The sequence below is a fragment of the Paenibacillus sp. FSL R7-0340 genome, from assembly GCF_038002205.1.
GTDB classification, from domain to species: Bacteria; Bacillota; Bacilli; order Paenibacillales; family Paenibacillaceae; genus Paenibacillus; species Paenibacillus polymyxa_B.
This window is the reverse complement of record NZ_JBBOBY010000001.1, coordinates 461,373-519,043: the sequence shown is the minus strand read 5'-3', so window position 1 is coordinate 519,043 and position 57,671 is coordinate 461,373. Positions and strand designations below refer to the sequence as shown.

Sequence of the window (57,671 nt, the reverse complement as noted above, 5' to 3'; positions counted from 1 at the left end):
CAGCAAATTAAGGAATGGATTGATATTCAAGAGGACATTGGCATTGACGTGCTTGTTCATGGGGAATTTGAGCGGACCGATATGGTTGAATTTTTTGGCGAAAAGCTGAACGGCTTTGCTTTTACGCAAAACGGATGGGTGCAGTCCTACGGCTCCCGCTGTGTCAAACCGCCGATTATATACGGAGACGTTTCCTTTGATCAGCCCATGACCGTGGAAGAAACGGCATTCGCCCAATCGTTAACTTCCAAGCCTGTTAAGGGAATGCTTACAGGCCCTGTGACCATTTTGAACTGGTCTTTTGAACGTAACGATATTCCTCGTAGTCAAGTTGCTTTACAGTTGGCTCTGGCATTACGGGCAGAGGTAGAGGCACTGGAACAAGCGGGCATCGGCATGATTCAGGTCGATGAGCCTGCAATTCGTGAAGGGCTTCCACTGAAAAAAGAACAACAGCAAGCCTATCTGGACTGGGCGGTTCAAGCCTTCCTTGTGACCACGGCCACCGTTGAACCTGCGACCCAAATCCATACGCACATGTGCTATTCCGAATTTCAGCATATGATTCAGTCCATCTCCGATATGGATGCCGACGTCATATCTATTGAAACTTCGCGAAGTCACGGAGAACTGATCGTCAGCTTTGAAGATCAGGTATACGACAAGGGCATCGGTCTGGGCGTGTACGATATCCACAGTCCGCGCATCCCCGATGTATCTGAAATGCTAAGCATGATCCAGCGTGCTCTGCGCGTACTGCCATCAGATTTGTTCTGGGTTAATCCGGACTGTGGTCTGAAAACCCGCACCAAGGAGGAATCTATCGCCGCCTTGCGACTAATGGTACAAGCGGCTCAAGCAGCCCGGGCTGCATTGGCTGTATCCAACTAATCTTTTTATCGTATCGAATCGCACCATCATTTCACCATATCCTATTCCCCTTTCCGGCCCTTTTTGCTAAAAGCCGGGAAGGGGGATTTATTCTAGGTCATATAATGTATAAACGCCTTGAATATGCTCCATTTTCATCTGCTTCATATGTACGCCTAAGCCATGTTCTTGATCCCAGGAGCAACTAAAATTCAAATACAGTTCATCCTTTGCCGATGAGTCGGAAATCAGTATAGACACAAGCTGTATTCGATCCAGCAATTGTTCCGGCCGCTCCACATAAGGCGCATATTCATCTGGGTCCTCTCCCCATATACTGTAAGCATTCCGGTACTTTTCCACTATGCCAGCATAATGATGGTGTATGGACTCCAACACTTGAGGATGAATAGCTGACGAATATTCCATATACTGCTCCCATGTGTTTTTTTGCAACTGTGTAGGTTCTTCTATAGTCTGTGCCTGTTCTTCGGAGTCAGCCCCCACGATAAATTCGACTTCTACTTCCGAGGGCTGCCCGCAAAAATTAAGATGTACTACACCACGCAGAACAATCTCCTCAGATACATCCCAAGACTCATCATCCTGTTCCAGTTCCATATACCAATTTTTCCAATCCACCCTTTACCCACCTCTTCATAAAAAGTAATATTTAACCCTATTGAATACTTTACAATCTATCATTTTAATGAATGAAATTAAAGTAGCATCCTATTTGTGCTTCCAGCCATATTTCGAGTAATTTCCAAATAAAAATACTTTTTTCTACAACATTCGCTATTCAATAAAGCCTTCAAGAAAGAAAATCTGCCCATTTTGGCACAAATATTTTATTATTAAAAATTTAGTACCTTGCATTAATCAGTACATGATGTTAAATTATACCTGACTACTGTTCTATAATTAGTACCCGTGACAAATTATGCACAAACACACGTTTCTTCCCCTTATTCCGAACGACACCTATGAATTATTGATAACATCCAGGAAGGGAGCACCGCTCGTGAATGTGAACATCCAATTCAAAAAAGGGGTACTGGAACTGTGCGTTCTAGTTCTAATTGGACGCAGAGACCGTTATGGCTACGAGTTGGCTCAAGCCGTCTCCCGTCATATTGAAGTAGCTGAGGGAGCCCTATATCCATTGCTCCGCCGTCTGGTATCAGAAGGATACTGCACAACGTATTTACAGGAATCGACCGAGGGGCCTCCCCGCAAATATTATCGGCTGACTGATACTGGAAGCCATTATACAAGAATACTTACGCGGGAATGGAATGATTTTGTCCATCATGTCGCAAGCCTACTGGAGGAAGGGAATTCCGATGAATAGAAAACAGTTTCTTACAGAGGTAGAGCAGCGTCTTTCTCCTCTCCCTGCAGAGGTACGCAATGAGCTGCTTAGTGATTTGAGCCAGCATTTTGACTACGGGTTGGTCAATGGCAAAAGCGAAAGTGAGATTGCCAATGAGCTGGGTAACCCGGAGGATATTGCCCGAGAAGCGTTGGATGATCCCAATGCAGCCTGGAACGATTCTCCTCCGCTTCGTCAGGGAAGCTTCGCACGCAATCTTTTTACTTTCTTAGGGCTGCTGTTTCTCAATTTGCTAATCTCCATCCCTATTATGGCTACCCTATGGGCAGTATGGGCTTCATTGACCGTGGTATCGGTCAGCTTCATTGCAGCCCCCCTTCTCGCCGTTACTGATTATGCACTAAACAGCACCTTTTACCCGGCCAAATTCTTTTTCTCTATCACGATGACGGGTATAGGTCTATTGCTGCTGCCTGGAGTACGTTATCTCTTACTCCTTATGGTCAAAGGCACAGTACGATACTGGAAATGGAATCAGACTACCCTGAGGGGAGCTTACTAACAACATGAATAAAAAGTGGTTTATTGCAGCAGGTCTGTGCATTGTGATCGGTGTAGCCGGAATGGTGGCTTACGGTGCCCCATGGAGTCAACAAGTCATGAAGGAAACAACTGCGATTAACAAAAAATGGACGTTCACACGTGGTCAGCTACAGAAGCTGAAAGTGGACAGTTCTGATGATGTCTCTATTTTGTTTACTCCCGGCTCTGGCGACCAAGGTACGATACGCATTAGTGGAGAAGTTCAGACAAAGGTAGCCGACCAAATTCATAATGCCCGAATTGAGAACGGTAAGCTTACGATTCAATCGGAGCCGGCCGCTTCCTTGTCATTTCTTTCGATCACCCCTGATGTGGATCAAACGATTACCGTAGAGATGCCCTCCGGCGAAACACTAACTGACCTACAGGTAGATGCACATTCAGGGAATGTAAAACTTCAAGATGCCTCCGTGCAGAATACTTCCATCACCGCTACTTCAGGCACTGCCGAGATTACAAACCTCCAAAGTACCCACCTGATCGCAAATTTAACATCCGGCAATTTTACAGCCAGTCAGCTTGCAGCAGATATGGAGTTGAAGCTTACTTCAGGCGATGTTACCATCCGCGATTATAGCGGTAATGGCCTTATTTCCCTAACCTCAGGGGAGACAAATATTACACAACGTGCCGTAGCCAACTTGGAAGTGAATGCTGATTCTGGTGACGTGAAGATTAAACAAGCTCCCGATTTTAAAGGTGTTTATAATGTCCACTCTGACTCTGGGAGTATAGATACTCCCGAATCTATTCCCGGTAGTGTGAACGTGATAAAGGTAGAAACCACCTCAGGGGATATTAATATTTCCAAATAGGAGACCTCTAGATGAATACCTCATCAGAGGCGAAGTTTGGTTCAATGAGTTTAACCTTGTATAATGTAACCATGTGCTCACATGCACAACCACGTTATGGAGTGAAAAGGAGGAGACTGGATGGAACTTAAGAATAAAACAGCCATTATTACAGGAGCCAGCAAAGGAATCGGTAAAGCAATTGCCGAAACTTTAGCTAAGGAAGGCGTTAACCTGGGATTAATCTCACGAACATTGACTGACCTGCAAAAGCTGCAGGATTCGCTGGGGAGTACATACGGTGTGAAAGTGGTGAGTGCTGTTGCAGATATATCGGATCGCACACAGGCCGCTGCCGCTGTAGCTTCACTGGAACATGAGCTGGGCGCTGTCGATATTTTGATCAACAATGCAGGCATTGCTACCTTTGGCACAGTCGCAGATATGGACCCCGAAGAGTGGGAACGTATTATTCGCGTAAACCTGATGGGAACCTACTATGTCACACATGCTGCTCTTCCAAGCATGCTGGCACAAAAAAGCGGAAACATTATTAATATTTCCTCGACGGCAGGAGAACGAGGTTTTGCAACAGGCTCGGCATATTGCGCATCCAAATTTGCTTTGATGGGCTTCACGGAAGCACTGATGCAGGAAGTTCGCAAATCTAACATTCGCGTCACCGCGCTGACTCCAAGCACTGTCAATACAGAACTGGCGGCAAATGCAGGATTGCCTATTGGTGATGAAGATCGCATGCTTCAACCGCAAGATTTGGCCGATCTGACATTAGCCGCATTGAAACTGCCTCCACGGGTTCAATTAAAAGTAGCCGGTATTTGGACAACCAACCCACAGTAATTCGACACGACATCTTAGATTCATTGGCTGTACAATGCTCCGGCAGACGTAATTGTTCGTCATGCCGGAGCTTTTTTTTCAGCAGAGCTATACCAAAACAAACTGTAATATAAGCGCTTTGTACTTCCAGCATATATACATACAATTCCTACAACTATAAGCGCATTTCAGGAAAGGGGAAAAATGATGAAGAACACAGGAATGACACGGCCATTAGACCATTTGGGCCGCATTGTGCTGCCCAAGGAGCTGCGCAATTCTATGAATATTAATATTGGAGATGCCCTCGATTTTTTTATTACCCCAGAGGGACTGATGATTCGCAAGTATACGGGGGTTTCTTGCTATTTTTGTGGTGCCGTAGATCATTTGAGCTATTTTAGGGATCATCTGATATGTAAAAGTTGTATTGAAAATCTGAAGAGCGATAATCCTTCCAGTCATTTGAGTGAATCCCGTCCTGTCCAGCCCAAGAAAAGAAGGAGTTACAGAAATCAGAATGATCTCCTGAATAAACTAAAACAGCTCATGCAGGAGCATCCTAATGTATCTCAAAAAGAATTAGCCGAAATGCTCGAACTATCCCAGGGACGCGTGTCACAGCTTAAAAAGCTACTCCTTTAAATGATCCTGCCGATCCGTCTGTTATTATCAACAAAAAAAGAGCCTGACGGCTCTCGGATCATCATCGTTACGCAATGTCAGAATGCTCCATAACCGGGACTCGATAGGCCAGCAAGGACTCGTCTATTACGGCAGAAATAAACGTTGCTTCTATTTCAGGCACCAATCTAAGCGCATAATTCCATGCGTTTTCTTCAATTTGCAGCGCAAGTCGTTGCCGGGTCCCTATCCCGCTCTCTTGCTCCAAAGCATCGGAGAGGTCCACTAATTCCGTATCGGCGGCGTGCCCGATCTCATGTGCAAGCACAACCGTAAAATACTCCTCAACTCGATCAACGCTGCCGAACATTTGTAAACACTGTGTTTCAATAACGTCCGTATACATGGTAATGGCGTGAGCATTCATGGCATATTTGCCCCCAATCAGCCTTCCACCAGGAAAACGTTTCTCCAGCTTAACTGTCACACCTATAGCAGCCCGTTCCAAAAGCTCAGCGACAACGCGCTCTGCCTGATATCTTTCCAACTTAGCTTCGCTCCTCAAACCAGGATATATAAAGTTATATTTACTTTAAACTTATGAAATCATGGATGTGTTCATACCATACACAGTACGATATTATACCTTTTTACAAAGGAGAATACCATGTCAGAAGATTATTATATAGGCTGGGGAACGCTTGCCCTTATTAATGCCGGTTTGGCACAATCCAAAAATCGGAGCGGGCTAAATTGGTTTCTGCTCTCCCTATTAATAGGGCCACTGGCTACCCTTTTTATCGTTGCATGGGATAAGCTGGAATCCTAATCCAGCCATTAGGTCATTCCCATCATTATCCGGAATGAAAAGGGCAACCTTGGCGCTTCTGCTGAAGCACTGCATCTGATGCTGTATTAGCCTGTCTCGACATATACGGCTTCTCTTGAACTCCGAAATTCGGCTTCACAAGCCGATTATCGTAGGAACTATGAAAAATATGCGTTGTCGCCGGGGATAGCGGAGGGATCAGCCATGTCCAATTGCCTGTCAGTGCGCGCCCAGCCTTGGCCTCCCGTTCCTCAAACAGCTTGAATTGTGCCGCTGCGGTATGGTGGTCGACAATGCTGACTCCCGCTTTTTTAAAAGAATGCAGCACAGCAATATTCAATTCCACCAGCGCCCGATCACGCCAAAGCGTTGTTTCACTCGTCGTATCCAGCCCCATCAGCTTAGCCACCTGTGGCAACATATTATAGCGGAAGGTATCCGCAAAATTACGGGCGCCGATTTCTGTTCCCATATACCAGCCGTTAAAGGGAGCCGCCGTATAGATGATACCGCCAATTGCCAGCGTCATGTCCGAAATCACAGGCACGGCATACCAACGTAATCCCAAGGAAGCGAAACCCGAAAGTTCTGGATGCTCAATGGCTACCTCCATCACCAAATGCTCAGGAATATCAAATAGCTCGGGAGGCCGCCCGCCTGCTTCCACAACCAGTGGCAAAATATCAAAAGGAGTCATCGCTCCTTGCCAGCCCATATCTTTACAAACATTAGTAAAATCCACCGAGATCGGGTCCCCGATGATCCCTTGATCGGTTTCATATCCAGCGTAACGAATGAGTTGATGGTTCCAGATGCGGATATTCGGCTGCCCCGGCTTGGAGGCGCGAAATACAGTAAGCGTTGGCTTAATTTTACCGCCATTCGTTCCTATGCGCATATGCTCCAGGAGCTCGCAGACCACCTCCGTCGCATCTGACGCGCCCCGCGCATCCCTGACCAAAAGCTTGTCCCAAAATAAGCGCCCTATGCAACGGTTGCTATTGCGCCAAGCCATGAGTGCTCCGTGCTCCAGCTCTTCGTACGTATGATCATACGTTCCCGTAGTCTCTATGTCGTGACGAATATGAAGAAGCCGGGCTTCCGCTTCATCGCGGCTTCGGCCCAGCTCCTCATAACATGTATATATAAACTGCTCCGCTTCATGCAAAAGCTGTTGTTTCACTTCCATAACACACACCCCATCCCGGCAACTCTATGACTCAAGAGCCTGTGGTCTTCCACGCCTTCACGTTATTATACTCCAGTGGCAGAGTGGAACCAACGGGATGTGTATCTTGTTCACCTGATCTCCATATACACGGAAATATATCCCAAGATCTTATCCCAAATACGCACTCAGCATCCAGATATGTTTATCCATTGCTTCTCTCAAGCCGTTAAGAAGATCCTCTGTCGCTTTATCCTGTGCTGCTTCCGCTGCTTCCATCCCATTAGCCAGTTCAACAGTGATGGTTTTAAAATCAGCAACAACGGACTTCACCATATCGTCAGCTGTCTGCTCACCTGCGGACTCCTGAATAGCTGAAAGTTGCAAATGCTCCTTCAAGGTCGCAGCCGGACGGCCACCAATAGCCAACAAACGTTCAGCAATCGTATCTAGATTAGCTGTTGCTTCATTGTAAAGTTCTTCAAATTTAGCATGCAGTGTGAAGAATTTAGGTCCTTTCACATACCAGTGAAAATAATGCAGTTTCGTGTACAATACAGACCAGGTAGCTACCTGACGATTCAATGCCTTGTGCAATTCTTGAATGGCCTCTTGTGTAGGTGCGTTCGTATGATTTAATGTACTCATGTTAAAATCCCCTCTCGTTTTCATTCAAATATAGTTGGTGTAAAGCTTGGATACTCGTTAACAGTAGTGTCTGATTTTCTTCAAAATCCCATGCGTGAATCCAATAAATATTTATTTATTAATTTAGACTTAATCTAAATCCTGTTTTAATTATAACACTGTGTCGATGTTTTTCAAGTCTTTATTCGGTTTTAATCATGAAGATTACGTGAATTGATTGTAAATCAAACTCTATAGGCAATAGGATATCCAGAACCAAGACTTATTTATCTTTATACATAGGTTACATCAATAGGAGTAAAGAAGATGTTAATTTTGTCTGCTAAAGTATCTGTATTGTAGACAAAGTCCAAAGTCCATAACCTACTACCTCATACCTAGCCACGACAAAAAAGAGCCGGCCCGTAAGAGGGTCGGCTCTTTTATTATTCTTGCATCTCTGAAGGTTCCACGATTAAGGATACAACCTTGCCAGCATTTACATCAATCAGACCATGATCGGTAATTTTCAGGGCCGGGCTGACCGGCAAAGAATGCGTACTCAGCGACATGATTGGATTGTAATGGCGGTAGCCCAGCGACAACAAGGCTGAACGCAGCTCCTTCACATGCGCTGCAACCATTTCCAGCGGTCCTTCTGTTAAAATCCCGCCTACGGTTAACGGCAAATGGGACAGCACCTTGCCATTTTCAACTACGCAAAAGCCACCTTGGCTGGATAAAACCGTATTCGCAGCCAATATCATATCTTGCTTGTTATGCCCTACGACCAGCAAGTTATGGTTATCGTGCGAATAGGTGGTTGCCACTGCCCCACGTTTAATCGTATCTCCCCCGATCAAACCATAAGCACGGTTGCCATTCTTTCCATATCGCTCAAACGTAGCGATGAGTCCATGTTCACCATGTTCCCATACCAGTTCACCCTGCTCCACATGTGCAGATGCAATCCGTTCGCTCGTAAAAGTTGAGCCATCCTTGACCATCATAATACGACATTGATGTGTGCCATCAGCTACATCCATCTTTACCGTAAAATCCTGCTCCGTGAGCGGATTGAGCTTCACACTTTGATAAAAATGGGCGGGGAAGCGGCTTTTTATCGGTGCTTGATGGTATTCCTCGAACTTATCGAATACCTTGAGTCCGTCCTTATAGACTTGCTCCACATCAAACTGACCAAGATCGGATAGCAGTACAAAGTCAGCTATTTTTCCCGGTGCAATTGTTCCGCGGTCATGCATTCGCATCCGTGCAGCAGGAGTAAACGTAGCTGCATAAATGGCATCCTCAGGCTTCATGCCCATTCCGATAGCTTTACTTACAATATGGTTCAGATGCCCTCGTTCTACGAAAGAGTCTGGCATCACATCATCCGTTACGAAGCAAAAATGTTGTGCCACATCTTCCTGAATAAGATAGTCCATCACTTCAGGGGTCATCGATTTTTCCTGGATTTCAATAAACATTCCGGCAGCCATTCGCGCCTTCATACCTTCAATACTTTGGTGAGTATGGTCCGAGCCTATCCCCGCATAGATCAACTGATGCAGGTCCAGATCAAGCAGCTGCGGCGTATGGCCTTCAATGATCAGCTCCGGGTAATGCTCACGAACATGGCGTAAGATGCGATTCGTCTTGCTTTCCGGATCACGAATGACATCCACATAGTTCATAATTTCACCCAGGCAGATCATTTCGCCGGTTTGCAGTAAGGCATCTATCTCGGGAATACCGATCTCGCCTCCTGAGGTTTCGAGCGGCGTTGCCGGGACAGAGCTTGGAATACCGTAGAACATATCAGCCACGCAATCTTTGCTGGCTTCCATCATTTCCTGAATGCCTTCCAATCCGAAAACATTCGCCATTTCGTGCGGTTCCGGTACAATCGTCGTTACCCCATTGCGAATCAGCCCATAGGAAAAGGTTGCCGGTGTCACCATTGTGCTTTCGATATGCAGATGGATGTCGATCAGGCCGGGAATCATATATTTCCCATGTCCCTCTACAATCTCAGCCACTTCAAAAGACTCCAGACCACGCTGACCGATATACATAAACTTACCGTCAAGTATAGCTACATTACCTTCTTCGAACGTCTTGTAGTAACTGTTATACACCTTAACTTGTAAAATCATTTTGTCTGCACGCATGATGTATCTCCTTCATCGAACCCGCTGATTATTGGACCAGCACCATTTTATCTGCCGGAAAATGCAGGGTAACCCGCTGACCACTCAGGTAAGGCGTATCCATTTCCTGATTAGCCGTAAAGTTGCCTTTCGCCGTTTCTACCACATACTGATAGCTACGCCCCAGGTAAGTACTTACCTTAATAATACCGGGAAGCTCATTTTCCCCTGTCTCGTTGCCTTCTGTTCGAATGACCAAATCATCCGGGCGAATAGCGCCCTGACGAGCACCCGGCTGGGCAGTACCCTGATTACGCGCTACACCGAACGAAAGATCGCCTGTATTTAGTCGAATACGATCCCCTTCTTCAGTACGCTCGTCAAAACTCAGAAAATTATTAAACCCAATAAAACGGGCGACAAATTCGGTCGTCGGATATTTAAAAATGGTCGATGGAGCATCTAATTGTTCGATGTTCCCCTTATTCATAATCGCAACCTGGTCAGAAATCGAAAAACATTCCTCCTGATCATGCGATACATATACGGTAGTGATGCCCAGTTCCTGTTGAATACGGCGGATTTCCACACGCATATTTACACGCAGGTTAGCATCCAAGTTACTCAGAGGTTCATCAAACAACAGCAGATCGGGTTCAATCACAAGCGCTCGCGCAATCGCAACACGTTGACGCTGTCCGCCTGACAATTCACCGGGGAAACGTTTTTCAAATCCCCCTAGGCTAACCGTTTCCAGCATGGTCATAACGCGGCGCTTTACATCATCTTCCTTTACCTTGCGTAACCGCAGACCAAAGGCAACATTATCAAAAACGGACAAATGCGGGAAGAGTGCATAACTTTGGAATACAAAGCCGAAGTTCCGTTTATTTACCGGAACCCGAGTATAATCCTTATCGTCAAACAAAAATGTTCCTTGTTTAGCTTCGAGAAATCCTGCAATGAGACGAAGTGTGGTCGTTTTGCCACAACCACTCGGTCCGAGTAGCGAGAGCAATTGCCCCCGTTCGAGCTGCAAATCGAAATCCTGCAAGATCAGTTGGTTGTCATAAGCGACCGATACGCGATCCAGAGTAAGCAGTGCCATAAGGTTGAAGCCTCCATTACCTTTTAGTGAAGTAAGACAATCCCATCAGTCGTTCAATCAAGAACATCAGGATACCGGTCAAAATCATCAGCATAACCGAAATCGCCGCAATCGTCGGGTCAAAATAATTTTCGACGTAAGTCAGCATTTGAATGGGCAGGGTGCTGAAGCCCGGTCCTGTCATAAAGACGGAAATGTCGACATTGTTGAATGATTCCAGAAAGGCAATCAGGATAGCCGCAATAATACCTGAGCGGATGTTGGGCAGAACCACCTTGAAAAAGGTTTCCAGCCGTCCAGCCCCCAAACTAAGCGCTGCTTCCTCAATCGCGAAATCAAAGTTAGACAAACTGGATGCAATGACTCTAATAATGAACGGCAGCATAATCACCGTATGTCCGATCAATAGTCCAGCATATACTGGTAAATGGTAAACAATGATCAGATAGCGCAGCAGTGTAAAACCAAGAACAATACCCGGTATAAGCAACGGGGAAAGGAACAAAGCATTCAGCGCATCCTTCCCGCGAAACGAAAAACGACTCAGTGCATAGGCGGCAGGCATACCGATCAGCAGTGCCAAGATGTTGCCTAGCAGAGAAACGACAATGGACGTTTTGAACGTGGACATAAACAAATCCACTTCAAAAATATTTTCATACCAGCGCAAAGAAAAGCCCTGCGGAGGAAATTTTAACACCGTGCCCGGCTCGAAAGAAGTGACCGATATGATCAACAGCGGACCGAGCAGAAAGATGAAGACCAGCAGGCTAAAGAAGCCTAGTCCGTAATGTTTCTCCCGCATATCCACCTACCCCTTCGGATTGAGTTTATGGGCCGCCTTATTTAAGAGACCGACCACGATAAATGTAATAACAATCATAATTGTTGCAATAACAGAAGCTAAAAACCAGTCGTTTAGCGTCATCGCGTTCTGATACAAAAATGTAGCGATAACCCGCTGTTTTCCTCCAAGTAGTGCTGGTGTCGTATATGCAGTCAGACTGCCCACGAAAACGAGAATGCTTCCAATGATCAGGCCCGGCACAGACAGCGGAAATACGATTTTACGAAATGCGCTGAATCTGGAGGCCCCGAGGCTCTGAGCAGCATGAACAAGATCACCGTCGATATTTTCGAGTACACCAATCAGTGAAATAATCATCAGCGGTAAAAACAAATGAACCAGACCAATAATCATCGCTGCCGGAGTATACAAAATATTCAGCGGCTCATCCACGAGTCCTAAACCGATGAGCACGTTATTTAACAGCCCCTTGCGACCCAGAATGACCATCCAACTGAATGACCGCACCACCGGACTCGTCAACAAGGGGAAGATAGCCAGCGCTAGCAAAATCCCTTTACGACGCGGGGCCTTTTGCGAAATATAATAAGCCGTCGGGAAGCCGAGTAATACGCACACAAGTGTCGTTACGACACTGACTTCCAGCGTAGTCAGCAATATTTTCAAAAAATAAGGGTCCTTGAAGAAATGGAGATAGCCTTCTAGGGTGAATGAGCTGTTCTGTACGAAGGTCGAACCGATCGTCAACACAATCGGAATGACCATGAACACCGCCAGAAAGAGCAGACCTGGCAGCAGCAGCCAATACAAGTATGTTTTCTTCATGGGTAGCTCCTTGCGGTTATCAAAATGTTATTCCTTATTCAGCACCTGGATAAACAGCTCCAGAAAAGCTTCGCTGTCCACCTGTTCGCACACATTCATATTAGGGCTATGATTGAGGCGGTTCTGTACATCGCCCACTGTTTGTCCATCACATATGCGACTCGAGGTTTCCACGTCGACATACAACAGCGAGGTATTTACTAACCTCGAATTCAACGCGACACCCACGGCAAGCGGGTCATGAAGCGCACACGCTTTTACCCCGTTGCGTTCTTCATAACGCTTGGTATAAACGGCCGTGCTTTCAGCTACATAATTACGAATTGCTGGGCGGGTCAGACGAGCAATATGATCCGCAGTCAGCAGAGCCTTCCGTGTTACATCCAGTCCCACCTGTATCAATCGACCAAATCCTGCATGAAATACGATTCGTGCGGCTTCAGGGTCAGCATACATGTTGTACTCCGCTACAGGTGTAATATTGCCGCATCCGTGAATAACACCGCCCATAAAAATGACCTCATTGACGTGATCCGTCAGCTCGGGACACTTGAGCAGCGCCAGTGCCAGATTGGTGAGTGGGCCGGTGCAAATGAGCGTCACTTCCCCCGGGTGAGCCATCACGGTATCAATGATGATATCCGGTGCAAAACCTTCGGACGCAGACATGGCTGGTACTACTCCACTCAATGCACCTCCAATGCCGTCTTCTCCATGGACACGGTGCTCGTGCAGACCTTTACGTATTAAGGGAGCCTCTGCCCCCCGATAAACCGGAATATCCGGTCTATCCAAAAGGTCGAGGATTTTGCATGTGTTCAATGTTGCTTGTTTAAGTGAAACATTACCGCATACTGTAGTAATCGCTTGGATATCCAGCTGACCACTTTTGGCCGCTAGTAAAATACCCAACGCATCATCAATGCCCGTATCTACATCTAATATGACCTTTTTCATTATTGTGCAACTTCCCGGTTCCAGCGATCTGTCCATGCCTTGATATGATCGTTAACGAACTTCATATCCAGCTTGGTCAGCTTGTTCACTACATCCGCACCGTACGTAATTCCCTCTGTATCCGCACCGGATAGTACCACCTGCGTATTCACCGGGGAATCAACCTTTGCCTTGGCAGATTTTTCTTGAACTTCCTTGCTCAGCTGCCAGTTGATAAATTCCTCAGCCAGCTCCTTCTGGTCGGAGCCTTTCACTACATTAATCGTGTTCATTACTGCGTAAGCACCTTCACTAGGAGCTACAAATTTCGCTCCTGGCACAGCCGCCTGCAAATCTTTGAAGTACATTTCCATGATCGGACCGCCCGCAATTTCTTGTTGACTAAACATGTTCACGAACTCGGACGTTTTGCTATAAAACTTAACGATATTCGGACTCAGCTCTTTCAGTTTTCCGAAGGCTTGGTCTTCATTAAACTCCTTACTACCCGCTACTTTGGAGGCTGCATCTACCATCATTGGTCCGGCAGTCGCCGTAATGTTCGGCAGAGTCACGTTTCCTTTGAACTCACTGCCCCACAGGTCAGCCCAAGAGGTCACATTCTTTTTCACCAGCTCCGGATTATAGGCAATACCGAGGCGCCCAACTGTATAAGCAGGACCATACTCTTCACCCAGCGGTGCTTTGGCAATGTCATAAATTTGGTTCAGGTTTGGCACCTTGCTGCGATCCAGCTTCTCAAACAATCCCTGTTGAATTCCCTGTTGAGCATAATAATCAGACAGATAAATCAGATCGACGTCTGTACTACCTTGACTGATTTTGTTCAGCCGTTCTGCGTTATTCCCAATTTCGACCACGATGTCAACGTTATGTTCCTTTTCAAAAGGCTCGTACACTTCTTTGTTAAAAAAGTCCTCGGAAAAGCCCCATGTTGAAATAACTAGTTTCTTTTTCCCATCAGCTGAGCCATCTTTTCCATCTGTCTGACCGCCAGTAGCATTGCTGCCGCAACCTGCCAGTACCACAGATGCCAAGGTCACAGCCATAAATCCTTTAAACCATTTTTTCATATGAAACTCCCCCTGTTTTTTTATTATGCACACCTTATGACACAAAAAAGAAAAGTACTCTTGTAAAACAAGAATACTTTTCTTCGTAAACAAAGAATAAGTTGATCCCGCTGCGCGTTATAACAGGTTCTCCCCTCAGATAGATCCGAAGCGAAAAGCCGAATATCCAATTTTATTAGGATTCTTTCAGTATGATGTTCGTAATTGCCCACTGCGTTGCTGCATCATAATCGCGCAGTAAAGCTTCTATATCGAGCTCCATATCCTCAATCAGCTTCTCGCGAAGTCTCTTCTTGTACAGCATGGACATTCGGAAATCCACTTCCAGCTTCAAGCCGGGGGCTTCCACTTCCAATGCCGCCGAGCGTGGAGAACGCCGGTGCTTCGCCACAAAGGTAACAATGTTGTTCTCAACGGTGGCCCGCAGCAGCGTGGTCCCGAAGCCGAACAGTTCCTTTGAAACTTCATTGTAAATCTGGCACATCCGCTTCTTGCTTTCGTTACTGTCGAGCAGCGTCAATGAACCCACCCTCATCAGCATATTACGTACAATCAATCTTTCAACACGATAGATTATACATAAATATACGATAAATAGCAAACAAAAATCCCTAATCTAATAACATATGATGCGAAAAAGCGAACAATATGTCGAACTTTGTAGCTTTTCAACATTTTTACACTTTTTCGTCTAACCCTTAAGTTTCCGAACACTGCTATATTCTCCGCAGGAAAATTAAAGTAGACTACAAAGTCGTTATCGTCATCACTCTGGGAGAATATTTTTTTCTACTACTATATATGTAGTTTTATTTAAACGCATTTAACCGTACCCCGCGGGAGTCCCCTAGCGATTGTACGGTTTTTTTATGTTATATAGCTGACTGGCCAGATGGGAACCCTTCAAGAAAAAGCCGATTGAATCCACGAGGACACGACAAGAGTAGCTGGCCACAGCAGCATAAAGTTAGCTATGATATACGCCTTCTTAAAAGCATAACGATGATAAAAATACCAACAGCTCCATGAGATAAATACTCCTATCGGGTAGCTCATTATGACATAGGCAAAAATATAACTGATGAGATAATCTCCAGCTGTTGGTGCATCGAAAGAAAATGCGACCACCATCAGCATGACCGGATAGGCAAATAACGTTAAGCCATAAACGATATTCAATATAAGTAAAATGACAAATGCGTTTTGATCTTTCATGATGTTCTCCTAACTATTGCAGTCCGCCTGTATCACCATTGTGCAGCCCGTTTGCGTCTCTCCTCACGTCGATCAGCTTCTTCCATTTTCCGAATATAACGTTTCAACTGCTCTTTATGATCGTCCAATTCCTGTATTCGTACAGTTGTGCCTTGGAGAAACGTCTCCATTTTACGTGTTAATTCAGCAGCCGATTCGCCCCTCCAGTCTTGCAGACGACCATATATATTTCTCATCTGCTGCTCCTGATGCTGAAGTCTTTGCTTTAGCTGTTCGCATTGCTGTACAGCCCTTCGCAGATCCCCCAGACTCAAAGATATTCTGCCCATCTCTTTTGCCCCCTGTTGTGTTCTTACAGCTGATCTTTTACTGATCCACCATCGTGAATTCCTGACCCTTGCGATCTATATATTCTGCTATCTCCGTAATTGATTCTTGATACCAGCGATTAATCCGATCTAGCGTTGCCGTTGCACTATGCGCAATTGGGGTCAAAGACTGACTTTCACTTGTCCCGATATGAGCCTGAAATAACTGGATGGATGCTCGGGTATCGCTAGAGAACCCATGCAGGCTGGAACGCATCTGGTTAGCCGCATGCTTTAGCTCCTCAGGTGTTAATTGAATTGTGCCCCCATTTTTGTTGCCCACAAAATATGCCCCACCATGGGTGCGACCATTTTGCTGTCCTTCTCCCATCAGATTCACTCCCAGTGTAGTAGCAGCAAACTGCCCGAAAGCACCCATTTGTCCACCGTAGCGTTCAACCAGGTCGCCCATGACTTCCTTGAGTTCTGCTCGCGCGGCCAGCATTTGCTCGTACGCCTGCACCCGTGGATTGCCTTCCACCAATTGACCGTCCATGGTGTACAGTGGATTGCTGATATTGCCATTTTCATCAAACGTAAAGTTTCCCATGCTATGAGTGTTCTCTCCACCTAATACAGAATTATAGAATTTGGTGAATGCATCTTGCTGCATCATAGGCAGCGTAACCGGGACAAAAACAATTGGGGACCATTGAGGACCAAAAATAAGATCTCTTAATTCATTATTTTTTTTAAGTGGAACTGAAACAGGAATAGTAAACTTGGCCGCATTGGCAGTCTTATAATCACTCCCAATATGATACGTTTCCCCCACATGTTGATTAGCTTTAGTAGCTCCCCCACCAACGCTATCTCCGGGATGGGCAAAAGCCACATTAGTCTTCTTGAATTCTCCTGCTTTCACCCTCTTTTGAAGATCTTCAGGCAATAAATGTACAATACCCGGAGCAGCAAAACTCACGGATGATAAACCATTTTTCACTGCAATATATTCTGCTTCTGCACCGCCTAAAGAATGGCCTGTCGTAGAAATTTCGGAAGCGGGGTACTTCTTCTTCACTTCGTCATACAGTGTTTGGGCTTTTGTAAACTGATTATCTTGATACTGGGCTTCATAATGTTGAAATGAGCTTTGTACCTGTGGGGGGAGCTTTTTTATCTCTTCTTGATTATTGGCATAATAATCGTGAACTTGATTTAAAGTTTTTGCTCGTCCGCCCACAACATCGCTAATGTCCGTTCCTATGTCCATCGCTCTACTCCATATTGGTCTTCCCCCTGGTTCAGTTCCCCTATATCCTATAATCACCTGATTGCTATTCTCATTGTGAAAAACGGTCGCATCAAATCCAGAACCGTTCGTGTCATGTAATAGTTTCTCGTCTAAATCAACAACCTTCCAACCGGGAATATCTTCATTTTTATAAGTCTTTGGATCAATATCCAATAGGTAAGCCTCATCTGCTATCTTCCAGTATGTTTTTTCGCTAATATACTGCAACTATTACCCCACCTTGTCTAATCACCTAATATATTATAAAGTTAGAAAAAGTTGATACTTTCAAAAAAGGAGCATCAAAAATTGAAAAAGAAAAAAATTTGGGTTACTGCTCTTATCTTATTCTTCATCCTAGTAGGAGCTCTCTATTACATGCAGTACGCATCAAATGTAAAAAAAGAAGAAGCCGTTAGAGCAGGTATACCTATTGGAAAAGAGTACATCCAAAAATACTATAGGGCTGATTTCATATTTAAGAGTTATGACTATATAGGGAGCTATGTTAATAATACGGTTCATCTAATCGGCTATATAAAAGGGCATGAAGGTCAATCGATATCTATTGCTTACGATTTTGAAAAAAAAGAAGTGCTTAGTGTAACCGGACCGGATTGGTTCATTGACAGTCGATACCCTAAAAAGAATGTTCCACCATTTTAAAAATCAAGATTTGTATGCAAAAAAAAAGCATATATGATTCATTCCAGTTCAAGAATATATTTTTCCAATCTAAGGAAGTGAAATCATTATAATACTTCCTGTTTACTTGCGGTATAGTTGAAGGTGAAAATAAGTATAAAGTCGTTGGTTACTGCATTTCTGGTCGTGGTTCATACCTAATAACGATTAGGACTTTGTAACTGGATGTTAGAAGAAATTTGCGTATATGAACATAATTTTTAGAGGTTGTATTGAGCTAATCCTTATATTGGCTATAATGATCTATTCTATTATTAACAAACAAAGCAATAATGTTCCTGGGTATATAAAAGGGGATAATAAGGAGAAGAATACAACTTGAAGAAGAAAAAGGTTTGGGGAAGCATCCTTATATTACTTTCCATCCTTGTCGGAATCTTTTGTTACATGCAATATACAGCAAATACAGAAAAAGAAGCATACGTTCAATCTGGCATACCCATCGGAAAAGAATACATTAAGAAGTATTATAATGCCGATTTTATTTACCAAAATAACGAGTTTATTGGCAGTTACGTTAACTCTACCGTTTATCTCCGTGGCTATATAAAAGGGCATGAGGGTCAGATAATCTCACTAAATTACGACTATAAGAAAAAAAAGGTACTCTACGTAACTGGACCGGATTGGTTCATCGATAGTCAGGATCCCAAGAAGGACGTATCTGTTCCATAAAATAAGATTCGCTTTATTCAGTAAATAAGTTCACTCTTCCATTCTCAGGAAGCAATATCATTATAATGTATTATATTTATTTCGAGTATCAATCGGAACAGAAATGAGGACAAAGTCGGAGAGGATTGTATTTTGGTGATAGTTCTTACCTAATAACGTTTAGGACTTTATAGCTGTATGTTAGGAGAAGATTACGTAAATGAACATACCTTTTAAGTTGTGTCTAATATTTCTATGACGCCGCTTATTCTGACAGGATTCGGTTTCTCAGTACCTCAAGAAAAAGAGTTATAGATGTCGCAACTCCCATCGGCATCAACCTTATCCACTACAAACTACGCTATATTAGAGGTCACGGGAACAGCAAAATTACCATTCACTACACTTATTAAACTAATGAAGTGATCAAGGTTTCTGGACCGGGTTGGTTTGTTATTGGTTTATTAATAGTAGGGTTATAGATGAGGATGCTCCTTATTCCTAAGAAAGCGTGTAGCATATTCACTCCAATTCTAAGGAGATTAATTCAACTTGAAAAAGAAACAATTATGGCTTTTTGTCTTTATATTACTTGTCATTCTGGTAGGAGTCTTCTATTACATGCAGTACGCATCGAATGCCAAAAAAGAAGAAATCGTTCGAACAGGCATGCCTATTGGAAAAGAGTACATCAAGAAATACTATAGGGCAGATTTCATATTTAAGAGTTATGACTATATAGGTAGCTATGTTAATAACACGGTTCATCTAATCGGTTATATAAAAGGGCATGAAGATCAATCGATATCCATCGCTTACGATTTTGGAAAAAAAGAAGTTCTAGATGTATTAGGACCGGATTGGTTCATTGACAGTAGGAATCCTAAAAAGAATTAGAATATTGAACCATGATTGCAGAAAAGGCTCCTTAGGAGCCTCTTCCAGTCGTCGTTAGTCCCCACCTTTGGTGCTATGCTTAGTTACATGAATAAAAGGATATTCTCCTTTGCTAATTTTACGTTTCCATTCTTGAATCATATCTTCTTGGGTAGGCGGTTTCTCATTCACGATTGCTCCTGTAGTTACTTTAGCCATATTCTTTACCCTCTCACGATGGATTAGTTATTGCGTCTTTATCTTTTCTCCAGTCATTTTGATGTTACCATCCATTTCTACCAAACTCGTTTTACATTTTAAACCGATAGCATCCTTCGCGGTGACCTGAATTGTGTTCCCCGCATTGAATACCAAATTTCCATCAGCCTTAACACGGATGTCCTTTTTACTCCGCAATTCGATGCCGTGGTCATCCAACAGTCGAATCACCACTTCATCGTCGTTCCCCGTGATTAAAATTTCATTTTTCTCAAAAATAATAGCTTTGCGGTACTTGGTCATAAAGATCTTCGTGGACGGGTCCTGAATAAAGTCGCCCCCTTTGGATCTCTTGCGGATCGAGTGAGTTACAATGGCGTCCTTTTCTTTAGCGGTCGGAAAGTAAATGTCTACAAAATCAAATAGCTCCGGCATACAGTACCATCCTGTATTCCCTTCCGATGTATAAAATGTAGCCGTTGGGAAAGCGTAGGTTTCCTTGACATTCGGCTTGACCTTATCCATTTCATAAAAGAAAACCTTCACATGATCCTGCTCGATTCCAATAACCTTCGATTTTAACGAGATACCACGAATGCTTTCATTTACAATCAAATCCTGTTTCATTCCATCCGCTGTAGTCAGCACATATTCATGCCACAAAGCACTATGTCGTATAAACGCAACAGACTGCAGGACGTATAAAGCTTTCCCTTTAAATTTAACCTCCGCCCCAATTTGCAGCAGGACATCTCTAGCCCCTGTCGTTTGCACTTTATAATATAAAAGATTGTCATCCTTGCTGGCTCCTGGTTTGGTTTTTCTGGTCATCGAGTAGTTATATTGCTTTAGCTCCCCTTGATTGACACCATCCGGTAATCCAAAATAAAACTGAGGTTTTTCTCCAATCGGATCAGGTATTAGTCCCCAACCAAGCCGAGACGCTATACGTTTTAGAAACGACCAGTCCGTTTCGTCGAATTGCATCGTAAATTCCTGTAAAAGCTGATCTTTTAAGCGGCTCGTACAATTGGCTTTGGGATAGGATTTGAGTACATGTTCAAGTAATGCCTGCACCTTCATCTTCACATTTTGAAAGGATTGTCTATGAAGCACTTCATCCAGCTGGCTTGTATAGGAGAGGGCCTCGACAACCAAATAGGCTACATTGGACACCAACTTGATTCTGAACTGCGTGACTAATCCCCTAAATAATACACTCTGCTTTTGATCATCATTCACATAAGAAACGACTAACTTCGCCCCTGCCTCCATATGATCTGTGTACTCTTCCATTTGGGCACCCGTTAACACACCTGTCAAAAAGACTTTCACATGCTCATTCATTTTCTGTACAACTTTAACTTTCGGATTTTTAAGAGATAAAACCGTTCCATTATACTTGATGATTGGATATCCCATGTTACCGCTCCTCTATGTCGGTTAGTTTACGTTTATCCGTTGTTTGCTTACGTATTGAATGACATCTTTAATGGTTTGATTATGTCCCTGATCGTTGAGAGCCTGATCTAATGCAGGGAGCGTGGTAAAGGTTTTATTTTTTTTCTGAAAATATATGCTGGCCATAGGGAACTCATCAACTCTACCAGGTCCATGAATCCCGTTGTCAACATTGGCAATGATGATAACATCCTTCAATCCATCCTTATTCACATCCTTGAAGGCCACTGCTTCTACTCCTCCGTAACGTGCAACCCACTCACGGTTCCCGTAGAAATCAGGGAATGGATATAGAATATGTCCTTGGTCATCCAATAGGAAGAAAAAAAATTTACGAAGACCTTCCGGATACCCATATGTGGATACAAACCTTACTTTCCCAAAGCCTTCGAGAGTAGTTTGAAAAGACTGCGACTCTGCAACTTCATATTGGTCAGTATCCAATTTCCCACCACCAACATCGGAAACAGACTGATCCACAACTAAACTTAACTCACTCCATAGTTCCTTATTTTGCTTGATATTATCTGGAATTTGCGCAAGACGAATCTCATACTCTGCATGGTCCCCTACCACATGTGCCATAGGTACACTCATCCCCACCGAATCATTTGTGAGATAACTAAACGATTCCATTTCTACTTCCGCAAGCGAACCTTTGGTTACATCCGCGTTTGCTAACAGTTTAATCAAATCATCTTTTGTAAAATCACCGATTAACCCTTGTTGCTCTGGCTGAACAGCTGTAATCTTCCCGCTTTTTATAAGCTCAATAAAAGGTTTCTCGACCTTTACCAGATCCCTCAATCTTATTCTTGAAGCCTGCTTCATATCCAGATTCGTCGTATAAAACATATGACTAGGATAGGCTGCGTCCTTCACATAATGAATACCCGTATATTGAACACTCAAGAATCGTTCACTTTGTTGTTTGATCTCATAATCAATTTCAACATGGACTCCAGAATTGGAATCCGCATAGTCATGTAATCCTTCTAAAGCATCAGTCTTAAGAATTTTGTTTAAAGATTTCTGCTTTGCAATATCCTTGAGTTTTGTAATTTGAGGGTATTTAATCACGATCCCATTTTTTGAATATTCCTCTTGAATAAGTTCATAGCTTTGCCGTTCACTATAAGTATTCAAGGCGCTGCTATATTCGGAATCAATACGGACTTCTCCACTTTTGGAGAACTCAATGATAAGGTTCTGTTCAGAATCATCACTGTTTATGAAGAAGCCATCGCCGTGGTCTAAAACTCCGATACTCATGCTATCATGTTGTCGACTCTCTAAAATAATAGGCTCATTCATATCCCTGTTCAGTTCCCACGCATCAGGGAGCTCCATCTTACCTACATTTATGATTTTCTCCGTCCACTTTTGTCCAGACAACTCCCACAAATCCACAAATATAGGGTCTGGGTGATATATGGAGACATACCCCCCTAACCACAACTGTATTCCGTGCTCTGAATCTCGAACCACAAAATCTGTAGTCAATTCTGGCCCGCCATCCTCAATTATCTGGGCGTGTACAAGTTGCCTCGAACTCCACCACTGAATAAATGTGTATTTATCTCCGATCGTACCTGTCACCGTTTTAGGTGCTCTATAATTCATAACCCTAACGTTTAGCCGTCCACTTTTTAACTGAAACGATTTTGTTAAGATAGTGAGATTGTTATCGAACTTTTCTACTAATTCTCCATCCTTCATCTCTACACTTTTTGGCTCGTTTAACAACAAATTAAATTCCTGTGTGAACTCCTCAAGCTTGTTTTGTCTGACATCATAATCCATATTCTCATTGTTGACTATATGAAGTTTTTTCACTAACGTGTCCAGCTTTTTCGAATAGGAAATCGTTTTATCGTCATTTTGGAGAGAAAGCGCATGATTTGTTTCAGTTGCTGGAGAATCCTGTTCCTTCATGCATCCATTTAGCACTACACAGGAAATGAGTAGTAATAGGATGCAAGAAGCTCGCCCGTACTTCAAGTAATTCATGCTGCATATCACACTTTCTACAATTTATCGTTCATCTCTATACTCATAATCTTCCACTTGCCTGACTGCTTTTCTAACGTAAATAGAAGTCCTTGGTTTGATTCCTCTTCTTCTGAGCTACTCTTTACCAAAAACACCCGCTGATTAGCCTCATAAGCAATCTCTTTTACATTCAAGTCTAATCCTGTATAGTCCATAGCGGAAAAATCTATGATATCTTCAAAATGATTTTTCGGGCTTGCTGACAACGCAGTGAATTCCGCCATTTCAGGCAAGTGTATCAAAAAGCGATTCATAAGATAATGATCTTCCAAATAATTTTGGATAATATCTTTAGGAACCGTAGGGTATACAAATTTTTTATTCTTATTTTCATATAGGACTTTTGTTTTTTCGGGTCCGCTGCTATCGAATTTCTGATATGTCATGATTGTATGTTGTTGAGTATCCTGAAAACGGTAATAACTCACATCCTCAAAAACACCATCTTTATTAATATCCTCCAGCTTCCTGCTTCCTTGCCCTGTTGCTTCTGGATAATTGTAATTCAGGTTGCTAATTCGGTTATGGTCTAAAGTAAATATAGAGAATCCTTCGGCCTCATCCACTTCGCTAGTGGAATATACTACGATAAATTTTTGTTCTGTTTGATCCAACTTCATGATCTTCACATCTTTATTAAGATGCACAACCATAACTGGGTCCTTTAATTTATCAATGATGTGATAACCAGCATCCTCCCGGACTACAAATATGGCGTCAATTTTCTCTTTTTCTAATCCAAAAGCAAGCACGTAATCCGGCTTTCCATCATGGTCCAAATCTTCTTTTAATATTTTCTGAAGCTGCTCATTTGGGGGTTGGATTTTCTTTATAAACTGATCTAATGTGTTAGAATCTATGGCGTAATTTTCATTTCTTTTATTAATCGGATTCACAATATTGCTATTCCGATCTTGTTTTTGAGCAGCAGACTCTGGTTCAGTCACAGCTTTTTTCTCTATCATTTGAGTGCTAGGTTTGATGGGATCAACTGCTTGCTGCTTCTCATTCGTAGGTTGTTCAGAACATCCATTCAATAGCAGACTAAATAACAATATTAAAAATAGTATTGTATTTTGTTTTATAAAGTTGATTTCAAAAAACTCCCTTTTTGTATTAATCACTGTACGTTTATTCGTTGTTTGCTTACGTATTGAATGACATTTTGAAGTGTTCGGTTATGTCCAGTTTGATTGATACTCTTATCCAATTCAGGCAGGGTAGTGTATGTGTTATCTTTTTTCTGAAAGTAAACCCCTGCGACAGGCAGTGTCTCTATTCCGTGTGCATTAACTCCGGTGATATAATCAGCAATAATAACAATATCCGTACGTCCATCCTGATTCAAATCCTTAAAACTTACTGCTTTGATCCTATCAATCATTTTACCGTTGTTACCATAAAATTCGGGGAATTCGTACAGGATCTTGTTTTCCACATTTTTGTCACTGTTAACTTCCAAAAAAAACTTTGCTTGAATCAGATCATTCGTATCCTCATCTTTTAAAGTGGATATAAACTTTACTTCTCCCCATCCATTAAGAATGGTAGTAAATGATTGTTCCCTTTGAATAGTATATGGTTCTAGATCAGGGTCGGGCTGAGCATCCTCTTCTACATAATCAGCACTACGTTGCTGTTCTATGGATTTCTCCATATTATATTCTATGAAGATATTATTTACTTTTTCCGTTTCAGTATCCCACTGAATCCTCAAATGTAAGCCATTCTTGGAATAAAGCAGACTCCCATTTGTTACAATACTCGGTTTGCCATAGAGCTGTAGTACTTTGCCAAGGGTATCACCGATCTTCAAGCCTCTTTTTGTTTTAAACTTGGGATTCTCCAAACTCACGGCTACTAAATAGCTTTCACCATCCACCAGTTCCTCCCCTTCAAGTTCAATCTTAGATAAAACTACAAATCTTATTTCTGGCTCCTCATAGTTAGGATAGGACAGACTCCATCTTCTATATGTTCCATTCCCACTATTATATCCTCTATTGTTAGCTTCAAATCCTTCACTGTAACCCCACTTATGGATAAGTTCTTTAATATCCGTATTCTTATCAATCTTATGTGATCGATATGAGACCTCAAAGTCGTCGTCCTGAAGGGACTCCGGATCGGCAGAAGCAATATTCTGGGCTTTTTCGACTTTTTCACTTCGATAGTTCCATGTGCTCTCGTCTTTGACGCTAACTGTTTTCTCACTTTTATAATTATTGATACTTGTAGAACCGCACGCAGTTACTCCAAAAATCATTATAAGCATTATAATGCAATAACCGTAACTTGGTTTGTACACTTCTTTTCCTCATTTCGAATTGTGATTTATCTTTCACCGACGATACTCCACTCATTCGTATCATTTTTTCTGCTATCGTTACCATTTTGGGTAGGTTTAAATTTAAAATTAGGAAGCTTAATACCTTCGGATGCAGCAATTTTCTGAGTTACACTTTTATCAAGACTCAACAAATATTGTTCATAGTTAGAAGCTTCATTCCCACTAAAGGTATTGTATATTTTCCGCACACTCTCACCCCAACGGTTATCGCTAGCGTATATGCCACATTCAACTCGCTTAGATTTCATTCTAAGAATCGGCGTGAACCAATTACAGTATTGGAAAACATCTCCTTTGCCTGTAATACCACTCAATTTATTGTTTTTTACTACTGCTTGCCTAAATTCCTGACCATAATATATATATCCTAATATTTTCCCGAATATCAGGCTATTGGCTTTCATCAAATCTTTGGCATAATTAGTTTCAGCACCATGCTCACCATCAGCCGCCCTATTTGTACTACTAGTGTTAAAACTTCCAGTTCCTTCTTGAACAATAATTGCTAACAAAAAACGGGGATCAATCTGAATATCATATGTTTCTTGTATCTTCTTTGTAGCTTCCCATAAACCATGCAACTTTTCCTGATTCCATTTCATTTTGGTGAAATTTAATGAGCGTCTTTTGAATGTTTTTTCAGCTTCAGAACTACCGTTATATTGAAATTCAGCAGGTATCCATTTTCCAGCCGGAGTCTTTACGTTCGTTTTTGTAGGTTCATCTTTCGATTCGGTGGTAACGGGTACTTCTGGTGGTGCTTTAGTACTCGTATCAATCAGACCTAGCTTCTCGCGTATAGCTCGTCCCGCCTTCTCGGCAGCCAGCTTTTCCCTGATATCTCCACTTGCCTCCGCAGTCATCCAACCAACGGTTTCTTTTTGCATTTGCTCTTGAGCCCACTTGGGGAATGTGGCCATTTCGCGTAATTTGCTTCGAAGTCCTTCTGCCAGTTTTTGCGCTTTACGCATACCTACCTCGTCACCATTGACTTGAGCAATATACCAATCTTCTTTGTATTTACGCATCCAGGTCTGGGCCCAGTCTGGGTAATTTAGTTTTTGTTTTTTCTGTTCTGCTGCAAGATCAAATGCCTGTGCTTTCCTGTGTGCATTAGCAGTTGTTAAAGCTCTCAACATAGGGGTTGCACCAAACGTTGGCTCTTTCCATTTCATATGTCTTCTCCTTTTTTACGAATACTAAAAGAACCGTATCTCTGACATACAGGTATCGTTATATTTGCTTCCTCGCTCTACGGCCTCAATCGTTATTTTCACGAAAGAGGTATGAATGGGGTTATCAAGAAATTCGTTTCTTATAAAATCATTATCTATCATCATGGTCTGCCCGTTTGAAAACTCTAGTTTCATTCGTTTAACTCTATTATTTGCTTGGAAAGCTTTGGATGACTTAGCTAAACCATTAATAAGCTCAAACCCCTTCAGTTCTTGCATAGAGCCGAAATCAATTTTGATCCACTCCCCGATCCCGTCTCCCTTAACCCCTTCGCACCAGGCTGTGCTCGCATCTCCATCCATGATGTTACGGGCAGCATAGGAGTTCCCTGCCTGATCTGGAAGTGTAGATGAAGCAACAATTTTCTGTGCCGGAATGCTTTTCCGATATTTCATCAAATCCGTTGTAGTTTGTATCCATTGTGTAGGGGACACGTTATAGCCTATCCTATGGAATACATTGGAGTATTTTATAGGCAGACCTGTTGGGATGTCTCGTTGTTGCATTTCACCCTTCGAGTTCAAATAAGCAACCCTGTGATTATCCGAGGTTATAACAGGAGAGTTTGTGGCTTTCATTAATAACCTCTTCTCTCCTGTTCTGATATTGAGCAAATACGTCTTATCAAGATCGTAAGAAGAGAGCAGTAAATTATCGTTATAAAGCCACTGTTCAATCTGTATGCCGTCTAATCCTGACTTGATTTGTTGGATTAGCTTGTTCTTGGACAAGTCATAGATCAATATATTATGGTTACTATTGACAAGGGCAAATTGGTTACTGTCAGGTGAGAACACGGGAAGAACGAGATAGTGGCCATCGTTTAAATGTCCTAATGCTTTCGTTTTCTGCATCTGATTTATATAATAAAAAAAGGCAGCATCCTCTGTGTAAACACACTTCCGAAAGTCAGGAGACATAACGGCGTAGTCCCTATTCGGCACCTTAAATTCAGTTATTTTCTTTGTGGTAGACAGATCAAAGATTTTAATGATTAAATAATCCAAATCCTGCGATTCTCTACATAAAGCGATATGTTTGCCATCATCCGAGAAACCAGCCAGATACAACTCATTTTCAGGATACGCTTCACCTTCACTTGCATGTAATTTACCTATAATGTCATCTAAATCAATATAGGTATTACCTGTAGGATCATCCATATCAGCGAGATAATCTATAGGCATGTTTCCATTTTCCGCTTCAAAGAGCAACCAATTTACAGCCCTTTTTGTTGGAGGAAGTTTCTCGGACTGAGAGACAGAAGCATGAGTTTCATTCCGCTCCTGTCCTACTTTTCGGCTCTCGTTCGATTGTATACAGCCACATAGCATGGAAAAGATTATGACGAATAACGCAATTTTACTTATCCACACCGCAGTTTTATTTCGCTTTCTACTGCTCATCACAATAACTTCAGCTCACCTATACAAGTATTGGGGAAATCTGTGCCATTTTTCACTTTTAGAATAGTAATTTTAACGAAAGATGTCCGTATGGGTTCATCGAACTTGAAGCGGGTGTCATTATTCTCAAGCACCACAGATTGTCCATCCGAAAAATCAAGTTTCATTTTTTGGATTGTATTCACGTCTAAATACTTATTGTTAACTCGTATAATACCGTCAACCATCTCCATACCTCTGACCTCTTGAATTGAACCCAAATCCATAGTTACCGCTTCTCCTACTCCGCCTCCCTTCGTTCCTTCACACCAAGGGGTTAAATTATTATCGTCCGTTAAATTGTTCACATTAAAAGAATAGTTACTCTGATTAGGAAGTGTGGAAGAGGCCGTAACCTTTTTCACTTTGACCTTGTTGCTATATTTCATATAATTGGTTTTTGTTTCGATCCACTGTATTGGAACTACCCAGGTTCCTTCACCACTTACAATGGACGAAATATCTTCTTTTTTTCCACTAGCTACATCAATCATGAACATTTTTACAACCTCATCATCTGCCAGAACCAATTTTTTTTGATCTGGGGATAAAATAAAATCGCCCTCATTTTTAGTTATAAACTGTACTTTTCCAGTGTGTATATCTAGTGAATAAATATCGTTTATGAAAGTATTATCTTTTTTATAAGTGGTATAAATAAGTCGGTTCTCCTGATCCCATTGCATAATACTCGAGACATCAGTGCCTGCAAGCAGAAGCTTCGTACCACTATCACCGGATAGATCAAGCATTACGATCCCTGTCTGATCATCAACAAAACATAACTTGGTGTTATCCGGTGAAAACACTCCCTGAGCAATATTACTAACATCCGCTTTGCCTTTGTTAGTCTTCAATTCTGTAGTTTTTTTACTTATTGCATCATATAAATACAAACGTCCGTCCATTACGTATAGATATTTGCTTAAATCAGAAGAGATCACAGGATATTGAGCCGTTGGCGGCAATTTAAACTCTCGTTCTTTTTCTCCCGCATCCAGATCGTACACTTCAATAATGAGCATCTCCTCTGGTTGCTCCCCATAAACATCTCTGATAATCGACATACGACTGCCGTCACTTGTTATTTCCCCAACATATACTTGTGAGCCACGATATTTTAGACGTTCTTCCCGAGTTTGCATGGTGTCAATCAGGTCGTCGATACGGATATTAGTTTCTCCAGTAGGATCATCTAAATTGGTTAAGAATTGAACTCGATCTTCTACGCCTTCCTGACCATTCAAAAGCCAGCTTGCTTGCTTTCCATTCCCCTTTGCAGCATCCTGATTGACCTTAACTTCATTACTTGATAGTTTATTGGGGGACTGCGAAGATGTATTGTCCTCTCCTATGGTTGCTGTACATGCAGATATCAGCACTGAAAAAACAATAATCAAAACTACTTTTATACAACGCATGATTTCTCCTCTCTTCTACACTCTCTATAAAGTTTCCTCATTAAGCGGGTTGGCTCAGTTCCTTTATACGATTCTGTACTTCCTTATCCCTACTTATTTTTAATGGATCCATCGTCTTGGATAATACGCCTAACTGCTATTACGTTTGTATATATACGACCGTAAGACCCCTTCCAATCTTTGCTTAATTTATCTATCGTTACATTATGAGAAGGCTTTTTATCTGAATCCATTTCACTAGGCTTAGTTGCGTTACCATGCTCGTGAATAAATTCCCCGTTCCCGATATACATGCCTACATGATTCGGTTGTCTCCCCGTTCTTTTTTTCCAATCAAATAATATTAGGTCACCTAACTTCAGGTTTTTATAATCCCCCTTAGAGCGTAAACTTTGGTGGTCAACCTCTGTCCCCCGATTGATTTGGTCTCTTGTAGTACCGCCTATACGCACATTTAATATGGTAAAGTACACCGAGGAACTAAAATCAGAACAGTCCATATAAATAGGTGGATTGTTGGGGTCCAGCTTCATCGTTGTAATTTTAGTATCCATACAGTAAGGAATCTTGCCTAAAAACTTCTTAGCGAATTCTACAATTGCTTTCCTTTTTTCCTCGGCAGAACTGTTGGATGGAGTAGGCTTTGGTTCCTCCTTCGCTGGCTTTTCAGGAGTAGTCGGCGGCTTCTTGCCCGGTTCCGTTTTCGTTGTTGTCGTTGCTGGAATTGTTGGCGTTGCAGCCTTGCTAACCTTAGGCCATGGAAGGATACCATTGGCTACTTGATGCAGGTACACTGCGAGCACATCACGACCATAGCCCTTATTCTCCAGGCCGTATTTTTTCGCAAAATCATGCAAAGCGGCGTTAAGCTCCTTATCCCAATCGCCTGTAGTTGGTAGCTTGTACGAGAAGCTGTCTGGATACTTCTTGGCAAGCTTGTTCAAATTATCTCTGGCAAGCAGGCTGTTCACGCCATACTTACTCCGCAAGGCGGCAGCTTCCTTAGCAATAGCCTTTTGATCGGCGATGGTCAGCTTATGGGCCGCATCTGCGTATTGTCCGGACAGCTCCTCCAGCCGATTCGCATCTAGATAGGATTTGGCTGAATGACCACGAATCAGCTCGTTGATTAGCACGTTGTCACGCAGTTGGTTCGCGAGAAGATGCATCTGCTTTTGCTTGGCTTTGTCGTTGGCTCCATGCGCTTCCCACCACTGGGACGTGTATTCATGCATTTGCGCTCTGGCCCAGGCAGGCATACGATCTATTTCTGCCACCTGCTGACGCAATTGCTTGGCCTTGGCCGCTGCTTCCTTGGCCCCCTTTTTGTCCCCGGCTGCCACGGCCTTGTAGTAGTCCGTTTTATATTGAAGCAGCAAGTCCTGTACCCATTGCGGATATCCCTTCCCTTTCAATTCTTGAACTAGGGATTTATAGGCTTTCAGCTCTGCATCAGGCACCTGATTTTTCATGAGCTTACTAGCCTTGATATGAAGCGTTCCATCGGTTCGGATATAGCTGGTTTTGCACGTCAGAGTTATTTCGCGAGTAGCGGTCATCTGTACCTTTTTGCCGTGCAGCACCAAGTCTGTATCAGCGTGAAAGGTAAGATCGTGATGACTATACACGTGAATACCGGAAGCAGGATTTAAGCGTACAAGTATCTTTTCTTTTTGGGTGGAAAGTGCCACTTCTTTGTCGTCGAATCTCGCCACTTTTTGAGTTTTGGTATGAAACAGCTTTCTTGACGGCTTGCTGATTTCATCTTCTTTGTAGTCTCTCTTACGCAGGGATTGAACTACACGAGCTTCCTTTTCTTTGTTAGATGGAAAATACAAATGAACATGGTCCCCTAGCTCGGGCATGCAATGCCAACCGATTCCATCACTGGTATACATGGTGGGGTAAGAAAACCAGCACCCCTCAACTTTGGACTGCACATAGTCCACGGACAAGTGCAGTTTAACGGATTCGTTTTCACCATCTAACTCTATGACTTTCCCTTCAATAGAGGTACCTTTGATTAACGGGTTATGTATAACCTCCCTCGGAATACCTGCTTCCGGAACGAGAACGTAGCCATATGTCATGATGCCTTGCTTCATCTCTGCATGAATCTGATTAATAACCCAATGCTTTCGTTGAAACACGACGACATCTCCAAGTTCAAAACGCTTCGTATCCTCCACTTCAGCATATGTATATTCTGGACCTGACTTTGTTTTTTGGAGGGAAAAGTTAATGCTACGCAGTTCACCTTTCACCTGTTCTTTTGAGGTACCTAACCATAATCTCGGGAATACGGATGTAATCTCGGCAATGAGTCCAGTTTGCTGATGAGAGGCCATTCTTTTTAGAAACTCCCAATCACTCTCCCCATACTGGATAGTAAAGCCGCCCAGCTTTTGATCGCTGTCCGTCAGGTCAATAAAATCCCCGTGTGGATAGGCATCTATAAGTTCGCGGAACAGTTGATAATACGTCAAGTTGCTATTTTGAAACGAACGATTTTTCCGTTGTTGATCCATCAGATATGTAAAAGAGGCAGCCTCTATGTACATGTGATATACGCCATTTTTGAATGCAATTCTAATATTGGTGACAATTCCTTTAAAGATGCTAACTGTCCCTCGCTCTTTATCCGTCTCATATACCTCTAGCACATCTTCATCGTAAGCTAATCCATCATACTTTGCATGATCCTCATCCGGTATGAGAGCAGTGATGTACACCTTGCCGTGCTCATTTATCTTCTGTGTCAATTCAAAATCAAGCAGCCTGATAATTTCATACGGTGCATTCACTCTAATATTTCCATAAGTCAGCATAGTTCCTGCCAGTCCCATCTTACTCCCCCCGTTTGCTTTTCATATGATGCAAATCCTACAATCTGTTAACTATTCCTGCCCGTCTGTGGTGAACGAGATTTTTCCACACCACATGCATAAGTTCGTGGAGCAGCTCATAAGAGCCGGAGATTGATCTACGTATACATCCTTTTTCCCATTCAACCAAGGCATAGAAACGCTCGGTTTGCAGGGCAGCGGAATGATTTTTCCGGAATTTCCTTTGTTAGCAGAAGAGACTGTAGGATTATGCATACTACGGCACATTCCGAAAGAAGGGATATGCGTCTGCGGGTGAAAATCCTGAATATTCCCTTGCAGTTTGTCGCCAATACTAATCCCCCTGTTAGCTGAAACACTAAATCTTCCCGTATGACTTCCATAGCTGCAATGTATCTGTGCCCCATCCACTACATAGCTCTCACTCATTCTTAGACTCTCCTTTGTATAGATGGCCCCTCTGTATCGACCTTTTGTAATTTCAAGCCTGCCAGATTGAACTTCAAAATACATTCAGCCACATCGAGGTCTACAATGATATGATGATTGGCATCCTGAACCCTGAATATTTTATGATTCTCCACTGCATATTCATCTAGAATGATTTTCTTCAGTGTACCGTCCCTATGATATTCACTACATGGTGATAAACACATCAGGCTAGGCGGATTTACCAGCCAATACCTTGTTTGCTGCATTCGCTGCATATCGGCAAAAACAACCAACTTCCAGCTTAATCCGGCCTGATATATATCAAATATTTCCTTTAGTTGTTCAGAAACGATGGATACCGGATGCTCTATAAAATCAATATAGTCCGAATCACCTGATACATAAAATTGTAAAATGGATTCTTCATCAGCACATAATGAGCTTTCTGCCCATTCCAATAACTGCCTGCGATTCGTCTCTACTGGATACATATACTCCGTAATACGATTATCCTGTTGAATCATGTAGTACTCCATAAGCTGTTGAATACACCACCTCACTGATTCCTTTATACTCCCCTATTCTTACTTCCAAATCGTCCTCGCATTTCAACGCCTTGAATTCAGGTAAATGTACAGCTTGCTGAATAGCATCTTTCGCTAATTTCAGAATATATTGATGAAATTCCCCTGTAGCCTGGAGTACAAATCGCTCGACATCAGGCTGAAAAATCTTATTCATATAGGGTTTTCGAAGCTGATTCAATTCATCCTCCACTTCTGCTAAAAAGCGGAATACCCAGCCTGCATCATAGATTCCATAACAAGGTTGAGGATCAAAGAACCAATTTTTATCATAGGCTTCGACGACATAGTTATAGTTGCGATCCATCAGATACGTGCGCCTCATAGAATAAGTAATGTATCCGATCCTTGTCTTGGCCACTTCTCCGGAATGGGCTTGCAGACAGATCGATTGAAAGGATTGAATAAAAGAAAAAATGAGCTCATCTTTTCTTTGTTCATACAAATACGCTGCTTGATGTAATTTCTGGTTCAATACATCTTCCGCATAGGTCTTATGGAAGTGTTCTAGGGCTTCCAGTCTATTCATAATTCCACCTCTGAACCTATTATATAGAATATTTACATGATATTACTGGTCCTATCCTCCTATTTTATTACACAATTTTCATATCATGAGATTACATATGAATTTATGAAAATAGAATGAAAATAATCACATTTTTTCGTGAATATGTAATGATATAAACAAAAACTCTCCAAGAAAGGCTAGCATTAGACCTAAGAAATGAAGGTTTGCGCAAGTGAATAGGTAAATGGAAGTAGAAAGATCGGTTTATAATGAAATAATCATGTATAATTAATGATACGCTCCAAAAACACATTCAGAGGATCGGGAATGGGATACACAAACTGCTAGAGTTTTGGATAACCACCACTTTGCATCAGGATTGGAGATACATGATTACTTCACCTACAGGTTTTTATAATAGTATTCAAGAGGCTACCGCGCATGTCATTGATGTGCTAAGTGGTATTTTATATGTAAACACCATTTTTATTGCCGCTAATGACGGCATTACGAATGTGATTGTAGATTCATTTAACCGGGAAGAGGTGCTCGTTAAGGAAGGGGATGTGCTCCCTTTTGAGCTTAGCTATTGTAGTCTGGTGTTGGACCATCCTGCCGATCACCTCACGATTTCAGAAACAACTATTCACCCGCACACATGTGATTTAGATGTGACTAAAACCATTGGAAACCACTCATTTACAGGAATCCCTATTCGCATGAAAAATGGTCAGGCTTACGGAACCATTTGTATCTTGGACGCGCCATCTGTACATTTGACAGAATCCGAACTGAAGGCCCTTCAGGCTATGGCTGTGTTTCTGGGTTATGTGGTAGAACTGGAGAAAGACAAGATAGATGCTGAAATCTCTTCTATGAGCAAGCTGGATTTGATATCTTCCCTGAGTAATAAAATTCGGTTTTCGCTAACCGAAATATGGGGAGCCACCGATCTCATGCTGACGACGGAGTTAACAGAGGAACAACAGCAATATATGAGCATCATGGAGTCGAGCAGTCGCTCGCTCATGACGTTATTGAGTAATATTTTGGATTACAGCACTATGGAATCCAGGCAGATTGATGATATTGAAGACCCGTTTGATCTGAGAACGATGATGGAAAATGTATTGAGCCTGTATACAGAGGTAGCCGCGCAGCGGAATCTCGAGTTGAAGCTCGACTGGAATCTCACCAGCTCGCCTATTTTTATCGGGGATGAAGCTAAAATTCGCCGTATGCTGATTAATTTGGTAGATAATGCAGTGAAGTTTACAAGCACAGGAGCTGTCACTTTATCTGCAACCACCCAATCCGTGACCGATGCACCTGAGATTGAACTGGAATTAAAGGTGAAGGATACCGGAATCGGTATATCTCCGAATAAATTGAATTTGTTGCTTGAACATGACCGTGGGTACTCTCTCTCATATGGAAATCCAGGCTTGGGTTGGCAGATTACCAAACATCTATTAAAACGAATGAACGGTAAGATGATAGGGAGCAGTGAACCTGGTAGCGGGACGGAGATAACGCTCCAGTTCACCCTGAAAATATACCAGGAGTCTGCCTAAAACAGAGATTAGCTTGTGATGATATGGCATATCCTATAATAGAAGCCCGTGACGCATAACGTCACGGGCTTTATGTTATGGGTACGTGTCACTAGGCAGTATTATCACCCTATGCCGCACGTTTGTGCATAGCCAGACTTAGTAACGTTTGGGAGCAGCCAGCTTAGCCAAATCCGCCATATACGTAAAAAAGGCCTCTGGATCTGTATCATATACCAGGTTCACAGGACGTCCATCTGCCTGTTCCACCGTTCTGCCCTGACTTGGTCCTTCTGCGATAACGCTGCAATGCACCGTCTTTTTCTTGACAATGTCCGGGCGTCCTACGGATGCAGTGGTCAGTACATCCCACAAGTAATAGGTTGAGTTCGTTTCGCTATAAACAAGCGGAGGACATCCTGCATAGCAATTGCCCAAGAAATCCACGCCTTCATATCGGCGCTCCGCAGCCCAACGATTGCGTACTGCTGGAGTTAATGGCACTTTGCTTGTGCTTTCCAGCGCTACCAGATCAATCGTAATGCCGCTTTGCCACACCCGATATGCCGCTTCTGGGTCCCAGAACACATTCCACTCTGCTGTGCCGTCATGCTCCGGCTCTTCTACATTCCCTTTTTCAAAGGTGCCACCCATCCATACCAGCTTTTCAATCTTTGCTTCAATATCCGGTGCTTCATCCAGCGCTCGCGCCAGATCGGTTAGCGGTCCAGTGAATAGTAACAGCGTCTTACCTTCAGCTCCGCGTACCTTTTCGATCAGATGCTGATGAGCTGGCAGGGATGAAAGCGGTGCTTCCATACGCCCCGATTCATTCAGTACGGGTAATGCATCCACATAGAAGGAATGTAAACGCCAAGCGGCAGGAAACGGATTTTTACCGCGTGAATTAGACTTTGCGACTTCCACAGGCCCTTTATTTTGTCCAAAACGATCAATAATTTTACGGCTGGCATCCGTCGCAGGCTCCAGGTAACCATCTGCTGGAATCACCGATACTCCGGTCAAATGAACCTGCTCCATCTGAAGCAGCATAAACAGGGATACTAGATCATCCACTCCACCATCATGATTAAAATAAACGTTTGTCTGACTCATCTGTCTCTTCCTTCCTTTATCCCCGTAAAACAGGCTTGTTCTTATCGGCAACCATCCTTCATTATGCCTGATCGCTTCACAGGAGTAAATGTGGGATAGTGCGTGAATCAGCGATTTTTTGCTTACTCCATGCTTAAGAAAGGTAGAAATGTGTGTAATAACAGGGTAGAATCGTGGGTCCTAATCGGAAGCGTATGAAGGAGAGATGCATATGACAGCCCGAACAATAGAAGAGTTGGAGCAGATCCGTAAAGAATGTAAATCCATGGTGACGAAAAGGGCTGCGGCTTCAGGTGGAGCGGTATTAGTTCCAGTTCCAGGGGCTGACGTTCTTGCTGATGTTGGCATTTTGATGCAGCTACTGCCAGCCATTAATGGAAAATTCGGATTATCTGAGAAGCAGCTGGAAGGTCTGGACGCAGAAACAAAATCCATGGTGTATGGTTTCATCACCTCAATTGGCAGCAAGCTGATCGGGCGACTCATTACTCGTGAAGCCATCGTGCAGATTTTGCAAAAAATGGGCATTCGCATCGCTACCAAGCAGGTTAGCAAGTTTGTCCCCCTTCTGGGGCAAGGGCTAGCCGCGGCAATTGGCTTTACTGCTATGCGAACCATTGGCAATCGGCATGTCGATCAATGTTATGAAGTAGCCAAACGCTTGCTGGAGCAGCGAACTGCGGCAGATATCGCGCGCAACTGGACGGTTCCACAGCAGCCTCTGGAACCTGTGGGAGTTGATCATTTGCCAAACCGGGACCCGGAAGCAGCAATTCCACTACTGCCAGCATCCACTAAAGATTAAGTCCTTCAAATTCAAGTCAATCATCCATTTCACCCACACGGGGTACTGCAGATCGAGACAGCTCCTGTATCCCGTGCTTTTTAGCCTTCCACCTTGGCTCCATAGGAGCGAGCTACCGCTACTGCCTGCTCGATATCCAGCTTGGCTCCAGTGATGTCCAGATCTTTAAAATTCACGCCATCCATCTTCGCACCGCGCAGGTCTGTTCCTTGAAGATGGGCTTTGTGCAGTCTTACTCGGGTAAGATCCGCCTCCCGCAAATCTGCTTTTTCCAAATTGCATTCGGATAAGTCAGCTTCCTTGAATCGTATTTTTCGCAAATCTTGTTTTCTTAAATCTGCATGACGCAAATTCGTATAAGACCAGTCTCCGCCCGTAATTGTGATACCATCCATATTCGCCCCTGCAAAATCTGAACCTACCAGCTTGCAGTTATCAAACCGGACTACAAACAGATTGGCGCTGGTGAACAAACAATTGGTAAAAGCCGACTCCTTATAGTGAGATGCATTCAGAATGGCTCCGGTAAAATCACAGTCCACAAAAGTACAGCCCTCCACGAGGGACTCATTCATCTCCACACCCCGAAAGCGACATCGGGTAAACTCGCAATTTCTCCACTCGCCTTCTCTGGCATCCATTGATCCAAAATCACGGGCTTCATAGACCTCATCTGTATAAAAGAACATGTTCTCTCTCCTATTCCTTATTCCTTATATTAGGAATTCAGCATTTTGGCAAGGACCGCTCAAAACCGCCTTTCATTTTTCCCAGTAAACCCTTCATCATCTTATGATCCTGCGGCGTAAACTCAGACATGCACGACCGAATTAACTTCGTATAATAAGGGACTATCTTACTTAACAGCTCTCGTCCTGCCTCCTTTAATCCGACAGTCACCATCCGCCCGTCACTCTCATGAGCCACACGTTCAATCATGCCATCTCGCTCTAATCCGTCGATCAGCCCCGTCATGGTTCCACGCGTCACATCAGCTTTTTCCGCCAACTCTGATGGTGTCATGCGATGCGGCGAATGGCAATGCAACAGGCTAAGAACAATAATCCGGCCCTGAGAAGCCCCCAACTTGCTAAAATCGGTATCCATTTCTCTGAAAATACCGTTAGCCAAGCGCGCAAATGTCACAAAAGTCTCTATATTATCCACTTCGGCATCTTCATGTCCAAAGCTACGCAGCACCCCGCGTATGGAGTCATTATGAAAATTAAAGTTCATAGTCTATCCATTCCTTCCTTAATCCCGCTTGTTCCGTCAGACGGTAGCTTTTCCATTCGTCTGGCAGCAAAGAAGCATACGGTTCCTTGGCAAAACGATCATCTACCAGGACCAACAATCCTTCGTCGTGCTCTGTGCGAATAAGTCTGCCACCTGCCTGAAGAACCTTGTTCATCCCTGGATATACATACGCATAGTTGAAACCATTCCGTCCCTGTTCGGAAAAATAATCCCGCAGCACATCCCGCTCTGCTCCAATTTGCGGCAAGCCGACGCCGACAATCACTACCCCATTTAAGCGATCCCCAGGTAAATCGACACCTTCAGCAAACACACCACCCAGTACGGCAAAGCCAAGCAAGGTGTGCTCTTGCCCAGGCTGGAAAGCCTCTAGAAATCGATCCCGCTCTGGTTCGGTCATCCCCGGACTTTGTACCAACGTATTTGCGGACACGTCCCGAAGCATGAACTCCTCATACACCTCACGCAGATATGGATAGGACGGGAAAAATACAAGGATATTTCCTTTCCGTTCTACAACCAATGCAGCCAGCATATCCGCAATCGCCCCTTTGGAACGCTCACGATCCCGATAACGGATGGAGAGCGGCAGCAGACGTACATCCCACTGCTCCTGATGGAAGGGGGAAGGAACCTGTAACGTATAATCTTCCTCGTTTGCTCCGAGCATGTCCCGGTAATAAGCAAGCGGTGTCAACGTTGCGGAAAAATAAATGGCTGAGCGGTAGCCCTTAATAGCTTGTCCCAGCAAGTGAGAAGGATCGAGGCAGAACAGCTTGACCCTCACTTCACTGCGCCCCGCTTCCACATAAGTAACGTATCGTTCATCGTATAAAGCAGCAATGCGCAGCATATTCTGAGCGGTAAAATACGTATCTAGAAGCAATGCATAAGCCGTACCCTCCCCGCTTGCGTGGCTTGTACTGCCCCCCGTCACCAGTTCACGTTCAGCTGCTTCCACAAAAGGCACCAACAGCTCCAGCACCTCTTGCGGTGCTACTGTCTCCACTGCTTTTCCTGTATCTGCATATTGCTTGCGCAGCGTAATCATATGTGCGTTCACTGCACTCGCAGCCGCAGCAATCTCTGGGCTTAGCAACTTAAATTCTCGTTTCAGTTCTAAAAAAGAAGATTTCAAAATTTCCGCCGAAAACATGTCCCGACCGCGTTCTACCAGATTATGCGCCTCATCCACCAGTACGACACCTTTTCGCTTGTGCTCCTCCAGCAATCTTTTCAAAGAAATCCGTGGATCGAAAACATAATTATAATCACTGATTATACCATCCGAGGCATACGCCACATCCAGCGAAAATTCAAAGGGACATACCTTATGCTTGCGCGCATAATGCTCAATCACCGCCCGGGTCATTAACGTCTCATTCGCCAAAATATCGGATACCGCACCGTTGATCCGGTCGTAATAGCCCTCGCACATGCTGCATGATCCAGCATCACAATCATTTTCATCCTTAAAGCAAATTTTATCCTTCGCAGTCAAAGTCACCACATGCATGTGCAGCCCTTGGGCCTGCATTCTAGCGTAAGCTTCTTCGGCTGCTGCCCGAGTCGTGGTACGAGCCGTCACATAATATACTCGCCTAACCTGGCCCTCACCGATAGCCTTGATCGCAGGAAACAAGGTGGATACCGTTTTACCAATACCTGTAGGTGCTTTGGCAAACAGGTTAACCCCTTCGGCAATCGTCTTGTACACCGAACCCGCGAGAGTTCGCTGACCCGAACGATACGTATCAAAGGGAAAGTTCAACATAGCAATGCTGGCATCCCGCTTTTCCGCATGTGCTCTCAGCAGGAATGCATACGGTGCATAACCAGCAATCATCTCTTGTGCGAAAGCTTCTAGCTCAGCAAAGGATAGCTCGCGCCTAAATCGGCGAATGTCTTCACTGTGTGCCTGTACATAAGTAAGCTGGACCTGCATGGAATGCTGTTGTTCCTCACGAGCAATCATATAGGCATACAGAAATGCTTGTGCCCAGTGTACGGGTTGACCGTCACCCTGAATATCTTCGAGGGGCAAAGAGATCGATTTAATTTCATCAACCGTCCATACGCCATCCAGCTCAATCAGTCCGTCACAGCGACCTTCAATGATAAACAATTCGTCCTTATACGAAATTTCTGTACGTAAATGTACCTCTTTGCGGTCATGCTCCTTGTAACCTTTCTGGATAACCTGATGCACGCGAGTTCCTTCGAGCATACTGCTATTCGAGCGAAAGCCGCTATGAATGCTGCCGCTCCGATGCACATACTCCACAAGAGGACGCACCGATATGTGAATTGGTTCCTTCATACGATCACCCGTTCCGGTCATAGTCCTTTCACTGTACCACGTAGATAAACGAAACGTAAGGGACATAAGAATCGTTTGTGGTCGATTGGTATTCACTCATGCCTACTTTTTACCGAAATATAGAAACGAGGCCTTTTGCTTTATTCCCCACGATACTACAACTCTCATTTCAGCATAAAGGATAGGGATATGTTAAAAGAATTAATTAACAATTTTGCGTTATTAACAAGCTTCTTATTCTTTGGAAATTTATTTTTCCGGAAATATGAGCGTTACCTAAAAAAACATGTATTCATTTATCGGGTAATGAACGGTTTAATGCTGGGTCTGTTTGGCATTCTGTTAATGATGACCGGTTTATGGATCCGTGGGCACTTTGTGGTCGATCTGCGCCAATTGGCGATTATCATTTCTGTTTATATGGGAGGATCGGTATCCGGTCTGCTGACTACCTTGATCATAAGCCTGTACCGTATTTACATCACAGGTGGTTGGACAGATGTTTCTCTGACTGCTACCGTCAATTGCTTCATGACACTGGGCATTTCACTTATCTTTATTCGAGAAAAAAGCCTAACACTCCGCAAGTGGATGTCGGCTGTGCTTGGAGCTGCTGTAGTGTCACTGTTATCTACTTTCTATGTGGTTAATCCTCCTGATAATGAATCTATGATAATAATCACAACCGTTAAGTTACTTGGCGGCCTGTTCACTTATTTTATGATGTCCCATATCAAAAAAACAGAACGAGCTGTTCATCTGCTGGAAGAAGCTGCAAATCGGGATCATTTAACCGGACTCTACAGTCCGCGTGCTTTCGATGCGCTATTCGAAGAGGTCTTTCATACTTCCAAGACTACAAAACAGCCCTTTGGACTCGTGATGCTGGATATTGACCACTTTAAAAATATTAATGATACGTATGGTCATTTGAACGGAGATACCGTCTTAAGCCAATTAGGAATGCTGTTAATCCGGGAATCTACAACGAGGGCGTACCCCTCCCGTAAAGGCGGAGAGGAATTTGCCATTCTGATTGGAAATTGCGATAGTCAGAAAGCAGCAAGCTTTGCCGAAAAGATTCGGAAAGCTGTGGAAAATGAACGTTTTCTTTTGAATGACGGAACCTCGATCTCTCTAACCGTATCCATTGGAGCAGGCAGTTCACCTGTCATTGCATCGAGGCACTTACTGGAAAAGTCAGATGAGGCATTATATGAAGCTAAGCGTTCAGGACGCAATCAGGTGAAACTGGCAAAACCATAAATATTAGTCGCTAAATGTCAGGAAAGCTGGATTATTGTTAATAAAAAGTGGTAAAATGGAAATAACATCGTTATCAAAAAAACTTCTGCCGCTAGTGGAGACATGCCTTACAATCGACATGGGGGGTGGGCTTTGTGAACCTCGAACAATTGGAAAAACTCATGGAAAAAGAACGCCGTGAACTGAATCGCATGGCTGACTTACACGGATTAAAAGATGAACGTGTATTGGACAAATCCTCCAGACTTGACCGTATTATGGACAAGTACCTTCACACCAAGCGTGCAATAAACCAAACACACTCATAGAAGCAAGCTACATCGCTGCCCCTCAGGGCAGCTTTTTTATGATGTAAGCAGTATTCGTCCTCCTTCGGTGCACCTCTGCATCGTACTCACCTTCTTGTTGACTGACTATTTTCCGCCATATTCCGTCCGCAACAATTGTTGTGTGAACGATATCCATTCTCTGGCGGCAAAGGACAGATAACGATCGTTCCGCCAGATCATCCCCAAATGCCAAGGTATGACGGGGTCCACCAATGGAAGAACACGCAAGCGCTCGGAATCCAGATCTCGGCATATAGCCTCCGGCAACAGTGCTACTCCCAGGTTTGCAGCAACCATTTCGCTAATCAGATCCCATTGTGAGCTTTCGTAGACTACACGCGGTTGAAAGCCAGCACGAACACATTCCGCAATGATACGGTCATGCAGCGTAAAATCCTCACGGAACAGTACAAACGCCTCCTCCGCCAACGCAGATAATGGTACCTCCTTGCACTCTGCCAGTGCATGCGTAGGATGAACGAGCAAATTCAGCTTTTCCTCCACAAACAGAAATGTCTCAAACATATCTCCAACCGCAGGCAGCACAATCACCCCGATATCCAATGCCCCGGCTTCTACGTCCTGTTCCACTTTCTTCGCTCCGTCCTCAAATAATTGAATAGTCACATCAGGATATGCCTTATGGAATTCTCCAATGACACGCGGAAAAAAGCTTGATCCGACCATAGGGGGCAGGCCAATACGGATATGTCCCTTTTTCAGGTTCATCAAATCACTCAGCTCCGAGGACAGGCTTTGAAAGGACTTTACAATCGCTTGTGCTTGAAGCTCAATTACCTTTCCCGCGTCCGTCAGTTCGATTCTTTTGCCAATTCGGTCGAACAAAGCGACCCCCAATTCATCTTCCAGACTTTTAATCGTCTTACTGATCGTCGGCTGGGTAATAAACATGCTCTGGGCTGCCTTTGTAAAGCTACGCAACCGCGCGACTTCTAAAAAGTATTGTAAATGTCGGATATCCAAAGCTACACCTTCTCCCATAGACAAACGGAATAGATTACATTCTTTATATGCATTTTACTCATGAAAGCTTGTGATGTAAAATTTCATTACAGTTTGAAAATAACCGATCTCAAAGATAGGAGCCATTATATATGAAAAGCTTCATACGCGGTGTCCTCCAGATCGCCGTCCTGATGGCCTTTTCGCTCATCCTGAACGCGGTAGTCTCTTGGCTCCACCTGCCTGTACCCGGTAGTATCATTGGTATGCTGATCCTTTTTATTCTGCTGCAAACCGGCTTAGTCCGGCTAAGCTGGATTGAAGTTGGCGCAAACTGGTTGCTGGCCGAGCTGCTATTATTCTTTATTCCCTCCGCTGTCGGCGTTATGAATTATTGGCCGATGCTGGAACACGATGGTATGAGCATTATGCTGGTCGTGTTGCTCGGCACCTTTCTGGTGATGGCCTGCACAGGTATGGTCGCTAGTCTGCTTGGTAAACGAAAGGAGCATAAATCATCATGACCGGTCTTCTATGTATTGTATTGACACTCGCTATTTACTGGATGGCCAAACGCATGTACCGCACACTACCCAAGGTGTATTTGTCTCCATTGCTCATTACACCTATTGTTATCATTTTGATTTTGACGCTGACGGGTGTGAACTACCGTTCTTATAATTCGGGCGCTCACTTGCTGTCCATGCTGCTACAGCCAGCTACGATTGCATTTGCTGTCCCTTTGTACCGATATTTCCCTGTGTTAAAAAAACACGCGACCCAAATCGTGCTTAGCGTGCTGTCTGGGTCTGTTGTAGCCGTGTTGTCCTCCATGGCGCTTGCTAAGTGGATGCACCTGAATTCTTCGCTGCTGAGCAGCCTGATTCCTCGCTCCATTACGACGCCCATTGCGATGAATGTATCGCAAACGATTGGCGGCAATCCGACGGTCACGGCTGTATTCGTTATTCTGACCGGATTGAGCGGTCTTATTATCGGTCCGATGATTGTAAAACTGTTCCGTATCGAAAATGAAGTCTCACGTGGGGTGCTGCTCGGTACCGGTGCTCATGGTACAGGCACTTCCAAAGCATTCGAGTTCAGTTCGCTGACGGGGACGATATCCAGCATCTCGATGGTGCTCGCCGCTCTCTTTACCTTGGCGGCTGCCCCGTTCCTGTTCCACTTGATGCTGTAAGCCATCTGTATACAAAGAAGCAGCGATTCTCTTGTTATGAAGAATCGCTGCTTCTTTGCTTTCAGTCCATGTCTCAAAGCAATGGATGGCTCAAGGATATATATCCCTCGCGGCCTCAAATAGCTTTAACGTCACCGGGTTTCACCTCTACCTCTACAGGCGTTACAGCTTCATACAGGTAAGCATCCAGCTCAGCCGTATATTGTCGTTCTTGCGCGGCGCTCCAGCCTGCATGTTCGGACATCAATGCAATGGCGGGCTGTTTCCAGCGCTTCACCTCGTCAATCTGGAAGAACAGAGCCCCAGTTCGGCGTATAAAAAAATCAGACGGTGTCACTGTCATTTCCTGTTCCATCGCATACAGGAGCGGGGCACGCACTTCCACAGGCAGCGCCGCTTCCTTCTCGGTAGCCTCCTTCATGCTCTGTGCCGCTATGGCAAACAATCGCTCTGTGTTGGAGCCATAGCGGGTAGCCCATGCTCTAGCTATATCCGGCGACAGGCCGAGCGCAACACCTGCTGCGGTTTGCTTACCTACGTACGCGTCCCAGCCCGCTGAGCCTCCTACGCTGCCACCCGAAATCGGGATATGTCTGGTGCGGCATGCCCGGAAGCTCTGCCCATGCAAGCGCCCCAGCTCCCGTACCGCACGATCCATGACGAGTTCGGACATTTTCCGGTAGCCCGTCAGCTTGCCGCCTGCAATCGTGATCAGACCTGAACGGGATTCCCAAATTTCGTCCTTGCGTGAAATTTCCGAAGGGCTTTTACCGTCTTCATAAATGAGCGGCCGTACCCCTGCCCAACTGGATTCTACATCCGTAACAGTCAGCTTTACATCCGGAAACATTCCGTTGATCGCTTGAAGCACATAGGCCCGATCTTCGGCGGTCATCCGGGGATGCGCCGTATCCCCCTCATACACCGTGTCGGTCGTACCTGCATAGGTTTTTCCATCACGTGGGATGACAAATACCATGCGTCCATCCGGTGTATCGAAGTACACTGCCTGTTTAAGCGGAAAGCGCTCAGCATCGAACACCAGGTGAATACCTTTCGTCAGGCGAAGCACCTTGCCCTCTTTGGAGCGATCCATTTCCCGTAACGTGTCTACCCATGGTCCGGCTGCATTAATAACCAGCGAAGCTCGAATTTCGTATGGTTTTCCCGTTACCCGGTCCGTTACGCTTGCACCGCTTATTCGTCCTTCGTCATACAGCAGCTTGTCAGCCTTGGCATAGTTCACCGCCAGCGCCCCTCGTGTAACAGCTTCCTTCATGACCTCAATCGTCAGGCGAGCGTCATCTGTGCGGTACTCTACATAGCTGCCGCTTCCCTTCAGTCCATCACGCTTCAGCAAAGGCTCGCGCTCTAGTGTAGCTTGGATGTCCAGCATGCGGCGGCGCTCACTACGCTTAACACCAGCAAGGAAATCATATACCAGCAGCCCGACAGAGGTGGTGAATGCGTTAAACGTGCCGCCCTTGTGAAAAGGAAGTAGCATACGCTCGGGTATGGTCACATGTGGACCATTTTCGAATACGATTGCCCGCTCCTTCCCGACCTCGGCTACCATCTTAACTTCAAACTGCTTCAAATAACGAAGACCACCATGCACTAGCTTGGTCGAGCGACTGGACGTACCCGCTGCGAAATCCTGCATCTCCACCAATGCTGTCTTCAAACCACGATCCGCCGCATCCAGCGCAATACCCGCCCCTGTAATGCCGCCGCCAATGATTAAAATATCAAAATGCTCATGTCCCATACGTTCCAAAACAGCGGTTCTCTCCTGCGCAGCAAATCCCTGTTCTCCCATCATTTATCCCTCCAGCTTTGTATATATTCACGATGCCATCTGCAAATGAATCATCATAAGGTACAAAAAAAGACCACGAACATCGCTGCGGCGGATGCCGAGCGGTTCATGGTCTCTCCAAGTCTCCTGACGAGTATTAACTTATCTATATCGTAGCACACACGGTACGCTATGAAAAGGGAAATCTGCCTGTTGCCAGATGGCTGCCTTCTATCGCATAACCGTCTCTACTTGAACGCCATTGCGGCATGAACTGCCTTTTTCCAACCACCATAAAGCTCAGTCCGCATGTCCTCACTCATGGACGGAGTAAAGGTATGATCACTCTGCGCATATCCCCGGACTTCATCCAGACTGCTCCAAAACCCAACTGCCAGCCCTGCTAAATACGCCGCACCGAGTGCAGTTGTCTCGTTCACAGCAGGTCGTTCTACAGGCAGATCGAGAATATCGCTCTGGAACTGCATCAGGAACTCGTTCATCACTGCACCTCCATCTACACGCAATGAGCGCACAGGTACACCCGAATCGCTCGCCATGGCAGTTAGGACATCTTTAGTCTGGTAGGCCAGCGATTCCAGTACCGCTCGTATAAAGTGCTCCTTGGTTGTTCCCCGCGTCAAACCAAATGTCGCGCCGCGCACGTCACTGTCCCAATACGGGCTGCCTAGACCTACAAAGGCCGGGACAAAATATACCCCTTCCGTCGAGGTCACACGCGCCGCATACGCTTCACTATCTGTGGCCTCGCGGAACATGCGCAGCCCGTCACGCAACCACTGAATAGCAGATCCCGCTACAAAAATGCTGCCCTCCAGCGCATACTTTACCTGACCATTCAGCCCCCATGCAATGGTCGTAATCAGTCCATGTTCCGAGTCACAGGGTTCATCTCCGGTATTCATCAGCATAAAGCATCCCGTACCGTATGTATTTTTAATCATGCCCTTGTCAAAGCATCCCTGACCGAACAGAGCTGCTTGCTGATCGCCCGCCGCTCCGGCAATAGGAATTTCCTGCCCAAAAAAGTGATAATCCACCGTATGCGCATATATCTCAGAAGATGATTTCACCTCTGGTAGCATAGACGCAGGAACGCCGAGAATATCCAGCAGCTCCTCATCCCATTTTAGCTCATAAATGTTGTACATGAGTGTGCGGGCCGCATTGGAGTAGTCCGTTACATGTGCTTTACCACCGGACAATCTCCAGATTAGCCAGGTATCAATCGTACCAAACAGCAAATCCCCGCGCTCCGCTTGAGCTCGTGCTCCTTCGACGTTGTCGAGTATCCATTTGACCTTAGTCCCAGAAAAGTAGGGATCAATGAGTAGTCCCGTTTTGCTATGAAAAATACGATCAAATCCACGGCTTTTCAATTCCTCGCAAATCCCGGCTGTTTGCCGTGACTGCCATACCAACGCATGATATACAGGCAGACCTGTATGTTTATCCCACACCACTACGGTTTCCCGTTGATTCGTAATACCAATCCCGGCAATTTGGCTGGCTTTCACACCTGATTCCGACAGGCAGGAGGCGATGACGGCCAAAATAGAGCTCCATATTTCATTTGCGTTTTGCTCTACCCACCCCGGCTGGGGAAAATACTGTGGGAACTCCCGTTGTGCCTTGTATACCACTTTTCCCTGCCGATCAAACAAGATGGCCCGCGAACTGGTTGTGCCCTGATCCAAGGCAAGAATGTATTGCTCCATCACTTCCCGATCTCCTTGCTTATAATGTTATGATGCCCACTTGATTCAAATAAAAGCTATTGCTTATAATGCTCGAACAGTTGTTTATTGGAGGTCGTAACTGCTGTGGCTCCCGCAGCCAACGCCGCTTCCACATCCTCTGGGGTGCGAATAAGTCCGCCCGCCAAAATGGGAATGCCCGTGCGTTCGCTGACTTCCTTAATCATAGGTGGAACAACACCGGGCAGCACCTCAATATAATCAGGTCGTGTTTTTTCCACCAGCGCGTAGCTTTTTTCCAGCGCAATCGTATCGAGCAGGAACACCCGCTGTACAGCAAGAATCCCTTTCTTTTTAGCGGTTGCAATCACCCCGGATCGGGTCGAAATAATCCCAAACGGCTTAATTTCCTGACACAAATATTCAGCCGCATACTCGTCATTCTTCAAGCCTTGCACCAGGTCGGCATGCAGAAGCATTTGCTTGCTGCGACTCCTAGCCATCTGGTACAGGTTGCGCAGCTGCGCTACATGCGTATCCAGAAAAACCGCATACTCATAAGAGCTGTCCAAAATACCCTCCAGCTGCTTCATATGCTTAGCTGCAGGTAAAATGCGTTGTCCCTGAAATGGCATGGATATCCCCCTTAAAGCTGAATGTCGGTCAAACTCGTTCAAATTTTATATTATCACTCTGTTCGACGAAGGTGAAGCGGTTTCATTGCAGATATGTATAAAGGCTGCCTTCCCTGCAATAGATGTCAGCAGGAAGAAGACAGCCTAATCGTTCAAAAAACTGGATCAAATCACACGACGGCACCCTTAAAATGCTCTATAGTGTACTAGCCTTCAAACCCTTGGCGCAGCCATGAGGTAGCGAGCGTGATCGCACCGCGCTTGGCTGCTGTTTCCGACAATGGATTCAGCATCACAAAGTCGTGGATGATGCCCTGAAAACGTGCAGCGGTCACATCTACCCCCGCTTCACGCAGCTTGTTCGCATAGGCCTCACCTTCATCGCGCAGCACATCGGCCTCGCCTGTAATGACCAGCGCACGCGGTAGCCCTTTGAGCTGTTCTGTGGTGGCACGTAACGGGGACGCCGTGATCTGCGCTCGTTCGTTGGGATCCGTCGTATATTGATCCCAAAACCATTGCATTCCTTCGCGGCTCAGGAAATATCCTGTGGCGAACTCCTGGTATGATTCCGTATCAAAGGAAGCGTCCGTCACCGGATAAAATAACAACTGCTGCCGGATGGAAGGACCACTGCGTTCTTTGGCCAGCAGCGTTACGGCCGCGGTCATGTTACCGCCGACACTGTCTCCGGCTATCGTCAGCGTATCGGGCTTCAATCCATGCTCGCGCCCATGCTGTGCCACCCATTGAACGACCGCGTAAATTTCCTCAATCGCCGTCGGATATTTAGCTTCAGGTGACAAGCTGTATTCCGGGAATACAACGGCTGCCTGTGAGCCGACTGCCAATTCACGAATCAGACGATCATGCGTATGGGCATTACCGAATACCCAGCCTGCTCCATGAATATATACAATGACCGGGAGATCGCTTGTCACCTGTTGTGGACGAACAATTCTGACCTTCACCTCACCGCCAGGCCCACCTGGAATAGACAGATCTTCTACATCTGCGGCGGGTTTGTCTGCTGGACCGGATTGAACCTCATTGACCGTTTCACGTCCTTTTTCAGGACCCAAATCATATAGAAACGGAGGCTTGGCATTATCATCTGCAAATTTCTGTGCTGCGGGTTCAAGCTGTACTTTTTTACTCATATCGTTTCACTCTTCCTTTCTTATCTGTGGTCTACATTTATCCAATATGGCTTAAGTTGGCTCATTCAGTTTCACCTTATATATTTAAACGAGTTCCTCTCTTTCCAATCGGAGGACTTTAGTTTGCCCAACAGAAGAGCTTGACTTTTATTTTATATTGTAACTATAATAGTTACATATTAAAGTTCGTAAATGTACCAGGTACACTTACGATCAAACTAATGAATCATCCAAATCATATTTATAGGAGGCTATCTATTATGAAAATTGCAGTTATTGGTGCAACCGGTAAAGCAGGAAGTAATATCGTAAAAGAAGCATTAGACAGAGGACATGAAGTAACCGCCATCGTCCGTGACTTGGCTAAAGTAACGGAAAGCCGTGCTACTGTAGTACAAAAAGACGTTTTTGATCTGAAAACAGATGATCTGAAAGGTTTTGACGTAGTCGTTAATGCTTTTGCCGCTCCACTCGGACAAGAGCATCTGCATGTCGATGCAGGTAACGTACTGATTGAAGCCCTGCGTAATGCATCCGGTACTCGCCTAATTGTCGTAGGTGGTGCAGGCAGCTTGTTCACTGATGAATCCCAAACACTTTTGGTAAAAGATACTCCTGGCTTCCCGGATTTCGTATACCCTACAGCAAATAACCAAGGAAAAAACCTGGAAATTCTGCGTGGTACCCGCGACCTGAATTGGACTTTCATTAGTCCTTCCGCTGAATTTGCACTGGGCAAACGTACAGGCTCTTACCAAGTGGGAAAAGACACTCTGTTGGTTAATTCCAAAGGTGCAAGCTATGTCAGCTATGAAGATTATGCAGTTGCCGTAGTGGACGAAATCGAAAAACCGCAACATCTAAACCAACGTTTCACAGTGGTGTCCGAGTCTTAATTTTTCTATTCTTGCAGCGTTTATAGCATAAAAGAGACCCTTCGCCCATTTTCTTATGCTGCATGGAAAGTCCGCTTTACTCTAAATCAGACTTTCCATGCACGCTATGAGAAGCTGAACCCGAAGGGTCTTTTTGTTATGACCTGTTGATACTCTCGTTATGACTTGTCAGTACTGACCTTCTTTTCTATATCGTGAGCGGAACTCTCCCTCTTATCGCTAAAACACAGCTTGAGAATCGGAGGCGAAGCCAAGGTCGTCAGAATGATGGCAATGATCACCGATGTAAAATATTGCTGTGCCAACAGACCCGTCTGTAGACCGGTAGCTGCAATAATAAGTGCAACCTCGCCGCGAGATATCATCCCGGAGCCGATCGCAAGGGCAGAACGGTTATCGAAGCCCGTCAGCCGCGCCCCGAGACCTCCCCCGATTAGCTTTGTCACCAGCGCAATCAGTGTCAAAACAACAACAAATCCGAGCTGCTGCCCTACTCCCTCAAAGGAAACATTTAATCCGATGCTGACAAAAAATACAGGAACAAAGATGGAATAAGCGATGGGCTCCACCTTTTCTTCTACGACGTGCTTAAAGCTGGTTTGTGCAATGGCAATCCCGGCCGCAAAAGCCCCGATAATACCTGCCATCCCCAACATATCCGCAAAATACGCAAACCCAAAGCAAATAATCAACGCAGTCGTGATGACTGCTTCAGTCACCTTGAGTGGAGCAAGTATTTTCATAATCCATGGAACAACGAACCAGCCACCCAGAATAGCTACCACGAAGAAAACTAGCTTTTTGCCAACAAGAAGCCCCAGCGAAGTTTCTCCACCCATACCGAATATACTCATTACTACCGCTAGTAGCACCACGACAAGCACATCATCCAGCACTGCCGCACCCAGAATAGTCGAGCCTTCCCGGGTATTCAGCTTATTCATATCCTTGAGTACCTGTACCGTAATGCTTACAGAGGTAGCACTCAGAATAATTCCTAGAAACCAGCCTTCATGCACCGAGAATCCAAAGGCTTCCCCTACACCAAAACCGCAAATTAGCGGTAAAATAATACCTCCAACCGCCACAGCTACGGCAGGCTTCCAGTTACGTCGAAGTTGATCCAGATCCGTCTCCAATCCAGCAATGAACATCAGCAGCAGCACGCCGATTTCAGACATATTATGAATCAACGAATCATTCTGAACCCATCCCAATACGGCTGGGCCCAGCACAATTCCTGCGATCAGCTTTCCCAGCACTGCTGGTTGACCGAGTCTGACAGACACATGACCCGCGACTTTTGTGAACAACAGAATCAGCAGAAGATATAGTATAAATTGCATAGGCTGATAACCTCCTTTGGTTTAATCCTTGAACTCATCTGCGCATAATTCACGATATTGAAGAAAACTGATAATCATAAAGTGTAAAACAAACGTGCAAAATATGTGTCTGACCTTAACGGACAACTCGCAAAATAAAAAGGGGAACCCGAGATACAGCACAGGTTCCCCTAAAAAAGACATAAAGGAGCCTTGGTGACAGGCTCCTCCGGTAATTCATATATTCATTTGATGTTGTCGGTCATACTTGCGCAAACAAGCAACTTTATCCTTTAATTATATCTCTTCTGTAAACCCGTGTAAACGTGTTGAATTAACTTTCTGCTTTTTTCACATAGCGGTCGCGGTATTCGTGGTCCAGCATACTCATCAGAATCGAATCATGGTATTCATGATTGTAGAATAAAGCATCCCGTTGTACACCTTCACGCTGAAAGCCTACTTTTTCATAGCAACGAATGGCACGTTCATTAAAATCAAATACATTCAGCTCAATCCGATGCAGATTACAGATACCAAATCCGTAACCCAGCATGAGTACAAGCGCTTCGGTGCCGTAGCCTTTCCCCTGATTTCCCTGCTCATTGATTGCAATACGGATGTTGGCGCTGCGGTTCAAGCTGTCCATATCCTGCAGGGCTATATCCCCAATGACACGATCATCTTCGCGAAGCGCAATCAACAGAAGCAGGCTTGAGGCATCCTGTCCTTTAGCTTCAATATAACGGGCAATTTGATCCTTGGTAAAGCTGCGTTGTGTGCCTGTCAGCCGCCGCACATCCTGATCGAACAATGTATTATAGTATAGCTCGGTGTCCTCTACGTTAACGGGACGCAAGTATACCCGTGATCCTTCAAGTAACCGTGCCACAGGCTCTGAGGATGAAGTTTGTTGAGTCATCATGATCTCTCCCATGCTAAAAATATAAATGACGAAAATCAAAGCAAATTATTGCGCAAGATCGACTACGCAAGGTCTGCATTTTGCTCCGTAGTCAGGCTAGAATCGGCGAGGGACTCGCGCCAAATTACAGATTGAAGCAACAGTCCCGTCAAACCCAGGATTCCAACAGTCATTCCGATCCAGACAAAAGCCGTGCCCGCCCCTGCTATTCGGATCAATACTCCTCCGGCAAGCGGTGAAACGACCATGATTGCTCCAATCACGGTACTTTGGATACCAAAGACGCGTCCTACCATATCAGCAGGGGTTTTGGCTTGTAATATATAGTTCTGGGTGATAATGTACAGGCCGTTGCCCACGCCCAGCACGGCCCCGATCATAAGCAGTACGGGCAATCCAGTTCCAGGTTGCGCCCAGCCTAAAGCAGCAATAGCTCCGCCAACCAGCACATATCCACCACCGAGCCCCCAGCCTGCGCTTATGCGATTCAAGCGATTAAGCACAAGCATGCAGCCGACGGCGCCAGCCCCAATGGCTGAAACCAGCCAGCCAAGCAGCGATTCATTACCTGGAGCGAGCACTCGCAGCAATGTAGGGAACTGGTAGTCGATCATGAGAATGGCGATTAAGCCGAAAAGTCCGAATATGAGCGTATGCAAAAGCATTCGACTGCGCCATAAGAACGCCCAGCCCTCACGCCATTGGTTGAAAAAACGAGATGCGCGGACATGCTCCTCCCGCATCTTAGCTTCATCAGCCTCAGGCGCTGTATGCGCAGCCGACTTTCCTTGCTGCTCGGCTGCAACAGCTTGTTGGTCTGCGCTGACCAGCGCCGGACCGATTCCGCGCAGCGGCCACAGCAGCAGGCCGGAACAGAGACGCAGCAATGCATTGAGAATAATGCATGCCTGGGGGGACAACACAGTCAAGGTCATAGCACCCAGTAATGGCCCTGCCACTTTGGAGGCCTGATTGACCAACCCATTCAGCGAGGTTGCCCGAAATAGGTCGTCGCTGGCGACTACCGTGCGAGTCAAGCCTTGCTGTGAAGGCATTTGGAATACGCCAGCGGCCGCGCGCAGACCGAGCAAAGGCAGCAGCCACACCGGACCCGGGACGGCGAGAATTGCTAGCGTCAATAAGGCAATAGCTGCATCGCATACGATCATCAGCCTGGCCTTGTGTACCCGGTCGGCTAACGTGCCCGCGATGGAACCCAGCAGCAGACCCGGTAGGGCCATCACTACCGGAATCAGTGCAATCATCATAGGGTCGGCTTCCCAGCGATAGGCAACAAGCACCTGAATGGCGATAGCATCAAACCAATCGCCAAAGGAAGCAGCCGTGTGCGCCGCAAACATCCGCCGAAAACGGCCATTGCGCCAAATGCTAGGCGTGGATTGCAGTTCTTTCTTTTCCTTCATTATCTACTCACCCTGCTCTCATTTTCAGCTTCTTTAGCAATAAGAACATTCTAGCGGGTCTATATCAGAGGAAAATCAGACAGCTAAAAACATCAGACGACAGAAAGTGTTTGTTCCAACCAGCGCCTTAGCGCTGGACGATGCAGTGTTAAACTGTTATCCCGGTCAAGCCGATCATATTGAGCCGCATATTTCTCTTCCAGCATGGGATAGGAGCCGCAAAGCTTCAAAAAACTGCGGATTTGGCAGATCGCTTTGATTTTTAGCAATTCCTGTTTAGCCATATCAAGGGTGTCCAGTCCTTCATCCATGAGCCGCTCGGCGTTGCCCACATCTCCAGTACGTAAAAGCATAAGTCCGCGCATCATGCGATAACGGCCCAGTTCGCGTAAATACGGAGCCTCCGACAGCATGCCTTCCAGACGATCAGACAGTTTCGCAGCCTTTTCCATATGATTGGAAGCCAGATGCATGTACATCTCCATCAGTGCAACAGGCATCACAAATTTATTGAGATCATCCCGCTCCATGACCCTCAAGGTCAGTGGTAGACCTTCCTGTGCGCGTTCAGGTTTTCCATTTTCCACATAAGCCTCCAGGATGTTGAGAATGCGTAATTCCCGTTCCTGATCACTGGACAGCAGCCTGCTGGAAAGCGCACACTCACATAGAGCAAGCCCCTCATCCGTCACCCCTGCTGTGCACATATATAGCAGCAGCATCCAATACAGTCGGTCTGCGCGTGTAAAGTCCTCCCGCTCCAAGAACCAGGACATATCCGCCTGTACAAAACGGGTATACATTTGATAAAAGACAGACAATTCAAAACCCATCTGCTCCTGCTGGGCAGCCAACGCTACGATGGAGTTCCCCTGCCCCAACAGCTGGTATTTCCGGAATAGTCCATGTACGGCGTCCTGCACCTCCTGATCGTGCAAGGACGGATGATTCTGTGGCTGCACGTCAGTCAAGGTCAAGCTGTAGCCATACCCTCTGACCGTATGAATACGGAGCACATCCCATGATTTAAGTTTTTTGCGCAATCTGTAGATATGATCATCCACCGTACGCTCCACCGGATACTCCAGCGGCCACACACGATCCAGCAGTTGTTCCCGGGTGAACACCTGATTCCGGTTATCGTACAGAAAGCGCAACAGCGCAAACTCTTTAGCCAACAACATAACACGATCTGCATTACAGATCACACTGTAACCGTCTGCATCAAATTGCAGTCTGATCATCCACCTCGCCTCCGACATATCGTTTCTTGGCTGCACCTAGCCCTATAAACATAAGCAGAACACTCAGGCACAAGAGCAGCAGCAGCGGAATTGTCCAGCCTTGTGTCGCATCATGCAAATAACCGAACAGTGTCGGCCCGGTCGCTGCTAGCAAATAACCAAAGGATTGCGCCATACCAGACAGCTCTGCTGCCTGCTGCGGTGTCCGCGTCCGCAAATTAAAGAACATCATCACTAACGGGAAAGCAAAACCACCCGCTATACCGATACAAATGACCCAAATCACACTCCACTGTGTAGCTCCAAGCAGAAATCCACCCAGACCGATAAAATACAGCGCAGCCATAATCAGAACCAATACCCGCTGATCCTTCACCCGTGCCGCCCAAATAGGCACAATAAAGGTAAATGGCATTTGCGAAAACTGCAGCACAGATAGCATCCATCCCGCAGTCTCTGAATCCATTCCCTGTCCGCTCATCATTTCTGGAAACCAGGCGGCAGGAACATAGAACAGAGCAGATTGCAGCCCCATAAACAGCGTCACCTTCCAAGCCAAAGACGATGTATATACATTCACGGTTCGGGCAGACACTGCAGCTTTATTGGCTGTTTTGCGTGCCTTAAGGAGCTGGGGCACCCAGAGTAAAATACCTACGACACCCACAATCGCCCATATTCCCAAAGCACCTCGCCAGCCCATACCTCCATTTATAGCCAGCGGTATACTCAGGCCAGATGCGGTTGCTGCGACCACATTCATGGATACTGAGTATACGCCGGTCATTAGTCCGCTGTTGCGAGGAAACTCCTCTTTGATCAGACTGGGCAGTAACACATTACACACGGCAATAGCCAGTCCCAACATGGCGGTCCCGACAAATAATGCGGTCACCCCCAGCGTTGAGCGCACCACAATACCTGCGGTCAACAACAGCAAGGCTGCAAAAATAACAAGAGACGACCCGAAGCGGCGCGACAGTTTGGCTACAAAAGGCGACAACAGGGCAAAAGCCAGCAGCGGCAATGTCGTTAATAGGCCACTCAGTGTATTCGAAATATGCAAAGAATCCTTAATCAAACCGATAAGAGGTCCTACCGAGGTAATCGAGGCGCGCAGATTGGCACCTACCAGAATGATCCCTACGGCAAGCACCCAAGGACCGGCATGCCACAAAGATTTGTATACCAAAGCTCGTTGGTGTTGCTGTGAACTCATCTCTCCATTCTCCAATCCATCTGTATTATGCTCAAAGGCTCCAACCAAGTGTACGGCTGGAGCCTAGCAATTTTTATTTCATTAAATTATAAAGGCATTCGTGCCATATGCATAGGACGGATCGACACAGCGCCCCAAGTCTTCAAGTTCACCATATAGCTTCATTGAAAAAATAAAAGCTGCCTGAAAGGATAGTTTCCTTTGGAGGCAGCTTTCAGTTCATAAACTTCGATGCGACCAGCGCTGCTTAACGTACCAACCAGCCGCCGTCCACCGCCAAGATATGACCGTTCATG

58 protein-coding genes (2 of these 58 cut by a window edge) are annotated in these 57,671 nt (G+C 44.9%); 17 read left to right on the top strand and 41 right to left on the bottom strand.

The window, feature by feature from the left end; translation table 11 throughout:
* Window positions 1–891: the final stretch of a 5-methyltetrahydropteroyltriglutamate--homocysteine S-methyltransferase gene (gene metE / locus MKX59_RS02310; RefSeq protein WP_053326322.1), read on the top strand. Its footprint begins 1,428 nt before the window's first position; 891 of the gene's 2,319 nt are visible here — the last part of the coding sequence; its start codon lies off the left edge, out of view; it ends in the stop codon at window positions 889–891.
* 87 nt (window positions 892–978) lie between these two features.
* Here metE and MKX59_RS02305 read toward each other — a convergent pair whose 3' ends face one another.
* Window positions 979–1,512 carry a DUF6985 domain-containing protein gene (locus tag MKX59_RS02305; protein ID WP_023990820.1) on the bottom strand — a complete coding sequence of 178 codons (534 nt, stop codon included), beginning with the start codon at window positions 1,510–1,512 and terminating at the stop codon, window positions 979–981.
* A 382-nt stretch (window positions 1,513–1,894) separates the two neighbouring features.
* Here MKX59_RS02305 and MKX59_RS02300 point away from each other — a divergent pair, with 382 nt between their 5' ends.
* From MKX59_RS02300 to MKX59_RS02280, 5 genes are all read left to right on the top strand, one after another.
* Window positions 1,895–2,224, top strand: coding sequence for a PadR family transcriptional regulator (locus tag MKX59_RS02300; RefSeq protein WP_023990821.1), 330 nt, complete (start codon window positions 1,895–1,897; stop codon window positions 2,222–2,224).
* Window positions 2,217–2,768 (top strand): DUF1700 domain-containing protein, encoded by a 552-nt coding sequence (locus MKX59_RS02295; protein ID WP_023990822.1) that lies wholly within the window; start codon window positions 2,217–2,219, stop codon window positions 2,766–2,768. The genes MKX59_RS02300 and MKX59_RS02295 overlap by 8 nt, the downstream gene beginning before the upstream one ends.
* 4 nt (window positions 2,769–2,772) lie before the next feature.
* Window positions 2,773–3,624, top strand: a complete 852-nt coding sequence (locus MKX59_RS02290) for a DUF4097 family beta strand repeat-containing protein (protein ID WP_075154882.1) — start codon at window positions 2,773–2,775, stop codon at window positions 3,622–3,624.
* Window positions 3,625–3,744: 120 nt separating this feature from the next.
* The gene (locus MKX59_RS02285; protein WP_075154883.1) at window positions 3,745–4,464 is read left to right on the top strand and encodes a 3-ketoacyl-ACP reductase; all 720 of its coding nucleotides are present in this window, start codon (window positions 3,745–3,747) and stop codon (window positions 4,462–4,464) included.
* A gap of 186 nt (window positions 4,465–4,650) precedes the next feature.
* Window positions 4,651–5,088, top strand: coding sequence for an AbrB/MazE/SpoVT family DNA-binding domain-containing protein (locus tag MKX59_RS02280; protein WP_013312449.1), 438 nt, complete (start codon window positions 4,651–4,653; stop codon window positions 5,086–5,088).
* A gap of 67 nt (window positions 5,089–5,155) precedes the next feature.
* Here the strand turns inward: MKX59_RS02280 and MKX59_RS02275 are convergent, their stop codons facing one another.
* Window positions 5,156–5,614, bottom strand: a complete 459-nt coding sequence (locus MKX59_RS02275; RefSeq protein WP_053326325.1) for a hypothetical protein — start codon at window positions 5,612–5,614, stop codon at window positions 5,156–5,158.
* A gap of 120 nt (window positions 5,615–5,734) precedes the next feature.
* On the opposite strand from MKX59_RS02275, the gene MKX59_RS02270 reads away from it, so the two are divergent.
* A complete protein-coding gene (locus MKX59_RS02270; protein ID WP_013312451.1) occupies window positions 5,735–5,896 on the top strand; it encodes a hypothetical protein in 162 nt (53 codons plus the stop codon).
* 25 nt (window positions 5,897–5,921) lie between these two features.
* Here MKX59_RS02270 and MKX59_RS02265 read toward each other — a convergent pair whose 3' ends face one another.
* The 12 genes from MKX59_RS02265 to MKX59_RS02210 all read right to left on the bottom strand — a co-directional run bounded on the left by MKX59_RS02265 (window position 5,922) and on the right by MKX59_RS02210 (window position 17,660).
* On the bottom strand, window positions 5,922–7,085 hold the full coding sequence (locus MKX59_RS02265) for a nitric oxide synthase oxygenase (protein ID WP_053326326.1): 1,164 nt from the start codon (window positions 7,083–7,085) through the stop codon (window positions 5,922–5,924).
* A 150-nt stretch (window positions 7,086–7,235) separates the two neighbouring features.
* Window positions 7,236–7,712, bottom strand: a complete 477-nt coding sequence (locus tag MKX59_RS02260) for a Dps family protein (protein WP_023990827.1) — start codon at window positions 7,710–7,712, stop codon at window positions 7,236–7,238.
* 425 nt (window positions 7,713–8,137) lie between these two features.
* Complete coding sequence (locus MKX59_RS02255) at window positions 8,138–9,865, bottom strand: adenine deaminase C-terminal domain-containing protein (protein WP_209940608.1); 1,728 nt, start codon at window positions 9,863–9,865, stop codon at window positions 8,138–8,140.
* Window positions 9,866–9,893: 28 nt separating this feature from the next.
* Window positions 9,894–10,952: an ABC transporter ATP-binding protein gene (locus tag MKX59_RS02250; protein ID WP_071558096.1), complete on the bottom strand. Its 1,059-nt coding sequence runs from the start codon at window positions 10,950–10,952 to the stop codon at window positions 9,894–9,896.
* Between the two features lie 16 nt (window positions 10,953–10,968).
* Complete coding sequence (locus tag MKX59_RS02245) at window positions 10,969–11,757, bottom strand: ABC transporter permease (RefSeq protein WP_013312456.1); 789 nt, start codon at window positions 11,755–11,757, stop codon at window positions 10,969–10,971.
* A 6-nt stretch (window positions 11,758–11,763) separates the two neighbouring features.
* Window positions 11,764–12,585, bottom strand: coding sequence for an ABC transporter permease (locus MKX59_RS02240; protein WP_013312457.1), 822 nt, complete (start codon window positions 12,583–12,585; stop codon window positions 11,764–11,766).
* Window positions 12,586–12,612: 27 nt separating this feature from the next.
* On the bottom strand, window positions 12,613–13,542 hold the full coding sequence (locus tag MKX59_RS02235; protein WP_068939012.1) for a nucleoside hydrolase: 930 nt from the start codon (window positions 13,540–13,542) through the stop codon (window positions 12,613–12,615).
* Window positions 13,542–14,615: an ABC transporter substrate-binding protein gene (locus MKX59_RS02230; RefSeq protein ID WP_028540767.1), complete on the bottom strand. Its 1,074-nt coding sequence runs from the start codon at window positions 14,613–14,615 to the stop codon at window positions 13,542–13,544. The genes MKX59_RS02235 and MKX59_RS02230 overlap by 1 nt, the downstream gene beginning before the upstream one ends.
* A 175-nt stretch (window positions 14,616–14,790) precedes the next feature.
* The gene (locus tag MKX59_RS02225) at window positions 14,791–15,135 is read right to left on the bottom strand and encodes a hypothetical protein (RefSeq protein ID WP_023990832.1); all 345 of its coding nucleotides are present in this window, start codon (window positions 15,133–15,135) and stop codon (window positions 14,791–14,793) included.
* Between the two features lie 383 nt (window positions 15,136–15,518).
* The gene (locus MKX59_RS02220; protein WP_028540768.1) at window positions 15,519–15,830 is read right to left on the bottom strand and encodes a hypothetical protein; all 312 of its coding nucleotides are present in this window, start codon (window positions 15,828–15,830) and stop codon (window positions 15,519–15,521) included.
* Window positions 15,831–15,862: 32 nt separating this feature from the next.
* A complete protein-coding gene (locus MKX59_RS02215) occupies window positions 15,863–16,159 on the bottom strand; it encodes a WXG100 family type VII secretion target (protein ID WP_028540769.1) in 297 nt (98 codons plus the stop codon).
* Window positions 16,160–16,196: 37 nt separating this feature from the next.
* Window positions 16,197–17,660, bottom strand: a complete 1,464-nt coding sequence (locus MKX59_RS02210) for a hypothetical protein (protein WP_053326328.1) — start codon at window positions 17,658–17,660, stop codon at window positions 16,197–16,199.
* Window positions 17,661–17,741: 81 nt separating this feature from the next.
* On the opposite strand from MKX59_RS02210, the gene MKX59_RS02205 reads away from it, so the two are divergent.
* From MKX59_RS02205 to MKX59_RS02195, 3 genes are all read left to right on the top strand, one after another.
* Window positions 17,742–18,098, top strand: coding sequence for a hypothetical protein (locus MKX59_RS02205; protein WP_053326329.1), 357 nt, complete (start codon window positions 17,742–17,744; stop codon window positions 18,096–18,098).
* A 357-nt stretch (window positions 18,099–18,455) separates the two neighbouring features.
* The gene (locus MKX59_RS02200; RefSeq protein WP_053326330.1) at window positions 18,456–18,812 is read left to right on the top strand and encodes a hypothetical protein; all 357 of its coding nucleotides are present in this window, start codon (window positions 18,456–18,458) and stop codon (window positions 18,810–18,812) included.
* A 531-nt stretch (window positions 18,813–19,343) separates the two neighbouring features.
* Entirely contained in the window at window positions 19,344–19,688 is a 345-nt protein-coding gene (locus MKX59_RS02195; RefSeq protein WP_053326331.1) for a hypothetical protein, read from the top strand.
* Between the two features lie 54 nt (window positions 19,689–19,742).
* Here MKX59_RS02195 and MKX59_RS02190 read toward each other — a convergent pair whose 3' ends face one another.
* From MKX59_RS02190 to MKX59_RS02135, 12 genes are all read right to left on the bottom strand, one after another.
* Window positions 19,743–19,886, bottom strand: coding sequence for a hypothetical protein (locus tag MKX59_RS02190; RefSeq protein WP_167348641.1), 144 nt, complete (start codon window positions 19,884–19,886; stop codon window positions 19,743–19,745).
* A gap of 27 nt (window positions 19,887–19,913) precedes the next feature.
* On the bottom strand, window positions 19,914–21,308 hold the full coding sequence (locus MKX59_RS02185) for a hypothetical protein (protein ID WP_023990840.1): 1,395 nt from the start codon (window positions 21,306–21,308) through the stop codon (window positions 19,914–19,916).
* A gap of 21 nt (window positions 21,309–21,329) precedes the next feature.
* The gene (locus MKX59_RS02180) at window positions 21,330–23,357 is read right to left on the bottom strand and encodes a DUF4163 domain-containing protein (RefSeq protein ID WP_340857506.1); all 2,028 of its coding nucleotides are present in this window, start codon (window positions 23,355–23,357) and stop codon (window positions 21,330–21,332) included.
* A gap of 17 nt (window positions 23,358–23,374) precedes the next feature.
* On the bottom strand, window positions 23,375–24,523 hold the full coding sequence (locus MKX59_RS02175; RefSeq protein WP_340857505.1) for a hypothetical protein: 1,149 nt from the start codon (window positions 24,521–24,523) through the stop codon (window positions 23,375–23,377).
* Window positions 24,520–25,707 (bottom strand): hypothetical protein, encoded by a 1,188-nt coding sequence (locus tag MKX59_RS02170; protein WP_071558089.1) that lies wholly within the window; start codon window positions 25,705–25,707, stop codon window positions 24,520–24,522. Before MKX59_RS02170 ends, MKX59_RS02175 begins: the two co-directional genes overlap by 4 nt.
* Before the next feature lie 26 nt (window positions 25,708–25,733).
* Window positions 25,734–26,924 (bottom strand): hypothetical protein, encoded by a 1,191-nt coding sequence (locus MKX59_RS02165; RefSeq protein ID WP_071558088.1) that lies wholly within the window; start codon window positions 26,922–26,924, stop codon window positions 25,734–25,736.
* A 24-nt stretch (window positions 26,925–26,948) separates the two neighbouring features.
* Entirely contained in the window at window positions 26,949–28,199 is a 1,251-nt protein-coding gene (locus tag MKX59_RS02160; protein WP_258043271.1) for an NADase-type glycan-binding domain-containing protein, read from the bottom strand.
* Between the two features lie 191 nt (window positions 28,200–28,390).
* Window positions 28,391–29,851: an NADase-type glycan-binding domain-containing protein gene (locus MKX59_RS02155; protein ID WP_071558086.1), complete on the bottom strand. Its 1,461-nt coding sequence runs from the start codon at window positions 29,849–29,851 to the stop codon at window positions 28,391–28,393.
* Between the two features lie 89 nt (window positions 29,852–29,940).
* Window positions 29,941–32,697, bottom strand: coding sequence for a C40 family peptidase (locus MKX59_RS02150; RefSeq protein WP_071558085.1), 2,757 nt, complete (start codon window positions 32,695–32,697; stop codon window positions 29,941–29,943).
* 51 nt (window positions 32,698–32,748) lie between these two features.
* Window positions 32,749–33,126 (bottom strand): DUF4280 domain-containing protein, encoded by a 378-nt coding sequence (locus MKX59_RS02145; RefSeq protein ID WP_028540779.1) that lies wholly within the window; start codon window positions 33,124–33,126, stop codon window positions 32,749–32,751.
* A 2-nt stretch (window positions 33,127–33,128) separates the two neighbouring features.
* Window positions 33,129–33,653, bottom strand: coding sequence for a hypothetical protein (locus MKX59_RS02140; RefSeq protein ID WP_069080076.1), 525 nt, complete (start codon window positions 33,651–33,653; stop codon window positions 33,129–33,131).
* A complete protein-coding gene (locus tag MKX59_RS02135) occupies window positions 33,637–34,242 on the bottom strand; it encodes a hypothetical protein (protein WP_023990847.1) in 606 nt (201 codons plus the stop codon). Before MKX59_RS02135 ends, MKX59_RS02140 begins: the two co-directional genes overlap by 17 nt.
* Window positions 34,243–34,613: 371 nt before the next feature.
* Between MKX59_RS02135 and MKX59_RS02130 the strand changes: the two genes are divergently transcribed.
* Complete coding sequence (locus MKX59_RS02130; protein ID WP_023990848.1) at window positions 34,614–35,798, top strand: sensor histidine kinase; 1,185 nt, start codon at window positions 34,614–34,616, stop codon at window positions 35,796–35,798.
* A gap of 138 nt (window positions 35,799–35,936) precedes the next feature.
* Here MKX59_RS02130 and MKX59_RS02125 read toward each other — a convergent pair whose 3' ends face one another.
* A complete protein-coding gene (locus tag MKX59_RS02125; RefSeq protein ID WP_013312477.1) occupies window positions 35,937–36,893 on the bottom strand; it encodes a nucleoside hydrolase in 957 nt (318 codons plus the stop codon).
* A 211-nt stretch (window positions 36,894–37,104) separates the two neighbouring features.
* Here MKX59_RS02125 and MKX59_RS02120 point away from each other — a divergent pair, with 211 nt between their 5' ends.
* Window positions 37,105–37,698 carry a hypothetical protein gene (locus MKX59_RS02120; protein ID WP_053326339.1) on the top strand — a complete coding sequence of 198 codons (594 nt, stop codon included), beginning with the start codon at window positions 37,105–37,107 and terminating at the stop codon, window positions 37,696–37,698.
* Between the two features lie 80 nt (window positions 37,699–37,778).
* On the opposite strand, the gene MKX59_RS02115 is transcribed toward MKX59_RS02120, so the two are convergent.
* From MKX59_RS02115 to MKX59_RS02105, 3 genes are read right to left on the bottom strand one after another with little or no spacing between them, the layout of a single operon-like run.
* Entirely contained in the window at window positions 37,779–38,387 is a 609-nt protein-coding gene (locus MKX59_RS02115; protein WP_028540785.1) for a pentapeptide repeat-containing protein, read from the bottom strand.
* Between the two features lie 37 nt (window positions 38,388–38,424).
* A complete protein-coding gene (locus MKX59_RS02110) occupies window positions 38,425–38,934 on the bottom strand; it encodes a MarR family winged helix-turn-helix transcriptional regulator (RefSeq protein ID WP_013312480.1) in 510 nt (169 codons plus the stop codon).
* Window positions 38,924–41,296, bottom strand: coding sequence for an ATP-dependent DNA helicase (locus MKX59_RS02105; RefSeq protein WP_034095115.1), 2,373 nt, complete (start codon window positions 41,294–41,296; stop codon window positions 38,924–38,926). The genes MKX59_RS02110 and MKX59_RS02105 overlap by 11 nt, the downstream gene beginning before the upstream one ends.
* Before the next feature lie 168 nt (window positions 41,297–41,464).
* Between MKX59_RS02105 and MKX59_RS02100 the strand changes: the two genes are divergently transcribed.
* Both MKX59_RS02100 and MKX59_RS02095 read left to right on the top strand, forming a co-directional pair.
* Window positions 41,465–42,541: a GGDEF domain-containing protein gene (locus MKX59_RS02100; protein WP_023990852.1), complete on the top strand. Its 1,077-nt coding sequence runs from the start codon at window positions 41,465–41,467 to the stop codon at window positions 42,539–42,541.
* 134 nt (window positions 42,542–42,675) lie between these two features.
* Window positions 42,676–42,849 (top strand): aspartyl-phosphate phosphatase Spo0E family protein, encoded by a 174-nt coding sequence (locus MKX59_RS02095; RefSeq protein ID WP_013312483.1) that lies wholly within the window; start codon window positions 42,676–42,678, stop codon window positions 42,847–42,849.
* Between the two features lie 105 nt (window positions 42,850–42,954).
* On the opposite strand, the gene cidR is transcribed toward MKX59_RS02095, so the two are convergent.
* Window positions 42,955–43,854, bottom strand: coding sequence for a cidABC operon transcriptional activator CidR (gene cidR / locus MKX59_RS02090; RefSeq protein WP_023990853.1), 900 nt, complete (start codon window positions 43,852–43,854; stop codon window positions 42,955–42,957).
* 131 nt (window positions 43,855–43,985) lie between these two features.
* Between cidR and MKX59_RS02085 the strand changes: the two genes are divergently transcribed.
* Both MKX59_RS02085 and MKX59_RS02080 read left to right on the top strand, forming a co-directional pair.
* On the top strand, window positions 43,986–44,357 hold the full coding sequence (locus MKX59_RS02085; RefSeq protein WP_013312485.1) for a CidA/LrgA family protein: 372 nt from the start codon (window positions 43,986–43,988) through the stop codon (window positions 44,355–44,357).
* On the top strand, window positions 44,354–45,031 hold the full coding sequence (locus tag MKX59_RS02080; RefSeq protein ID WP_013312486.1) for a CidB/LrgB family autolysis modulator: 678 nt from the start codon (window positions 44,354–44,356) through the stop codon (window positions 45,029–45,031). Before MKX59_RS02085 ends, MKX59_RS02080 begins: the two co-directional genes overlap by 4 nt.
* A gap of 115 nt (window positions 45,032–45,146) precedes the next feature.
* Here MKX59_RS02080 and MKX59_RS02075 read toward each other — a convergent pair whose 3' ends face one another.
* The 4 genes from MKX59_RS02075 to MKX59_RS02060 all read right to left on the bottom strand — a co-directional run bounded on the left by MKX59_RS02075 (window position 45,147) and on the right by MKX59_RS02060 (window position 50,342).
* Window positions 45,147–46,850, bottom strand: a complete 1,704-nt coding sequence (locus tag MKX59_RS02075) for a glycerol-3-phosphate dehydrogenase/oxidase (protein WP_034095117.1) — start codon at window positions 46,848–46,850, stop codon at window positions 45,147–45,149.
* Window positions 46,851–47,077: 227 nt separating this feature from the next.
* A complete protein-coding gene (glpK, locus tag MKX59_RS02070) occupies window positions 47,078–48,568 on the bottom strand; it encodes a glycerol kinase GlpK (protein ID WP_068939037.1) in 1,491 nt (496 codons plus the stop codon).
* A 56-nt stretch (window positions 48,569–48,624) separates the two neighbouring features.
* Complete coding sequence (locus MKX59_RS02065; protein WP_023990856.1) at window positions 48,625–49,182, bottom strand: glycerol-3-phosphate responsive antiterminator; 558 nt, start codon at window positions 49,180–49,182, stop codon at window positions 48,625–48,627.
* A 206-nt stretch (window positions 49,183–49,388) separates the two neighbouring features.
* Complete coding sequence (locus MKX59_RS02060; RefSeq protein WP_160788415.1) at window positions 49,389–50,342, bottom strand: alpha/beta hydrolase; 954 nt, start codon at window positions 50,340–50,342, stop codon at window positions 49,389–49,391.
* A 260-nt stretch (window positions 50,343–50,602) separates the two neighbouring features.
* Here MKX59_RS02060 and MKX59_RS02055 point away from each other — a divergent pair, with 260 nt between their 5' ends.
* On the top strand, window positions 50,603–51,238 hold the full coding sequence (locus MKX59_RS02055; RefSeq protein ID WP_160788416.1) for an NAD(P)-dependent oxidoreductase: 636 nt from the start codon (window positions 50,603–50,605) through the stop codon (window positions 51,236–51,238).
* A gap of 158 nt (window positions 51,239–51,396) precedes the next feature.
* Here the strand turns inward: MKX59_RS02055 and MKX59_RS02050 are convergent, their stop codons facing one another.
* The 6 genes from MKX59_RS02050 to kduD all read right to left on the bottom strand — a co-directional run.
* On the bottom strand, window positions 51,397–52,584 hold the full coding sequence (locus tag MKX59_RS02050; protein ID WP_068939041.1) for a cation:proton antiporter: 1,188 nt from the start codon (window positions 52,582–52,584) through the stop codon (window positions 51,397–51,399).
* 313 nt (window positions 52,585–52,897) lie between these two features.
* Window positions 52,898–53,488 (bottom strand): GNAT family N-acetyltransferase, encoded by a 591-nt coding sequence (locus MKX59_RS02045; RefSeq protein ID WP_071558084.1) that lies wholly within the window; start codon window positions 53,486–53,488, stop codon window positions 52,898–52,900.
* A gap of 62 nt (window positions 53,489–53,550) precedes the next feature.
* Entirely contained in the window at window positions 53,551–54,912 is a 1,362-nt protein-coding gene (locus MKX59_RS02040; protein WP_160788417.1) for an MFS transporter, read from the bottom strand.
* 92 nt (window positions 54,913–55,004) lie between these two features.
* Entirely contained in the window at window positions 55,005–56,156 is a 1,152-nt protein-coding gene (locus MKX59_RS02035) for a winged helix-turn-helix domain-containing protein (RefSeq protein ID WP_340857492.1), read from the bottom strand.
* The gene (locus tag MKX59_RS02030; protein WP_071558082.1) at window positions 56,137–57,375 is read right to left on the bottom strand and encodes a CynX/NimT family MFS transporter; all 1,239 of its coding nucleotides are present in this window, start codon (window positions 57,373–57,375) and stop codon (window positions 56,137–56,139) included. Before MKX59_RS02030 ends, MKX59_RS02035 begins: the two co-directional genes overlap by 20 nt.
* A 247-nt stretch (window positions 57,376–57,622) precedes the next feature.
* Window positions 57,623–57,671, bottom strand: partial view of a 2-dehydro-3-deoxy-D-gluconate 5-dehydrogenase KduD gene (gene kduD, locus MKX59_RS02025; protein ID WP_071558081.1) — the end only. Its footprint extends 728 nt past the window's final position; the window shows 49 of its 777 coding nt (coding positions 729–777); its start codon lies off the right edge, out of view; the stop codon is at window positions 57,623–57,625.

Bases quoted from the DNA above. Each gene is read 5' to 3' on its own strand.
- glpK (WP_068939037.1), bottom strand. From the start codon at position 48,568: ATGGAGCAATACATTCTTGCCTTGGATCAGGGCACAACCAGTTCGCGG.
- MKX59_RS02060 (WP_160788415.1), bottom strand. From the start codon at position 50,342: ATGAGTAAAAAAGTACAGCTTGAACCCGCAGCACAGAAATTTGCAGAT.
- MKX59_RS02255 (WP_209940608.1), bottom strand. From the start codon at position 9,865: ATGCGTGCAGACAAAATGATTTTACAAGTTAAGGTGTATAACAGTTAC.
- MKX59_RS02285 (WP_075154883.1), top strand. From the start codon at position 3,745: ATGGAACTTAAGAATAAAACAGCCATTATTACAGGAGCCAGCAAAGGA.
- MKX59_RS02245 (WP_013312456.1), bottom strand. From the start codon at position 11,757: ATGCGGGAGAAACATTACGGACTAGGCTTCTTTAGCCTGCTGGTCTTC.
- MKX59_RS02155 (WP_071558086.1), bottom strand. From the start codon at position 29,851: ATGCGTTGTATAAAAGTAGTTTTGATTATTGTTTTTTCAGTGCTGATA.
- MKX59_RS02035 (WP_340857492.1), bottom strand. From the start codon at position 56,156: ATGATCAGACTGCAATTTGATGCAGACGGTTACAGTGTGATCTGTAAT.
- MKX59_RS02230 (WP_028540767.1), bottom strand. From the start codon at position 14,615: ATGAAAAAATGGTTTAAAGGATTTATGGCTGTGACCTTGGCATCTGTG.
- MKX59_RS02240 (WP_013312457.1), bottom strand. From the start codon at position 12,585: ATGAAGAAAACATACTTGTATTGGCTGCTGCTGCCAGGTCTGCTCTTT.
- MKX59_RS02295 (WP_023990822.1), top strand. From the start codon at position 2,217: ATGAATAGAAAACAGTTTCTTACAGAGGTAGAGCAGCGTCTTTCTCCT.
- MKX59_RS02030 (WP_071558082.1), bottom strand. From the start codon at position 57,375: ATGAGTTCACAGCAACACCAACGAGCTTTGGTATACAAATCTTTGTGG.
- MKX59_RS02145 (WP_028540779.1), bottom strand. From the start codon at position 33,126: ATGAGTGAGAGCTATGTAGTGGATGGGGCACAGATACATTGCAGCTAT.
- MKX59_RS02125 (WP_013312477.1), bottom strand. From the start codon at position 36,893: ATGAGTCAGACAAACGTTTATTTTAATCATGATGGTGGAGTGGATGAT.
- MKX59_RS02045 (WP_071558084.1), bottom strand. From the start codon at position 53,488: ATGATGACTCAACAAACTTCATCCTCAGAGCCTGTGGCACGGTTACTT.
- MKX59_RS02040 (WP_160788417.1), bottom strand. From the start codon at position 54,912: ATGAAGGAAAAGAAAGAACTGCAATCCACGCCTAGCATTTGGCGCAAT.
- MKX59_RS02220 (WP_028540768.1), bottom strand. From the start codon at position 15,830: ATGAAAGATCAAAACGCATTTGTCATTTTACTTATATTGAATATCGTT.
- MKX59_RS02115 (WP_028540785.1), bottom strand. From the start codon at position 38,387: ATGTTCTTTTATACAGATGAGGTCTATGAAGCCCGTGATTTTGGATCA.
- MKX59_RS02250 (WP_071558096.1), bottom strand. From the start codon at position 10,952: ATGGCACTGCTTACTCTGGATCGCGTATCGGTCGCTTATGACAACCAA.
- MKX59_RS02110 (WP_013312480.1), bottom strand. From the start codon at position 38,934: ATGAACTTTAATTTTCATAATGACTCCATACGCGGGGTGCTGCGTAGC.
- MKX59_RS02190 (WP_167348641.1), bottom strand. From the start codon at position 19,886: ATGGCTAAAGTAACTACAGGAGCAATCGTGAATGAGAAACCGCCTACC.
- MKX59_RS02260 (WP_023990827.1), bottom strand. From the start codon at position 7,712: ATGAGTACATTAAATCATACGAACGCACCTACACAAGAGGCCATTCAA.
- MKX59_RS02180 (WP_340857506.1), bottom strand. From the start codon at position 23,357: ATGAATTACTTGAAGTACGGGCGAGCTTCTTGCATCCTATTACTACTC.
- MKX59_RS02055 (WP_160788416.1), top strand. From the start codon at position 50,603: ATGAAAATTGCAGTTATTGGTGCAACCGGTAAAGCAGGAAGTAATATC.
- MKX59_RS02185 (WP_023990840.1), bottom strand. From the start codon at position 21,308: ATGGGATATCCAATCATCAAGTATAATGGAACGGTTTTATCTCTTAAA.
- MKX59_RS02270 (WP_013312451.1), top strand. From the start codon at position 5,735: ATGTCAGAAGATTATTATATAGGCTGGGGAACGCTTGCCCTTATTAAT.
- MKX59_RS02130 (WP_023990848.1), top strand. From the start codon at position 34,614: ATGATTACTTCACCTACAGGTTTTTATAATAGTATTCAAGAGGCTACC.
- MKX59_RS02215 (WP_028540769.1), bottom strand. From the start codon at position 16,159: ATGGGCAGAATATCTTTGAGTCTGGGGGATCTGCGAAGGGCTGTACAG.
- MKX59_RS02290 (WP_075154882.1), top strand. From the start codon at position 2,773: ATGAATAAAAAGTGGTTTATTGCAGCAGGTCTGTGCATTGTGATCGGT.
- MKX59_RS02235 (WP_068939012.1), bottom strand. From the start codon at position 13,542: ATGAAAAAGGTCATATTAGATGTAGATACGGGCATTGATGATGCGTTG.
- MKX59_RS02080 (WP_013312486.1), top strand. From the start codon at position 44,354: ATGACCGGTCTTCTATGTATTGTATTGACACTCGCTATTTACTGGATG.
- MKX59_RS02120 (WP_053326339.1), top strand. From the start codon at position 37,105: ATGACAGCCCGAACAATAGAAGAGTTGGAGCAGATCCGTAAAGAATGT.
- MKX59_RS02050 (WP_068939041.1), bottom strand. From the start codon at position 52,584: ATGCAATTTATACTATATCTTCTGCTGATTCTGTTGTTCACAAAAGTC.
- MKX59_RS02140 (WP_069080076.1), bottom strand. From the start codon at position 33,653: ATGATTCAACAGGATAATCGTATTACGGAGTATATGTATCCAGTAGAG.
- MKX59_RS02085 (WP_013312485.1), top strand. From the start codon at position 43,986: ATGAAAAGCTTCATACGCGGTGTCCTCCAGATCGCCGTCCTGATGGCC.
- MKX59_RS02065 (WP_023990856.1), bottom strand. From the start codon at position 49,182: ATGCCATTTCAGGGACAACGCATTTTACCTGCAGCTAAGCATATGAAG.
- MKX59_RS02100 (WP_023990852.1), top strand. From the start codon at position 41,465: ATGTTAAAAGAATTAATTAACAATTTTGCGTTATTAACAAGCTTCTTA.
- MKX59_RS02135 (WP_023990847.1), bottom strand. From the start codon at position 34,242: ATGAATAGACTGGAAGCCCTAGAACACTTCCATAAGACCTATGCGGAA.
- MKX59_RS02265 (WP_053326326.1), bottom strand. From the start codon at position 7,085: ATGGAAGTGAAACAACAGCTTTTGCATGAAGCGGAGCAGTTTATATAT.
- MKX59_RS02280 (WP_013312449.1), top strand. From the start codon at position 4,651: ATGAAGAACACAGGAATGACACGGCCATTAGACCATTTGGGCCGCATT.
- MKX59_RS02150 (WP_071558085.1), bottom strand. From the start codon at position 32,697: ATGGGACTGGCAGGAACTATGCTGACTTATGGAAATATTAGAGTGAAT.
- MKX59_RS02075 (WP_034095117.1), bottom strand. From the start codon at position 46,850: ATGGGAGAACAGGGATTTGCTGCGCAGGAGAGAACCGCTGTTTTGGAA.
- MKX59_RS02165 (WP_071558088.1), bottom strand. From the start codon at position 26,924: ATGAAATGGAAAGAGCCAACGTTTGGTGCAACCCCTATGTTGAGAGCT.
- MKX59_RS02105 (WP_034095115.1), bottom strand. From the start codon at position 41,296: ATGACCGGAACGGGTGATCGTATGAAGGAACCAATTCACATATCGGTG.